General features: G+C 59.9%; 60 protein-coding genes (2 of these 60 cut by a window edge). 14 read left to right on the top strand and 46 right to left on the bottom strand.

All coding sequences use genetic code 11. The annotated features are described in order from the left end of the window. The 4 genes in view from gshA to AB5Y91_RS05215 are tightly spaced (at most 60 nt apart) and all read right to left on the bottom strand, a layout consistent with a single transcriptional unit that may run on beyond the window. Positions 1 to 966, bottom strand: partial view of a glutamate--cysteine ligase gene (gshA, locus tag AB5Y91_RS05230; protein ID WP_368169232.1) — the 5' portion only. Its footprint begins 630 nt before the window's first position; 966 of the gene's 1596 nt are visible here — the first part of the coding sequence; it begins with the start codon at positions 964 to 966; its stop codon lies off the left edge, out of view. Positions 967 to 1026: 60 nt separating this feature from the next. Next, entirely contained in the window at positions 1027 to 3840 is a 2814-nt protein-coding gene (locus tag AB5Y91_RS05225) for a pitrilysin family protein (RefSeq protein ID WP_106884966.1), read from the bottom strand. A 27-nt stretch (positions 3841 to 3867) separates the two neighbouring features. Next, positions 3868 to 4305, bottom strand: coding sequence for a YqaA family protein (locus tag AB5Y91_RS05220; RefSeq protein ID WP_368169231.1), 438 nt, complete (start codon positions 4303 to 4305; stop codon positions 3868 to 3870). Next, a complete protein-coding gene (locus AB5Y91_RS05215) occupies positions 4302 to 5279 on the bottom strand; it encodes an NADP-dependent oxidoreductase (protein WP_368169230.1) in 978 nt (325 codons plus the stop codon). Before AB5Y91_RS05215 ends, AB5Y91_RS05220 begins: the two co-directional genes overlap by 4 nt. Before the next feature lie 56 nt (positions 5280 to 5335). On the opposite strand from AB5Y91_RS05215, the gene AB5Y91_RS05210 reads away from it, so the two are divergent. Beyond that, positions 5336 to 5503 (top strand): hypothetical protein, encoded by a 168-nt coding sequence (locus AB5Y91_RS05210; protein ID WP_162472074.1) that lies wholly within the window; start codon positions 5336 to 5338, stop codon positions 5501 to 5503. A 45-nt stretch (positions 5504 to 5548) separates the two neighbouring features. On the opposite strand, the gene AB5Y91_RS05205 is transcribed toward AB5Y91_RS05210, so the two are convergent. Beyond that, the gene (locus AB5Y91_RS05205; protein ID WP_162520010.1) at positions 5549 to 6547 is read right to left on the bottom strand and encodes a Preprotein translocase subunit SecY; all 999 of its coding nucleotides are present in this window, start codon (positions 6545 to 6547) and stop codon (positions 5549 to 5551) included. 246 nt (positions 6548 to 6793) lie between these two features. Between AB5Y91_RS05205 and AB5Y91_RS05200 the strand changes: the two genes are divergently transcribed. The 3 genes from AB5Y91_RS05200 (at position 6794) to AB5Y91_RS05190 (ending at position 7975) form a co-directional block, all read left to right on the top strand. Then, positions 6794 to 7084, top strand: coding sequence for a hypothetical protein (locus tag AB5Y91_RS05200; RefSeq protein ID WP_171275434.1), 291 nt, complete (start codon positions 6794 to 6796; stop codon positions 7082 to 7084). A 26-nt stretch (positions 7085 to 7110) separates the two neighbouring features. Then, positions 7111 to 7491 (top strand): hypothetical protein, encoded by a 381-nt coding sequence (locus AB5Y91_RS05195; protein ID WP_234676033.1) that lies wholly within the window; start codon positions 7111 to 7113, stop codon positions 7489 to 7491. Positions 7492 to 7777: 286 nt separating this feature from the next. Then, a complete protein-coding gene (locus AB5Y91_RS05190; RefSeq protein ID WP_368169229.1) occupies positions 7778 to 7975 on the top strand; it encodes a hypothetical protein in 198 nt (65 codons plus the stop codon). A gap of 16 nt (positions 7976 to 7991) precedes the next feature. Here the strand turns inward: AB5Y91_RS05190 and AB5Y91_RS05185 are convergent, their stop codons facing one another. From AB5Y91_RS05185 to rpsF, 4 genes are all read right to left on the bottom strand, one after another. Then, positions 7992 to 8735: a ferredoxin--NADP reductase gene (locus AB5Y91_RS05185; protein ID WP_163156684.1), complete on the bottom strand. Its 744-nt coding sequence runs from the start codon at positions 8733 to 8735 to the stop codon at positions 7992 to 7994. 113 nt (positions 8736 to 8848) lie between these two features. After that, a complete protein-coding gene (gene rplI / locus AB5Y91_RS05180; RefSeq protein ID WP_005331773.1) occupies positions 8849 to 9295 on the bottom strand; it encodes a 50S ribosomal protein L9 in 447 nt (148 codons plus the stop codon). A gap of 49 nt (positions 9296 to 9344) precedes the next feature. Further along, positions 9345 to 9575, bottom strand: coding sequence for a 30S ribosomal protein S18 (gene rpsR, locus AB5Y91_RS05175; protein ID WP_005313392.1), 231 nt, complete (start codon positions 9573 to 9575; stop codon positions 9345 to 9347). 32 nt (positions 9576 to 9607) lie between these two features. After that, the gene (rpsF, locus tag AB5Y91_RS05170; protein ID WP_005331771.1) at positions 9608 to 9994 is read right to left on the bottom strand and encodes a 30S ribosomal protein S6; all 387 of its coding nucleotides are present in this window, start codon (positions 9992 to 9994) and stop codon (positions 9608 to 9610) included. 236 nt (positions 9995 to 10230) lie between these two features. On the opposite strand from rpsF, the gene AB5Y91_RS05165 reads away from it, so the two are divergent. Together AB5Y91_RS05165 and AB5Y91_RS05160 are read left to right on the top strand one after the other, a co-directional pair. After that, on the top strand, positions 10231 to 11454 hold the full coding sequence (locus AB5Y91_RS05165; RefSeq protein WP_368169228.1) for an Nramp family divalent metal transporter: 1224 nt from the start codon (positions 10231 to 10233) through the stop codon (positions 11452 to 11454). Positions 11455 to 11567: 113 nt separating this feature from the next. Then, the gene (locus AB5Y91_RS05160; RefSeq protein WP_368169227.1) at positions 11568 to 12416 is read left to right on the top strand and encodes a hypothetical protein; all 849 of its coding nucleotides are present in this window, start codon (positions 11568 to 11570) and stop codon (positions 12414 to 12416) included. A 27-nt stretch (positions 12417 to 12443) separates the two neighbouring features. Here the strand turns inward: AB5Y91_RS05160 and AB5Y91_RS05155 are convergent, their stop codons facing one another. The 5 genes from AB5Y91_RS05155 to rnr all read right to left on the bottom strand — a co-directional run bounded on the left by AB5Y91_RS05155 (position 12444) and on the right by rnr (position 17576). Then, positions 12444 to 13280 carry an EamA family transporter gene (locus tag AB5Y91_RS05155; RefSeq protein ID WP_368169226.1) on the bottom strand — a complete coding sequence of 279 codons (837 nt, stop codon included), beginning with the start codon at positions 13278 to 13280 and terminating at the stop codon, positions 12444 to 12446. 97 nt (positions 13281 to 13377) lie between these two features. Then, positions 13378 to 13830, bottom strand: a complete 453-nt coding sequence (locus AB5Y91_RS05150) for a GNAT family N-acetyltransferase (protein ID WP_368169225.1) — start codon at positions 13828 to 13830, stop codon at positions 13378 to 13380. 56 nt (positions 13831 to 13886) lie between these two features. Next, entirely contained in the window at positions 13887 to 14456 is a 570-nt protein-coding gene (locus AB5Y91_RS05145; RefSeq protein ID WP_368169224.1) for a Crp/Fnr family transcriptional regulator, read from the bottom strand. Positions 14457 to 14463: 7 nt separating this feature from the next. Continuing rightward, complete coding sequence (rlmB, locus tag AB5Y91_RS05140; protein ID WP_111913152.1) at positions 14464 to 15213, bottom strand: 23S rRNA (guanosine(2251)-2'-O)-methyltransferase RlmB; 750 nt, start codon at positions 15211 to 15213, stop codon at positions 14464 to 14466. Beyond that, positions 15210 to 17576: a ribonuclease R gene (gene rnr, locus AB5Y91_RS05135; RefSeq protein ID WP_106884977.1), complete on the bottom strand. Its 2367-nt coding sequence runs from the start codon at positions 17574 to 17576 to the stop codon at positions 15210 to 15212. The genes rlmB and rnr overlap by 4 nt, the downstream gene beginning before the upstream one ends. Positions 17577 to 17709: 133 nt before the next feature. Between rnr and AB5Y91_RS05130 the strand changes: the two genes are divergently transcribed. Then, positions 17710 to 18732 (top strand): GGDEF domain-containing protein, encoded by a 1023-nt coding sequence (locus AB5Y91_RS05130; protein WP_368169223.1) that lies wholly within the window; start codon positions 17710 to 17712, stop codon positions 18730 to 18732. A gap of 60 nt (positions 18733 to 18792) precedes the next feature. On the opposite strand, the gene luxS is transcribed toward AB5Y91_RS05130, so the two are convergent. From luxS to AB5Y91_RS05110, 4 genes are all read right to left on the bottom strand, one after another. Further along, complete coding sequence (luxS, locus tag AB5Y91_RS05125; protein ID WP_106884978.1) at positions 18793 to 19302, bottom strand: S-ribosylhomocysteine lyase; 510 nt, start codon at positions 19300 to 19302, stop codon at positions 18793 to 18795. Between the two features lie 17 nt (positions 19303 to 19319). Continuing rightward, a complete protein-coding gene (locus tag AB5Y91_RS05120; protein ID WP_368169222.1) occupies positions 19320 to 19913 on the bottom strand; it encodes a transglycosylase SLT domain-containing protein in 594 nt (197 codons plus the stop codon). Between the two features lie 61 nt (positions 19914 to 19974). Beyond that, the gene (gene glnB, locus AB5Y91_RS05115) at positions 19975 to 20313 is read right to left on the bottom strand and encodes a nitrogen regulatory protein P-II (RefSeq protein ID WP_025325723.1); all 339 of its coding nucleotides are present in this window, start codon (positions 20311 to 20313) and stop codon (positions 19975 to 19977) included. A 9-nt stretch (positions 20314 to 20322) separates the two neighbouring features. Continuing rightward, positions 20323 to 21945, bottom strand: coding sequence for an NAD+ synthase (locus AB5Y91_RS05110; protein ID WP_368169221.1), 1623 nt, complete (start codon positions 21943 to 21945; stop codon positions 20323 to 20325). Between the two features lie 138 nt (positions 21946 to 22083). Between AB5Y91_RS05110 and AB5Y91_RS05105 the strand changes: the two genes are divergently transcribed. Continuing rightward, positions 22084 to 22593, top strand: a complete 510-nt coding sequence (locus AB5Y91_RS05105; RefSeq protein ID WP_106884981.1) for a GspH/FimT family pseudopilin — start codon at positions 22084 to 22086, stop codon at positions 22591 to 22593. Positions 22594 to 22606: 13 nt separating this feature from the next. Here AB5Y91_RS05105 and AB5Y91_RS05100 read toward each other — a convergent pair whose 3' ends face one another. From AB5Y91_RS05100 to murJ, 12 genes are all read right to left on the bottom strand, one after another. Continuing rightward, positions 22607 to 22891: a TapY2 family type IVa secretion system protein gene (locus AB5Y91_RS05100; RefSeq protein ID WP_262113501.1), complete on the bottom strand. Its 285-nt coding sequence runs from the start codon at positions 22889 to 22891 to the stop codon at positions 22607 to 22609. Further along, a complete protein-coding gene (locus AB5Y91_RS05095) occupies positions 22888 to 26466 on the bottom strand; it encodes a pilus assembly protein (protein ID WP_368169220.1) in 3579 nt (1192 codons plus the stop codon). The genes AB5Y91_RS05100 and AB5Y91_RS05095 overlap by 4 nt, the downstream gene beginning before the upstream one ends. 11 nt (positions 26467 to 26477) lie before the next feature. After that, on the bottom strand, positions 26478 to 26921 hold the full coding sequence (tppD, locus tag AB5Y91_RS05090; RefSeq protein ID WP_106884984.1) for a type IVa pilus pseudopilin TppD: 444 nt from the start codon (positions 26919 to 26921) through the stop codon (positions 26478 to 26480). Further along, a complete protein-coding gene (locus AB5Y91_RS05085) occupies positions 26918 to 27919 on the bottom strand; it encodes a PilW family protein (protein ID WP_368169219.1) in 1002 nt (333 codons plus the stop codon). Before AB5Y91_RS05085 ends, tppD begins: the two co-directional genes overlap by 4 nt. After that, on the bottom strand, positions 27916 to 28479 hold the full coding sequence (gene pilV, locus AB5Y91_RS05080) for a type IV pilus modification protein PilV (protein ID WP_368169218.1): 564 nt from the start codon (positions 28477 to 28479) through the stop codon (positions 27916 to 27918). The genes AB5Y91_RS05085 and pilV overlap by 4 nt, the downstream gene beginning before the upstream one ends. 3 nt (positions 28480 to 28482) lie before the next feature. Continuing rightward, positions 28483 to 28890, bottom strand: coding sequence for a type IVa pilus pseudopilin TppA (tppA, locus tag AB5Y91_RS05075; protein WP_163135572.1), 408 nt, complete (start codon positions 28888 to 28890; stop codon positions 28483 to 28485). Between the two features lie 110 nt (positions 28891 to 29000). After that, positions 29001 to 29936, bottom strand: a complete 936-nt coding sequence (gene ispH, locus AB5Y91_RS05070; protein WP_368169217.1) for a 4-hydroxy-3-methylbut-2-enyl diphosphate reductase — start codon at positions 29934 to 29936, stop codon at positions 29001 to 29003. Continuing rightward, positions 29936 to 30388, bottom strand: a complete 453-nt coding sequence (fkpB, locus tag AB5Y91_RS05065) for an FKBP-type peptidyl-prolyl cis-trans isomerase (protein WP_106884989.1) — start codon at positions 30386 to 30388, stop codon at positions 29936 to 29938. Before fkpB ends, ispH begins: the two co-directional genes overlap by 1 nt. After that, positions 30385 to 30897, bottom strand: a complete 513-nt coding sequence (gene lspA, locus AB5Y91_RS05060) for a signal peptidase II (protein WP_025325712.1) — start codon at positions 30895 to 30897, stop codon at positions 30385 to 30387. The genes fkpB and lspA overlap by 4 nt, the downstream gene beginning before the upstream one ends. After that, positions 30897 to 33758 (bottom strand): isoleucine--tRNA ligase, encoded by a 2862-nt coding sequence (gene ileS, locus AB5Y91_RS05055; protein ID WP_368169216.1) that lies wholly within the window; start codon positions 33756 to 33758, stop codon positions 30897 to 30899. Before ileS ends, lspA begins: the two co-directional genes overlap by 1 nt. Further along, on the bottom strand, positions 33758 to 34732 hold the full coding sequence (gene ribF, locus AB5Y91_RS05050; protein WP_368169239.1) for a bifunctional riboflavin kinase/FAD synthetase: 975 nt from the start codon (positions 34730 to 34732) through the stop codon (positions 33758 to 33760). Before ribF ends, ileS begins: the two co-directional genes overlap by 1 nt. A gap of 120 nt (positions 34733 to 34852) precedes the next feature. Continuing rightward, entirely contained in the window at positions 34853 to 36415 is a 1563-nt protein-coding gene (gene murJ, locus AB5Y91_RS05045) for a murein biosynthesis integral membrane protein MurJ (RefSeq protein ID WP_111913481.1), read from the bottom strand. Between the two features lie 191 nt (positions 36416 to 36606). On the opposite strand from murJ, the gene rpsT reads away from it, so the two are divergent. Next, positions 36607 to 36870 carry a 30S ribosomal protein S20 gene (gene rpsT, locus AB5Y91_RS05040; RefSeq protein ID WP_033129187.1) on the top strand — a complete coding sequence of 88 codons (264 nt, stop codon included), beginning with the start codon at positions 36607 to 36609 and terminating at the stop codon, positions 36868 to 36870. A 49-nt stretch (positions 36871 to 36919) separates the two neighbouring features. Here rpsT and AB5Y91_RS05035 read toward each other — a convergent pair whose 3' ends face one another. The 8 genes from AB5Y91_RS05035 to rppH all read right to left on the bottom strand — a co-directional run bounded on the left by AB5Y91_RS05035 (position 36920) and on the right by rppH (position 44584). Further along, on the bottom strand, positions 36920 to 37222 hold the full coding sequence (locus tag AB5Y91_RS05035; RefSeq protein ID WP_106884992.1) for a metalloregulator ArsR/SmtB family transcription factor: 303 nt from the start codon (positions 37220 to 37222) through the stop codon (positions 36920 to 36922). Between the two features lie 49 nt (positions 37223 to 37271). Beyond that, the gene (gene nhaR / locus AB5Y91_RS05030; RefSeq protein WP_106884993.1) at positions 37272 to 38204 is read right to left on the bottom strand and encodes a transcriptional activator NhaR; all 933 of its coding nucleotides are present in this window, start codon (positions 38202 to 38204) and stop codon (positions 37272 to 37274) included. Further along, positions 38191 to 38571 carry a hypothetical protein gene (locus AB5Y91_RS05025; RefSeq protein ID WP_171277181.1) on the bottom strand — a complete coding sequence of 127 codons (381 nt, stop codon included), beginning with the start codon at positions 38569 to 38571 and terminating at the stop codon, positions 38191 to 38193. Before AB5Y91_RS05025 ends, nhaR begins: the two co-directional genes overlap by 14 nt. 20 nt (positions 38572 to 38591) lie before the next feature. After that, positions 38592 to 39782, bottom strand: a complete 1191-nt coding sequence (nhaA, locus tag AB5Y91_RS05020) for a Na+/H+ antiporter NhaA (protein ID WP_106884995.1) — start codon at positions 39780 to 39782, stop codon at positions 38592 to 38594. Positions 39783 to 40077: 295 nt separating this feature from the next. Continuing rightward, a complete protein-coding gene (thyA, locus tag AB5Y91_RS05015) occupies positions 40078 to 40872 on the bottom strand; it encodes a thymidylate synthase (RefSeq protein ID WP_111913475.1) in 795 nt (264 codons plus the stop codon). Further along, positions 40869 to 41696: a prolipoprotein diacylglyceryl transferase gene (gene lgt, locus AB5Y91_RS05010; RefSeq protein ID WP_041207083.1), complete on the bottom strand. Its 828-nt coding sequence runs from the start codon at positions 41694 to 41696 to the stop codon at positions 40869 to 40871. The genes thyA and lgt overlap by 4 nt, the downstream gene beginning before the upstream one ends. Positions 41697 to 41763: 67 nt before the next feature. Continuing rightward, positions 41764 to 44043, bottom strand: a complete 2280-nt coding sequence (gene ptsP / locus AB5Y91_RS05005; protein ID WP_213345194.1) for a phosphoenolpyruvate--protein phosphotransferase — start codon at positions 44041 to 44043, stop codon at positions 41764 to 41766. A 13-nt stretch (positions 44044 to 44056) separates the two neighbouring features. Then, positions 44057 to 44584, bottom strand: a complete 528-nt coding sequence (rppH, locus tag AB5Y91_RS05000; RefSeq protein ID WP_106884997.1) for an RNA pyrophosphohydrolase — start codon at positions 44582 to 44584, stop codon at positions 44057 to 44059. A 732-nt stretch (positions 44585 to 45316) separates the two neighbouring features. Here rppH and mutH point away from each other — a divergent pair. Together mutH and AB5Y91_RS04990 are read left to right on the top strand one after the other, a co-directional pair. Beyond that, the gene (gene mutH, locus AB5Y91_RS04995; RefSeq protein ID WP_005332349.1) at positions 45317 to 45991 is read left to right on the top strand and encodes a DNA mismatch repair endonuclease MutH; all 675 of its coding nucleotides are present in this window, start codon (positions 45317 to 45319) and stop codon (positions 45989 to 45991) included. An 83-nt stretch (positions 45992 to 46074) separates the two neighbouring features. Next, positions 46075 to 46398 (top strand): isoamylase early set domain-containing protein, encoded by a 324-nt coding sequence (locus AB5Y91_RS04990; RefSeq protein WP_005332348.1) that lies wholly within the window; start codon positions 46075 to 46077, stop codon positions 46396 to 46398. Positions 46399 to 46527: 129 nt separating this feature from the next. Here the strand turns inward: AB5Y91_RS04990 and rplS are convergent, their stop codons facing one another. The 5 genes from rplS to ffh all read right to left on the bottom strand — a co-directional run bounded on the left by rplS (position 46528) and on the right by ffh (position 50045). Next, positions 46528 to 46875 carry a 50S ribosomal protein L19 gene (rplS, locus tag AB5Y91_RS04985; RefSeq protein ID WP_005313505.1) on the bottom strand — a complete coding sequence of 116 codons (348 nt, stop codon included), beginning with the start codon at positions 46873 to 46875 and terminating at the stop codon, positions 46528 to 46530. 32 nt (positions 46876 to 46907) lie between these two features. Beyond that, on the bottom strand, positions 46908 to 47657 hold the full coding sequence (gene trmD / locus AB5Y91_RS04980) for a tRNA (guanosine(37)-N1)-methyltransferase TrmD (protein WP_011704631.1): 750 nt from the start codon (positions 47655 to 47657) through the stop codon (positions 46908 to 46910). Between the two features lie 34 nt (positions 47658 to 47691). After that, the gene (rimM, locus tag AB5Y91_RS04975) at positions 47692 to 48213 is read right to left on the bottom strand and encodes a ribosome maturation factor RimM (RefSeq protein WP_005332346.1); all 522 of its coding nucleotides are present in this window, start codon (positions 48211 to 48213) and stop codon (positions 47692 to 47694) included. 24 nt (positions 48214 to 48237) lie between these two features. Then, on the bottom strand, positions 48238 to 48486 hold the full coding sequence (rpsP, locus tag AB5Y91_RS04970) for a 30S ribosomal protein S16 (protein WP_025325696.1): 249 nt from the start codon (positions 48484 to 48486) through the stop codon (positions 48238 to 48240). A gap of 179 nt (positions 48487 to 48665) precedes the next feature. After that, positions 48666 to 50045, bottom strand: a complete 1380-nt coding sequence (ffh, locus tag AB5Y91_RS04965; RefSeq protein ID WP_368169215.1) for a signal recognition particle protein — start codon at positions 50043 to 50045, stop codon at positions 48666 to 48668. A 286-nt stretch (positions 50046 to 50331) separates the two neighbouring features. Here ffh and ccsA point away from each other — a divergent pair, with 286 nt between their 5' ends. Together ccsA and AB5Y91_RS04955 are read left to right on the top strand one after the other, a co-directional pair. After that, entirely contained in the window at positions 50332 to 51123 is a 792-nt protein-coding gene (gene ccsA, locus AB5Y91_RS04960) for an inner membrane protein YpjD (protein WP_234676010.1), read from the top strand. Between the two features lie 40 nt (positions 51124 to 51163). After that, positions 51164 to 52444, top strand: a complete 1281-nt coding sequence (locus tag AB5Y91_RS04955; protein ID WP_368169214.1) for an HlyC/CorC family transporter — start codon at positions 51164 to 51166, stop codon at positions 52442 to 52444. Positions 52445 to 52475: 31 nt separating this feature from the next. Here AB5Y91_RS04955 and AB5Y91_RS04950 read toward each other — a convergent pair whose 3' ends face one another. Further along, positions 52476 to 52943, bottom strand: a complete 468-nt coding sequence (locus AB5Y91_RS04950; RefSeq protein WP_106885000.1) for an Rrf2 family transcriptional regulator — start codon at positions 52941 to 52943, stop codon at positions 52476 to 52478. 111 nt (positions 52944 to 53054) lie between these two features. On the opposite strand from AB5Y91_RS04950, the gene hmpA reads away from it, so the two are divergent. Further along, a complete protein-coding gene (gene hmpA, locus AB5Y91_RS04945) occupies positions 53055 to 54248 on the top strand; it encodes an NO-inducible flavohemoprotein (RefSeq protein ID WP_368169213.1) in 1194 nt (397 codons plus the stop codon). Between the two features lie 86 nt (positions 54249 to 54334). Here the strand turns inward: hmpA and AB5Y91_RS04940 are convergent, their stop codons facing one another. Next, positions 54335 to 54925 carry a tetratricopeptide repeat protein gene (locus tag AB5Y91_RS04940; protein ID WP_368169238.1) on the bottom strand — a complete coding sequence of 197 codons (591 nt, stop codon included), beginning with the start codon at positions 54923 to 54925 and terminating at the stop codon, positions 54335 to 54337. Between the two features lie 401 nt (positions 54926 to 55326). Then, positions 55327 to 55462 carry the 3' end of a malate dehydrogenase gene (gene mdh / locus AB5Y91_RS04935; protein ID WP_025325689.1) on the bottom strand. 800 nt of this gene lie beyond the right edge of the window, so the window shows 136 of its 936 coding nt (coding positions 801-936); its start codon lies off the right edge, out of view; the stop codon is at positions 55327 to 55329.

Below are 55462 nucleotides of genomic sequence, written 5' to 3'. Positions count from 1 at the left end.
CGAGGGCTTCTCGCCGCTGCGCGGGGTGCGCTTGGGCCGGATCGGGGCGTACAGCTCGTTCTCCAGCTGCAGCACGTTGTCGTTGAGCTGGCGGTACTCGCCGTTCACCTTGACCCCTATCTTGGCGAACTCGGGATCATGGGTGTTGATGGCACGGCGCAGGCTGCTCACGTAAGCGGGCAGGTTGTCATGGCTGATCTTGAGCCCCGCCTGGGCGCTGTTGGTGTAACCGAGATCGGACAGACGCAGGGCGGTGGCATAGGGCAGATAGAGGGTCCCCTTGCCAATCTTCTGGAACGGCAGGCTGCTCTTGCGCCCCTTGAGGAAGGAGTCGCAGATGGCCGGGGAGGCACCGAACAGATAGGGCACCAGCCAGCCGAAGCGATAGACGTTGCGGATCAGTCCCATGTACTTGTCGGAGATGAAGCGCTGGCTGCAGCACCCCTCGCCCACCAGATCCTGCCACTCGCACCAGAAGCTGTCCGGCATGGAGAAGTTGAAGTGCACCCCGGCGATCACCTGCATCAGGCTGCCGTAACGGTTCTTCAAGCCCTGGCGATAGAGGGTCTTCATCCGGCCTATGTTGGAGCTGCCGTACTGGGCCAGGCGGATGCTCTCCTCGTCGCCGACGAAGCAAGGCATGGAGAGGGGCCAGATCCGCTCATCCCCCAGGTGGTGAATGGCGTGGCGATGGATGTCGCCAAGCTGCTCGATCAGGCTCTCGATGGAGTCGGTCGCCGGGGTGATGAACTCCAGCAGGCTCTCGGAGTAGTCGGTGGTGATGTTGGCATGGGTCAGGGCCGACCCCAGGCCTCTGGGGTGATCGGTCTGGGCCAGGGTCCCTTCCGGGGTGATGCGCAGACATTCACGTTCGATCCCGCGCCGGATCCCCTTGAGGGCGGCCACCCGATCCGGGGTGCCCAGCGCGGTCAGCAACTCGGTGAGCGACAAGCTAGTAGTAGTCATATTCACGGCTCATGTATGGCCGCCCCACCTGGGGCGGCGCTCATTTTTTTGCAACGCCCCTCAGGGCAGTTGCAGCGGATAGATGGGAAGATGAAGCTCGCTCAAGGGTTTTTCAAGCTTTTGCTTGTCCCCCACCACCACAATCACCATGTCGGCCGGGTCGAGCCAGCGTGCCGCACTGGCTTTTAGCGTCTCAGGCGACACCGTTTTGATCAGCTGGTTCTGGGCCTGCACATAGTCCGGCTTCAGCCCATACATGATCATCTGCAGCAGGAAGCCCGCCTTCTGACCGAGGGTCTCGTAGGAGAGCGCATCCTGCTGGGAGACGGCGCTGCGCATATAGGCCAGCTCCACCGGGGTGGGGCCGCTCGCCCGGTAGCCATCCATCTCCTTGAGGAACTGGCGGATGGCATCTGCGGTGGCATCGGTGCGCACGTTGGCGCCGGTGGCGAAGATGCCGGCCTCGCGGTTCGCCTGGAAGCCCGAGCTGGCACCATAGGTGTAGCCCTTGTCTTCCCGCAGGTTGAGGTTGATGCGGCTGTTGAAGTTGCCCCCCAGGTTGAAGTTCATCAGGTTGGCGACGAAGTAGTCCCCGGTGGTGTCAAACGGCATGGCACGGCGGCCAATGCGGATCACCGACTGGGGCGCCCCCGGCTTGTCCACCAGATAGATGCCCGGCTTGGCCTGCTCGCCCTTGAGCTTGAGATCCCCCAGGGTAGGGGCAGGCCCCTGCCACTGGGTGAGGAAGCCGAGCTGCTGTTCGACCTGTTGCTGGGTCACATCCCCGGTCACCACCACCTTGGCATTGGTCGGGTTGTAGTAGGCGTGATAGAAGCGCTTCACGTCCGCCAGGGTCAGCTTCTCGACATCGGTCAGCACCCCGTCGGTCGGCTGACCGAGGCGGTTCTGCTCGCCGTAGACCAGCTCACGGAACGCCTGCCCCGCCAGCCACTCGGGCTGCTGCTCGCTCTGCTTCATGCCTTGCAGCATCTGCGCCTTGAGCCGCTCGAAGTCCGCCTCCCGCAGGCCGGGTTGCAGCAGCACCTCGCGCACCAGTGCCAGCGTCTGGGGCAGCTTGTCGGTCAGGCTGCTGATGGTGATGAGGTTGTTGTACTGGGCGGTCGAGACGCTGATGCTGGCGCCGAGCTTTTGCAGCTCGTCGCTGAGCTCGGCCTCGGAGAGGCGCGCCGTCCCCTGCCCCAGCATAGCGGCGGTGAGGCTGGCCAGCCCCAGCTCGCCCTTGCCCTCGGCCCGGATGCCGCCTGGCAGGGCAATCATGATGGAGACGGCCGGGATCTCGTCACTCTGGGTGCCGATGATCTCGATGCCCTTGTCCAGCTTGCCATGCCAGATGGCCGGCACCTTGACGCTGACCGCCTCCGCCGTCTTGGGCTCCACGCTGCGGTCGAAGCTGTCCTTGACCGTTTGCTGGGCCAACGGCTCCCCATGCTGGCTGTAATCCGGCAGCTCGCGCTTGGCCGGGGTGAAGTTAGGCGTGCCCGCCTGCCACTGGGTCTTGCCCTTGGGCACCACGCTCAACACCACAGAGGGCTTGTTCGCGATGAACTTGTCGTAGGCCGCCTTGACCTGCTGGGCGTTCACCTGACCTATGGCATCCAGGTTCTTGAACACATAGTTGGGATCCTGAGCCAGCACCTGACCCATGGCGAGCTGGCTCACCTTGCCGGACACGCTGTCCAGCCCCCAGATGGCCGAGGCGCGATAGCTGCTGATGGCTTTCTCCAGATCCTCTGGCTTGATGCCGCGACCGGCAAACTCGCCGATCACCTTGTCCACTTCCCCCTTGAGGGTCTTGAGGCTGCCATCCACCGCCGGGTTAGGGTAGGCGTAGACCGCCAGGGTACAGGCCAGCTCCTCGCAGGAGTGGGAGGCCCCTACCTCGATGGCCTTGCCTGTCTTGACCAGGGACTGATAGAGCATGGAGCTGGCGGAGCCGCCGAGCACGTCGGCAAAGATGTCCAGCGCCGGCTCCTGGGGGTCGCCGAGGGAGACGGTCGGATAGCTGATGTAGAGCAGCGGCAGGTGCACCTTGTCTTCCAGCGTCACATAGCGGGTCTCGGGCAGGGTCGCAGGCTCCGGCGTCGGCTCGGCCACCTCGGGGCCACGGGGGATGGGGCCGAAGTATTGCTCAATCCAGGCCAGCGCCTGCTTGGTGTCGAAATCGCCGCCCAGGGTGAGGGTGGCGTTGTTCGGACCATACCAGCGCAGGAAGAACTGCTTGAGGTCGTTCACATCGACCCTGTCCAGATCCTCCACATAGCCGATGGGCTGCCAGGAGTAGGGATGGGTGCGCGGATAGAGCGCCTCCCCCACCTTCTCACTCAGCAGGCCGTAGGGCTGGTTGTCGATGCGCTGGGCTCGCTCGTTCTTGACGGTGGCGCGCTGGATCTCGAACTTCTTCTGGCTCACCGCATCGAGCAGGAAGCCCATGCGATCCGCCTCCAGCCAGAGCACCTTCTCCAGCTGGTTGGCCGGTACCGTCTCGAAATAGTTGGTCCTGTCCTTGTTGGTGGTGCCGTTCATCTCGCCACCGGCCTCGTTGATGATCCGCATGTGCTCCTGATCGCCAACGTGCTTGGAGCCCTGGAACATCATGTGCTCGAAGAAGTGGGCAAACCCCGACTTGCCGACCGTTTCGCGGGACGATCCCACGTGATAGGTGACATCCAGGTGCACCAGAGGGTCAGACTTGTCCGGCGCCAGGATCACGGTCAGGCCGTTGTCCAGCTTGTACATCTGATAGGGAATGCCGAGCTTGCCTTCCTGCTTGACCTGCTCGGACACCAGGGTGGGCGCTGCCAGTGCGGGCAGGGAAAACCCCAGGAGAATGCTTAATGGAATGAGTTTGTTCACGGTTACCTCGTGAGTGACAAGAATGGGCTAGAAGATCTGGCTGGCCAGCAGAAACACCAGGGCATAACGAAACAATTTGCCGAGCCCGATCAGGATGAGAGAGCGCCAGAAGGAGAGGCGAAGCCAACCGGCCAGCAGGCAGAGACCATCGCCGATCACCGGCGTCCAGGCGAGCAGCAGGCACCAGTGACCATGTTGTTTGAGCCAGGTGAGCGCCTTTTGTTCCCCACAGCCTTGAAAATCTTCCGGTTTTTTCTTCGATGTGGCGAGTCGGCCGAGCCACCAGGTGGTCATGGAGCCCAGGGTGTTGCCCAGCGTCGCCCACAGCAGCAGGCTGGCCATGCTCCACTCTCCCCGGGTGGCCATGGCCCCCAGCAGCACTTCCGAGCTGCCGGGCAGCAGGGTGGCCGAGGTGAAGGCGCTCAGAAACAGCCAGCCCAGCCCCATCTCGGCAATGTCGTTCATCCGGGCTGGCCGTCGGCGGCAGGCATGCGCAGCAGCAGCTTGCCCCGCACATGGCCGCCCTCGATGGCCTGATGGGCCAGCGCCCCTTCCCCCAGCGGGTACTCGCCGGAGATGGTGATATGCACATCCCCCTGACGCAGCAGCATCAGCACCTGGGTCAGCTGCTTGCTGTCGGGGTGGACCAGCATGCCGAGCACCTCAATGCCCGCCTCGGCCCCCGCCTCCTTGATCTGCTGGGCCGTGATGGTGGGCACAGTCACCAGGCGGCCACCCGGTTTGACGCAGGCCAGCGCCGCCTTGCCGCTCTCGCCGCCCACCAGATCCAGCACCAGATCCACCGGGCCGCCGGCCGCCACCACCTGTGAAGGCCAGTCGGCGTCGTGGTAATCCACCATCTGGCTGGCCCCGAGCCCGTGCAGGAAGCTGTGGTTGTCAGGCCCTGCCGTGACCACGACCTGGGCCCCGTAGGCGGCGGCAAACTGCACCGCCAGATGGCCCACGCCACCGGCACCGGCCAGGATCAGCACCCGCTGCCCGCTCTTGAGGGCACCGTGTTCGAACAGTCCCTGCCAGGCGGTGAGGCCTGCCAGCGGCAGTGCCGCCCCTTGCTTGAGGCTGACCCCGTCGAGCTTGACCAGCTCGTCTTCGCGCGCCACCACAGACTCCCCATAGCCACCGGCCGTCAGGGGAAAGCCCACCATGCCGCACACCTTATCCCCTTCCACCAGGGTGGTGACATTGGGGCCGACCTTCTCCACCACGCCGGAGACGTCATAACCCGGGGTCCAGGGCAGCTTGTCCTTGTTCTGGGCCGCCGCCCAGCCGAGGCCGGCGCGGGTCTTGGCATCTATGGGGTTGACCCCCGCAAAGCAGATGCGCACCCGCACTTCCCCTTCCGCAGGCACCTTGTCGAGGGAGGGGTTGAGCCGAAGTACCGAGGGGTCGCCGAATGCGGTAATCTGTAGCTGCGTCATTGCACAATCCATCCTGTTGATTGATCAAGGATCAACAGAATAACAGCGAGGACACCATGGCTCGAATGTTTCTTATTCCTCTGTTGCTGGCCCTGGGGTGGTGGGCGTTTCTGCTCTACTTCCGCATCCCGCTCAAGCAGGGGGCCAAGGGGTTTTACTGGATCATTGGCATAGGTGGGGGGCTCGCCGCCTTCTTCAGCCTGATGATGGTGCTCACCCACTGACGCCGCCTGCGGCAACAAAAAGGCCACCCTGAGGTGGCCCGGATCTCAACCTGCCTGTGAACTGAGGTGGTAGTGGCGATTGCTGCCCTGCCCCAGCACCCCCTCTGCCAGCAGATGGTGGAACACACGGTCCACCTCTTCCAGCGACAGGGAGAGGGCCTCTGCCACCTTGCGCTTGCTGCACTTGAGCTCGCCACTCTCCAGCGCGCTGCGCACCTGGGCCACCACGGCCGGTGCGGGCTCGGGTCTGCTCACCACCATGGGCGCGGCGGCGGCTGATTCGATCTGGCGCGCCTCGGCCTGCTCTCGCGCCCGCAGCCACTGCCATTGACGGCGGAAGCGGTTCTCCTCGCCGATCAGGCTGACGAAAAAGGCACCGAACGCATCCAGCAACACCGAGAGGAAGCAGACCAGCAGGAACTGCACCTGGCTGATGCTCATGCCCACCCCGTCCGCCAGGCTGCTCATCAACCCCAGCATGGAGGACTGCTCATTGACAGGCTTGGCGTCGCGCTCCTGGCGCAGCTCATCCTGCTTCAGCCTGAGCCGGGTGTTGGCCTGCTGCAATCCGCTCACGCCGCTGGAGATACGCGCCATCTCTATGTACTTGCGCGCCGCCTCCTCGTTGAGCTGGATCTGCCGCTCTATGCTGGCGATCTGCTCGTCGAAACGGGCTATCTCCCGCTCGTGGCGTGCCTGCTGGCTCAGTATGGTGTTGGTGGCGCTGTTGATGCCGCCTATGCTGCCACCTATGGAGATGGCGGCCAGCACGCTGTAAAACAGCAGCGACCAGAAGGCACCGCCGAGATCGCGACGCGCCTTGCACTCGCCGTATTCATACCAGACATAGAACTTGCCCAGCTCGAAGATGATGGCCAGGCCGCCAAACAGCCACTTCATCAGCGGGTTGTCGTCGATGGAGAGAAACAGCAGCAGGGAGAAGACGATGGAGGCCAGAATGGCCAACCCGGTAAAACTGTACACCGTGGTCAGTGCGAACCAGCCCTTGGGATAGCGCAATGCGGCAGGAGCCTGTGTGGTCATGATGAAGAGGGAGTGCCGTGCAGGAAAAGTTGGCTGCCGATTATAGTCAGCGGGCGGTCGGAGAGAAGGGCAAATACCTGAATTCCTTCATATGGATAACCAGCTGTCCATAGTGCGACCAAAACGGACAAATCGGCAGCAGAAAACCGCTACAATCGACCTCAGACTTGAAGGGCATGTTTCGTTGTGCCCGGGTTCAGCCCGGCGCGCTACACTGACTCCCTATTGCCATTATCCGAGGCCATCATGAACAGAACGACTAAGCTGCTGCTCTCCCTTCTTCTGGTTGCCGGCACCTCCACCTCATCGGTCCAGGCTCAGGAGCAGGGGAATCAAACTTTCTCCGTTGACGAGCTCACCTTCAAACTGGACTGGAATGACACACAATTTGACTGGTCGCAGACCGGCTGTCTGGATCTTGGGGTCGGTGAGGAGACCTCACCCGATTGCAAGGGCGTGAAGCTCAACCTGGATGATGAGGCGCTCCGCAACCAGCCCCCCAGCAGCAACCAGATCCCGACCAGCCAGGAAGAGTAACCCTTCCCCCCAGGAGCATCTCTGATATGACCCACTTCAAGCGCAATACCATCATGCACAGGAGCACCCTGCTGTGCGCTCTGCTGATGGCCCAGGGCGTCGCCTTTGCGGCCCCTCCCTCCAAGAACAACGACGACGTCAGGATCTCCACCGATCGAGGCCAGATCAGCCTGGATTGGGACGACAAGGAGTATGGCTGGTGGCAGGATAACTGCTTGGATGTCAGCACCCGCAGCAGCCGCATCAAGCTCAACTGTGACAACATGGATGGCAAGTATCGCGACCACTACAACCGCAGCATCCACAGCGGCAACAACCCGGGCAAGGGCCACGACAAGGACGACTGGGACAATCACGGCAACGGGAAGAACAAGGATAAGGGAAACGGGAAAGGCAAAAACAAGTGATGGTTCAGGGGCCCCAGCCCCTGAATGCGGCCACCTGTGCAGGCGGTGGCCGCCATATCCTACGCTCGGCTCACGAGCCCCGGGAACAGGCAACTGCCATTCTGCCAACCCAGGATCAATGGAACACCTTGATACCCTTGGCAAAAAAGTATGAACCAGGCCATTTCACGCACGTTCACCGCCCATTTCTGACAATATTCACAACGATGATGCCAGGATCCTGTTCCGCCCCGGTTAAGGCTGGCGGCGATAGACTGCCTCTCCTCCAGCCGTCATCGAGGCCATCATGCGCAACACCATCTCCCATCTGCTCGCCCGGTTACTGAACAGCGGCGCCGCATTTGAAGCCCCTCTTGCCCGGCGCAGCGCCGCCCAGGATCCCGGCGCCCGCCAGGAAGCACAGGGAGCGAGACGGCCGCCACAGGGCAATAACGCCTGCGCCGAGAGCTCTGGCAAGCGCGACGGTGACAAGGTCGGCCGCTGACCGCCCCTGCTGGCGTCTACCAGTAATTTTCCACGCTGATGTTGCCGGGGGCCCGGCGCAGGTTCTTGGCAAGACCCAGATCCAGCAGGGTTAGCTGCGTCTCCTTCACCATGGCGGGATTGCCGCAGATCATCACCTGACTGTGCTCGGCCGAGAAGGCGAGCCCGACCCTGGCCTGCAGCTCGCCGCTGGCGATAGCCGCCGGGATCCGACCGGGCAGCGCACCGGGCCAGGGTTCGCGGCTGACGAAGGGTACATAGTGAAAACGGGGTCCATACTGCTCGACCAGGCTGGTAATCAGGCCCTGATAGGTGAGCTCCTCCCCCTTGCGCACCCCCTGTACCAGCACCAGATTCTCGAAACGCTCGAATGCCTCCCCCTCCGCCAGCATGGCGAGGAAGGGGCCTATGGCCGTGCCGGTGGAGAGCAGCCAGAGATCCCGTCCCGGCGGGAGCTCGTCCAGGGTCAGGAAACCCGTGGCCTGGGACTGAACCAGCAAGGTATCCCCCAATTGCAAGGCTCCGAGGGCGGGAGTCAGTTCGCCGTCCGGGATCTCCACCAGATAGAATTCGTGATAGGGGGCTGAGGGGGGATTGACGAAGGAATAGGCGCGCTGGATCCGCTGCTCGCCCCGTTGCAGGGCCAGCTTGGTAAATTGCCCCGCCTTGTAGGGGGCGAGATCCGCCGCTATGCGCAAGGAAAACAGGGTGGGCGTCCACTCGATGCGCTCGAGTACCCGACCTTCGACCCAGGCTGCCATACAGGTTCTCCTCCAAAGGAACAGAACCTCACTCTACCCCTTGATCCCCTCTTGATTCAAAAAGAAAAAAACCCGCGCATGTGCGCGGGTTTTTTCTGCAAAGCGAATCGCTATTACAGAGCAACAACCTGGATCTGTACGGTTGCCTTGACGTCAGCGTGCAGCTGAACAACAACTTCGTACTCGCCGGTGTTACGCAGAACGTTGCCCATACGGACTTCGCTCTTGGCAACGGCGACGCCGGCAGCAGTGATGGCTTCAGCCACGTCACGGGTACCGATGGAACCGAACAGCTTGCCTTCGTCGCCAGACTTGGAGGCGATGACAACGGCAGCCAGTTCACCCAGCTTGGCAGCGCGCTCTTCAGCGGCAGCTTTACCGGCAGCCAGTTTGGCTTCCAGTTCAGCACGGCGAGCATCGAAGGTCTCGATGTTGGCCTTGGTAGCCATAACGGCTTTGCCTTGCGGGATCAGATAGTTACGGGCGTAGCCAGCTTTAACAGCGACTTGATCACCCAGACCGCCCAGTTTGGCGATTTTGTCGAGCAGGATAACTTGCATTACCTTTCCTCTATAAAAGTTGAGTTAGGCTTAAGTGCCGGACCGATTCTTACTTGTTGTGCAGATCGGTGTACGGCAGCAGAGCCAGGTAACGAGCACGCTTGATGGCGCGTGCCAGCTGACGCTGATACTTGGCGCGGGTACCGGTGATACGGCTCGGTACGATCTTGCCAGATTCAGTGACGTAGTTTTTCAGAGTAACGATATCTTTGTAGTCGATCTCGGTAACGTTCTCGGCGGTGAAGCGGCAGAACTTACGACGACGGAAATAACGTGCCATGGCCTTTATCCTCTAATGCGGTGATCTAAGAATTACTCTTCGGAAGACGCTTCAACAGCATCTTCGCGGCGCTCGTCGTCACGACGGGTGAAGCGCTCTTCCTTGGCCTTGGCCATCGGAGAAACTTCAGTCACGGCGTGCTTGGTGCGCATGATCATGTTGCGGATAACGGCATCGTTGAAGCGGAAGTTGGTTTCCAGTTCGTCGATAACGGCCTGCTCAGCTTCTACGTTCATCAGAACATAGTGAGCCTTGTGCAGCTTGTCGATCGGGTAAGCCAGTTGACGACGGCCCCAATCTTCCAGGCGATGAATGGTGCCACCAGCGGTGGTGATAGCGCCGGTGTAACGCTCGATCATGCCAGGTACTTGCTCGCTCTGGTCCGGATGAACCATGAAGACGATTTCGTAATGACGCATTTTAGCTCCTTACGGATTAATTCAGCCTCCGCCCAGGTGCAGCCAGACCTCGGAGGCAAGGAACATAGTGGTGTTTAGACGCTGCTTTCTAGGGCGGCGTATTGTACGAAATCACATCTCCCACTGCAACTGGCGTCGACAGATGTTTTTGTCGATGACCCTGATGCAAAACTTCAATTGATAACAATTATCATTTAGATCTATGCTATCTCCATGCTCTTATGGAGGGTGACACCATGCAACCCGCATTGACCACGGCCATCCCGGCCCGCAAATTCAAGCTGACCCTGCTTGGCCCCGCCTTCATCGCCGCCATCGGCTACATAGATCCGGGCAACTTCGCCACCAACATCCAGGCCGGATCCACCTTCGGTTATCAACTGCTGTGGGTGGTGGTCTGGGCCAACCTGATGGCCATGGTGGTGCAGACCCTCTCCGCCAAGCTCGGTATAGTCACCGGCAAGAACCTGGCGGAACACATCCGCGACCGCCTGCCCAAACCTGCGGTCTGGGCATACTGGGTGCAGGCGGAGATCATTGCCATGGCCACGGATCTCGCCGAGTTCATCGGCGCTGCGGTGGGCTTCAAACTGCTGTTCGGGGTGACCCTGCTGGAAGGGGCCTGCATCACGGCCGTGGTCACCTGGGGCATTCTCATGCTGCAATCCCGCGGCCAGAAGCCGCTGGAATTCGTGGTGGGCGGTCTGCTGCTGTTCGTGGCCGCCGCCTACATAGTCGAGCTGGTCTTCTCCCGCCCCCATCTGCCCAGCCTGCTGGAAGGCGCCCTCTTCCCCGGCCTGCCCAACGGCGATGCCGTCTATCTCGCCGCCGGCGTGCTGGGGGCGACAGTGATGCCCCACGTCATCTACCTCCACTCAGCGCTGACCCAGCACACCCAGGATCAGGGAACCCTTTCCCAGCGGCTGCACAGCACCCGAGTCGATGTGGCCATCGCCATGACCATAGCCGGCTTCGTCAACCTGGCCATGATGGCCATGGCCGCCGCGGCCTTCCACGACTCGGGCCACCAGCAGGTGGCTGAGCTGGAAACGGCCTACCAGACACTCACTCCCTTGCTGGGTCAGGCTGCCGCCACCCTGTTCGGCCTCTCCCTGGTCGCATCCGGCATCTCCTCCACAGTGGTCGGGACCCTGGCAGGCCAGGTGGTGATGCAGGGCTTAGTGCGCTTCACCATACCGCTCTGGCTGCGCCGGGCCATCACCATGGCCCCCGCCTTCGTGGTGATCGCCATGGGGCTCAACACCACCGAGATCCTGGTGCTGAGCCAGGTCATTCTGAGCTTTGGCATAGCGCTGGCACTGATTCCGCTGCTGATCCTGACCGGTGATCGCGCCCTGATGGGAGAGCATCGCAACCATCCACTGACCCAGGCAGTCGGTCGCCTCATAGTCGCCCTGGTGATCGGCCTCAACGCCTATCTGCTGGTCACCATGATCTAGTGCTCATCCCGCCATCTTGGGGCCGGCTCGTTAACAGAGGTTAATGAGCCGGTCCCCGCTTTGGCGTATGCTGCCGCTTTCTCTTCTCTTTTTCTCGTTGCGGGAGCCTTGCCATGGAACATACCCGAGTCAGCTTCGTGCTGGGCCATCATCAGGAACAGGCCAACGTCGTCTATTACGAGCAGGGGCAACCCAGCCTGCTGGTCACCGACCTCACCCCCTTCCACCCCCAGAGCCACCTCTGGCCCGATCAGCCTGGCGATGTGGGCACTGTGCGCTGGGATGGTGGCGAGGCGGCCGTGGGTCCCTGCCGGATGGGGGCCATCAGCCCGGAAGGCAGGTTGTTCGTGGATCAGGATATTCCGGTCAAGCGGGGCGCCGAGGGCTGGGCCTTCGTGGTGGTGCATCCCCTGGCAGGCGGCCATCCTCCGCACCTTGGCAGCCGGGTGGAGCTGCGGGTGAACAAGGATGCCCGCCATGCCCTGAGTCTGGGCCACAGCGGCTGCCATCTGGTGGCGCTGGCCCTTAACCGGGCGCTCGCCCCTTACTGGCGCAAGGAAGTGAGCGAGCGCGACGCGCTGGATCAGCCCGACTTCGACCGCCTCGCCATCCAGAGCTCGCGCGTAGAGCCCATGGGCTCCCGGGAGCAATACCGCATCGGCAAGAGCCTGCGCAAGAAGGGGGTCAACGGCGAGGCCCTGCTGGCGGATCTGGCGCTGATAGAAGAAAAGGTCAACCGGCAACTCGCCGACTGGCTGGTTGCGGGGGGCGAGATCCGCCGCTCGCGAGCAGGGGAGGCCATCATCGACTCTCGTTACTGGCACTGCACCCTGGAAGGGCAAGAGCTGACCATCCCCTGCGGCGGCACCCATGCCGGCAGCCTGGCGGAGCTGGGTCAGGTCAGGGTGCGGCTCGTCCCCGCAGAGGAGGGATTCAGCCTGCTCTCCGAAGTCACCCCCTGAGTCGACGACCGACCCGGCTTCGCCTCATCAGCCAAGCCGGATCAACAGTATGCCGCAGAGGATCACCAAGGCCGCCATCAGCCTGACCCGCCCCAGCCGCTCCCCCAGCCAGAGCCAGGAGAGCAGCACGGCAAACAGCACGCTGCTCTCGCGCAGCGCCGCCACCAGCCCGATGGGGGCCCGGGTCATGGCCCAGATGACGATCCCATAGGCGAGCAGCGAGAGGGCGCCACCCAGGGCGCCCGAGTACCACTCGGCCCGGGTCAGGCTGCGCAAGGCGGTGCGGCTCTGCCATCTCATCAGCAGCGGCATCACCAGGGCCGTCAGGGTAAAGAGCCAGAGGGTGTAGCGTATCGGCTCCCCCGCCGAGCGGGCCCCGACCCCGTCAGACAGGGTATAGGCGGCGGTAAACAGCGCCGTGATCAGCACGGCGCACAGGGCCGCAGGCGCCAGCCTGATGCCGCCACGCCAGGCCATCAACAAGACTCCGCCCACCAGCACCATGGCCCCCACCACAGCCACGACACCGGGCACCTCCCCCAGCAGCAAGGCACCGAGCAGCAGTGTCACCAGAGGGGCGCTGCCACGGGCCAGCGGATAGATCTGGCCAAACTCCCCCAAGCGGTAGGCTCGGCCGAGAAAGAGGCAATAACCGCAGTGCAACAGGATGGAAAGCGCCAACCAGGGATATTCGACTTGGGCCGGCCACCCTACCAGCGGCAGGAAAGGCAGGGAGAAGAGGCCGGAGCAGAGGGAGACCAGCAGCACGCTGACACGCCCCTCGGCCTGGCGCTTAGCCAGCGCATTCCACAGGGCGTGCAACAAGGCGGCCAGCAAGATGGCCGCGAAGATGGAGAGGGTCACGACGGGGTTCCAATCAACAAGGGTGTGAGATCATACCCGTTTGCGTCGCAGCAATATGGGAGCCAGCTCATGAAGGCTCCCTGGACTTGCCATCAACTCAGGGGGCTTTGCGCATCCCCATATGAGGGATGTCGTCTTCGAGATAGCCCTCCCCTTCCGGCACGAAGCCGTGCTGGCCATAGAAGCCCTGCAGGTGAGCCTGGGCACCGAGCCAGATGCTGTGCGCCGGCCAGCGGGCCGTGCAGGCGGTCACCGCCTCGCCGATCAAGCTGTGACCCAGACCGTCCCCTCTCGACTGGGGGGAGGTGACCACCCGGCCTATGGCGGCGCCATTGTCGTCGCCGATGCCGGGGGCCATGATCCTGGCATAGGCCGCCAGATGCTCTCCCTCATAGCCCTGCAGATGCCAGACTCCTTCGCGGCGATCCAGCCCGTCCAGATCCTGGAAGGGGCAGCTCTGCTCCACCACGAACACCTCGGCCCGCAGGGCCAGCAACTCGTACAACTCGTCCGTGGTCAGTTCAGACCAGGGTTTCAGGATCCAGTTCATCGGCGACTCCTTATCGGTTAGGCCCGCCAGCATAGGTGAGCACCGCCAGGGCGGCATTAACCTTGGTTAAGACTTTTAAGCCGTTTGCGAATGCGGCTCAGGCTGATAGGGGTGATCCCCAGATAGGCGGCGATCTGGTGATCCGGCACCCTGGCATCCAGGGCCGGGAAGCACTGCAGGAAGTGCTGGTAGCGGGCTTGGGGGCTCTCGGTCAACAGCAGCAACTCCTTCTCCTCCTTGATACGCAGTTGCACCGCCAGCAGATGGTGATACCAGGCGGACCAGCAGGAGAGCTGGCGCAGGTCGGCCAGCTGGAACAGCTGCAACCGGCAGGGCTCCAGCGCCTCCACGCTGTAGCGGGCGGGTTCACCACTGAGCAGGTGATGGAAGTCGAGAAACTCGTCCCCCTCCCAGTAGAACTCCTTGATGTACTCACGCCCATCCGCCAGCACCACCTTGGCCCGCAGCAACCCCTGCTCCACCCTGACCAGCAGATCCGGGCTGTCACCGGCGTGCCAGAGACAGGTTTTTGGGGCCAGCCGCAAGGGCCGGGCAAAAGAGAGGAGGCGCGTGGCCTCCTGCTCGTCTGTGACCCTATCCCAACAAAAGGGAGGTCTGTCCGTCATCACGGCGTTAGCTGCGGCGCTGACGCACGGCTTCGAACAGGCAGACACCGCTCGCCACCGAGACGTTGAGGCTGGATACGGCCCCCGCCATCGGGATGCTCACCAGCTCGTCGCAATGTTCGCGGGTCAGGCGACGCATCCCCTTGCCCTCGGCGCCCATCACCAGCGCCATGGGGCCGGTCAGCTTGGCCTGATAGAGGTCGTGGTCCGCCTCGCCGGCGGTGCCGACGATCCAGACGCCGCGCTCCTGCAACTCGCGCAGGGTGCGGGCCAGGTTGGTGACCTGAATGAGCGGCACCACTTCGGCGGCGCCACAGGCGACCTTGCGCACTATGGAGGTCAGGCCGGTGGCCTTGTCCCGCGGCACTATCACCGCATGGACCCCGGCCGCATCGGCGCTGCGCAGGCAGGCGCCGAGGTTGTGCGGGTCAGTCACCCCATCGAGCACCAGCAGGAAGGGCTGGGCCTTTTGATCGGCCAGGCTGTCCAGCAGGCTGGCCAGATCGTGCTCGGCCAGCTTGGGCGCTTCTATCACCTTGGCCATGATGCCCTGGTGATTGTTGCCCTCGGCTTTGTCATCGAGCGTCTTGCGGTTCACGCTCTGCACCTTGATGCCGAGGGATTCCAGCTCGGTCAGCAAGGGTTGCAGCCGGTCGTCATCACGGCCCTTGAGGGCCCACACCTCGATGAAACGCTCCGGGGTGCGCTCAAGCAGCGCGGATACAGCGTGAATGCCGTAGATCAGTTCTGTACTCATTTAGTGCTCTTGGTCTTGTCGCGAGCCTTCTTGCTCGGTCGTCTGTTGCTGGGCTTGGCACGGCCACCCTTGTCGGATTTGCCGCTATCCTTGCTCTCTTTGCGTTTATCGTGACGCTGACCACCCTTGGCTGGCTTGCGCACCACCTCTTTGCCATCCTTGCCGGTCAGCGGCGCTTCCACCATCACGAAGTCGATCTTGCGATCGTCCAGGTTCACGCCCATCACCTTGACCCGGACCTTGTCACCCAGACGGTAGCGACGGCGGAAGTTCTCGCCGATCAGCTGCATGTGCAGGGGATCAAACTGGTAGTAGTCGTTGGTGAGGGTGCTGACGTGCACCAGACCGTCGATGTGGATATCCGCCAGGCGCACGAAGAAGCCAAAGCCGGTGACGCTGGCGATGACGCCGTCGAAGTCGTCACCCACGTGATCCAGCATGTACTCGCACTTGAGCCAGTCGGCCACGTCGCGGGTTGCATCGTCGGCACGGCGCTCTGTCATGGAGCAGTGCTCGCCCATGGGATCCACTTCTTCCAGCTGGTAGTGGTAACCACCGCTCGGAGTCCACTTGTGGCGCAGGTTGCCCTGCTGTTCCTTGGCCGTCTGGTACTTGATGGCGCGGTGCAAAATGAGGTCGGGGTAACGACGGATCGGCGAGGTGAAGTGCGCATAGGACTTCAGGGCCAGACCGAAGTGACCTATGTTGTCGGCCTGATAGACCGCCTGGCGCATGGAGCGCAGCAGCATGGTGGAGAGCAGCTCCGCATCGGGGCGCCCTTCAAACTTGGCGGCCAGCTCGGCAAAGTCTTTCGGCTCGGGCTCGAGGCCCCCCTTGAGCTCCAGACCCAGTTCGGCTAGGAAGTCACGGAAACCGGTCAGACGCTCTTCGCCCGGACGGTCGTGCACCCGGAACAGGGCTGAGGCTTCGTTCTTCTCGATGTAACGGGCGGCCGCCACGTTCGCCTGGATCATGCACTCTTCGATGATCTTGTGGGCGTCGTTGCGCACCAGCGGCACTATCTGGTCGATCTTGCGCTGGGCGTTGAAGATGAAGCGGGTCTCTTCGCTCTCGAACTCCACGGCGCCACGCTGGTGACGGGCGTGCTTGAGCGCCTTGTAGAGGTTGTTCAGCTCCTCGATGTGACCCACCAGCGGCTCGTACTGCTGACGCAACTTGGGCTCGCCATCCAGGATCCCCGCCACCTTGCTGTAGGTCATGCGGGCATGGGAGTTCATTACCGCTTCGTAGAACTTGTAACCGGACATGCGGCCGGCGGCTGAGATGGTCATCTCGCACACCATGCACAGGCGGTCAACCTGCGGGTTCAGGGAGCAGAGGCCGTTGGAGAGCACCTCCGGCAGCATGGGCACCACGAACTCGGGGAAGTAGACGGAGTTGCCACGCTGATAGGCTTCGGCATCCAGCGCAGTACCGGGCTTCACATAAGCGGATACGTCCGCGATGGCGACCCACAGGCGCCAGCCGCCACCACGCTTGGCTTCACAGAAGACGGCGTCATCGAAGTCGCGGGCATCTTCCCCGTCTATGGTGACCAGCGGCAGGGCGCGCAGATCGATGCGACCCTCTTTGGCCTTCTCCGGCACCTGCTCGCCCAGACCGGCAACCTCCTTGGTCACCTCTTCCGGCCATGTGTGCGGGATGCCGTGGGTGCGCAGGGCAATTTCAATTTCCATGCCCGGTGCCATGTTCTCGCCCAGCACGTCCAGCACAGTGCCGACCGCATTGATGCGGGAGGTGGCGCGCTGGGTGATGCGAACGACCACCACCTGGCTCTGGCGGGCACCCTTGTTCTCCCCTTCCGGGATGATGATGTCCTGGCCGATGCGGCTGTCATCCGGCACCACGAAGCCAACGCCGTTCTCGACGAAGTAACGACCGACGATGTCAGCCTCGCGGGCCTTGAGCAGGCGCACCAGACGCGCTTCCTGACGACCCTTGCGGTCGATCTCGGTCGGCTGCACCAGCACGTAGTCGCCGTGCATCAGCCGCTGCATCTCGCGGTTGTTCAGGAAAAGATCCGATCCACCACCCTCGGGGCGCAGAAAACCGAATCCATCTTTGTGGCCGAGCACATAGCCTTTCACCAGATTCAGACGATCCGGCAGGGCGTAACATTGGTTGCGAGTGAACACGAGTTGCCCATCGCGCTCCATGGCGCGCAGACGACGGCGCAAGGCTTCCAACGGCTCTTCGTCGGTCAGCTTGAGGACCTTGGCCAACTCCTCCCGGGACATGGGTTTCTCATGACCACGGATAAGCTCCAGCAGCATCTCGCGGCTGGCGATGGGGTTATCGTATTTTTCGGCCTCGCGTTGGAGGAAAGGATCTTTTTGAGACATAAGCAGGCCTTAGGGTAGGTAGTAACGCAGACATTATATCGAAGGGGGGAGCTAATGGCATCCATCGACTGCCTTTTGCCCAATCTCTCTGTCATACTGGGCAAAGTTTGCAGGTATGTGAGACTCGGAACTCATGAGCAAGGACTCGTTCGCCCAATCGGCCGCCTATTTGAAACAGGCGGTCCCCCTGATGATCAAGTATCAAATCCCCACCACCCCGAACAATTACCACCTCTGGTACAACTACGTCTCCGGCGCCATGCCCGAGCTGAACAACGCCGTCGATCACGCCATAAAACTGCAGGGTACCTTCTCCCTCACCACCTGTGAGCGTCTCTATCACCAGCATCTGGCCAGCCAGGACGAACAGCAGATGGAGACGATGAAGCTCAATCTGGTCGCCATGGCCAACGAGCTCGGCCACTCCATGCAAGATGCGCTGGTCGACACCGGCCAGTTCCAGGCGATGCTCGACAAGAGCTTCGACAAGTTGAGCCTCATCGATGACGAGGGGCTGAGCCTGGACGACACCATGACCATCTTGCGGGAGCTGGTGCGCGAGTCACGGGACGTGCGCATGTCCACCCTGCACTTTCGCAACCAGCTCAGCAGTGCCGAGAAGGAGATCAAGGAGCTAAAGGCGGCGCTGAACGAGACGCGCAAGATGGCCACCGAGGACGCGCTCACTTCCCTGCTCAACCGCCGCGCCTTCGATCTGGAGATGGACAGCCTGATCCGCAACAAGCAGCCCTTCTCGTTGATCATGACCGACATCGATCGTTTCAAGAACTTCAACGACGAATATGGCCACCTGCTGGGGGATCAGGTGCTGCGCATCGTCGGCAAGCGGCTGCGGGAAGTCAGCAAGGAGGGCATCACTGCCTATCGGCTCGGAGGGGAAGAGTTTGCCCTGCTGGTGCCGGGCCGGGCTCTGGCACTGACCCGCCAGATGGCGGAGAGCCTGCGCCGGGTCATAGAGCGGATGTCGCTGCTGGATCGCAAATCGGGCCGGCGCATCGATCACATCACCGCCTCCTTCGGTGTGGGGGAATACAATGGCCAGGAGACGGCAGACGCCCTGATAGAGCGCACAGACAAGCTGCTCTACAAGGCCAAGGAGCTCGGTCGCAACCGGGTGATGCCGCTTCCCTCCTGAGCACATCAGACACAAAAAAGGCCGGTCAATGACCGGCCTTTTCAACTTTACCGCGTCGGCTCAGAGGCTTTTCAGCTTCTCTTCCGGCAGCGCCAGCTCATCGTTGTGGTTGACGCCGATGCCGCGCTCCAGCACGTGGCGGGCGATGGCATGGGCCTCTTCCAGGGAGTGCATGCTGTAGGTACCGCACTGGTATTCGTTCAGCTCGGGGATCTTCCCCTGCTCCTGCACTGTCAGCACATCGCTCATGGCAGCCTGCCAGGCCGCACCCACGCGAGCCTCGTCCGGCGCGCCGATCAGGCTCATGTAGAAGCCGGTACGGCAGCCCATGGGGGAGATGTCGATAATTTCGACCCCGTTGCCATTGAGATGGTCACGCATGAAACCGGCAAACAGATGCTCGAGGGTGTGGATGCCGCGCTCGGAGAGGATCTCCTGGTTCGGCACGCAGAAGCGCAGATCGAACACGGTAATGGTGTCCTTGCTCGGGGTTTGCATGGTCTTGGCCACCCGGACTGCCGGGGCTGCCATGCGGGTATGGTCGACGGTAAAACTGTCCAATAACGGCATTTCTGACTCCTGATTGGTTACGAGAACCAGCCCCCGCTGGGGAGCCGATCCTTGCATTGTCGATACTGGGCGCCGTAGCGTTGGGCACGGGCCTCCACCTTGCGGGAGACCTTCATCAGCCACCCCTTGCTGCGGTAGCTGCCACGCCGGTAGCCACCCCAGCCTTCGTGATAGTTGAGATACTGGCCATAGGCATCCCACTTGGAGGTGCCGTTGAGCCGCTGCGCCTTGTTAGTGTACCAGCCCATGAAATCGATGGCGTCGGCGAAGTCGTCGCGATCGCTCCAGCCGTTGCCTGTCTCACGCTGGTAGTCGTCCCAAGTCTCATCCTTGACCTGGGCGTAGCCGTAGGCAGTGCTGGCACGCCCGGTCGGGATGAAGAGGAAGTATTGCATCGGCGGCTGGGCATCGTGCACGAAGGAAGACTCCTGATACATCATGGCCATCACCACGTGCACCGGGGTCCCCCACTTCTCGTTCATCTTGAGTGCCGCCTTGTGCCACTCCGGCTTCTCCCGAAAGATCTGGCACAGGTTTTCCGGCTGAGCCGGTGGCCGGGAGCTGCAAGCAGTCAGCGCCATCAGCAGGCCTGCCGCCACCACGAGACGCATCCCTGACATCAAGGGGGTTGCATCTTCGTGTTCTTGGTCGTTTCGAGGCACATCCATCACATCAAATCGCGTCTTCGTTCTCTTCGCCGGTACGGATGCGGATCACCCTCTCCACCTCGCAGACGAAGATCTTGCCATCACCGATCTTGCCAGTGCGGGCGGTGTTCTGGATCGCTTCCAGACAGGCGTCTAGCTCTTCGTCCTGCACCACCAGCTCTACTTTCACCTTGGGCAGGAAGTCGACCATGTACTCGGCACCACGGTAGAGCTCGGTGTGGCCCTTCTGGCGCCCAAAGCCTTTGACTTCGGAGACCGTCATGCCGTTGATGCCGATCTCGGCCAGGGCTTCGCGCACATCGTCCAGCTTGAACGGTTTGATAATGGCTTCAATCTTCTTCATGGTGACTCCTTACCAGTTCTGTTTACCGAACCCGGACGTAATGGGGTAGCGGCGATCCTTACCAAAGTTGCGAGCCGTGATGCGGGGCCCGACGGCAGCCTGACGGCGCTTGTACTCGTTGAGATCCACCAGACGGATCACCTTGCGCACCACGGCTTCTTCGAAGCCCTCCGCCACCATGTCGGCGACCGAGGCGTCTTCTTCCACATAGCGTTTGAGGATGGCGTCCAGAATGTCGTAGGGAGGCAGGCTGTCCTGATCCACCTGATCCGGTGCCAGCTCTGCCGAAGGGGGACGATCGATGACCCGCTGCGGGATCACGTAGTCGACCGAGTTGCGATATTCGCACAGCTTGAAGACCAGGGTCTTGGGTACGTCCTTGAGCACGTCAAAGCCGCCCGCCATGTCACCATACAGGGTGGCATAGCCGACCGCCATCTCGCTCTTGTTGCCGGTGGTCAATACGATGCGGCGACGCTTGTTGGAGAGTGCCATCAAGAGCACGCCACGGCAGCGGGCCTGCAGGTTCTCTTCGGTGGTATCCCGGGCGGTTCCCTCGAACAGCGGCGCCAGCTGGGTCATGAAACCTTCGAACATGGGTTCGATGGAGATGATGTTGAACTCGACCCCCATCCGCTCTGCCTGTTCCTTGGCATCTTCCACGCTCATCTGGGCTGTGTAGCGGAACGGCATCATCACAGCCTGCACCTTGTCCGCACCTATGGCATCGGCCGCGATGGCGAGCGTCAGAGCGGAGTCTATGCCACCGGAGAGGCCCAGCACTGCCCCCTGGAAGCCGTTCTTGGTGACGTAGTCATGCACCGCAAGCACCAGCGCCTGATAGGTCTCGGTCAGGGGCTCCAGTGGCGCTGCGGGTTCCCGCTCTTTCAGCGGCTGACCGTCGACAAAGCGCACCAGCGCCAGCTCTTCGGCAAAGGGAGCCAGCTTGTGGGTCAGCTCGCTCTGACCGTTGAACACCTTGGAGCAACCGTCGAAGATCAGCTCATCCTGACCACAGACCTGATTGAGGTAAACCAGCGGCAAACCGGTCTGCTCGCAGCGCTCGGCCATCAGCTCGCGGCGGATCCAGGGTTTCTCCTGATCATAAGGGGAGGCATTGATGGTGAGCAGCAGCTCGGCACCGGCCGCCTTTGCCGCGAGTGCCGGGCCCGGTTGCCACAGATCTTCGCAGATAAGCAGCCCCAGCTGGTGGCCACGGAACGGCACCACGCAGGTATCGCTGGCCGCGGTGAAGTAACGCTTCTCGTCGAACACCCCGTAGTTGGGCAGATCCTGCTTGAAGTAGCGGGCGATGAGCTTGCCCTGCTCATAGAGGGAAGCTGCGTTGTAGAGCGCTTCTCCTTCACGCCAGGGGTGCCCCACCAGAATGGCGCAACGACCCTGCCAGGCCGCGACACGAGCCAGGGCCGCCTCCACACGGATCATCAGATCGCTTCGCAGCAGCAGATCTTCAGGCGGGTAGCCGGTCAGCGCCAGCTCGGAGCAGACCAGCAGATCGGCTCCTTGCTGGTCGGCCTCTGCGGCGGCAGCCAGCACCTTGTCACAGTTATCTTCGATAGCGCCTACCGTCAGATTTAACTGGGCAAGCATCAGAGAGAGGGCTTTTGCCATGGCGATGCATCTTGAATTCGAAAATGATGGGGAATGATAAAGAAAAGGGGCTGGCTGTGCCAGCTCAACACTTGGCCTTTGCGCTGGTGTTCTGGCTGTCTGGAGATAAGATGTAACTAATCGAGGGAGATATTTGCCATGATCAAGGATGTGAAAGGATTCACTCTGCTGGAACTGATGATAGCGGTCAGTCTCGGGGTCATCTTGCTCGGGATTGGGGCGCCGGCCATGTCGAGCTTGCTCAGTGAGAACAGCTTGCGATTTGAATCACGCACTCTCCTGAAATACCTGCGCTTTGCCCGCAGCCAAGCCATCGACAACCAGCAATCAGTCACCGCCTGCCTGGCCAATGCCAGCGACAACTGCGTCACTGCCAACCCGACTCAGTTGCTTGTATTCGTCGATAATGATGCTCCGGCAGACAACATCTTGAATAACAGCGATCAATTTCTGGCCAGAACCGCTGCATTTGCCGGAACATTGACAATCTCCAACAACCGGATTTCCACCACCTTCAGCCCGGATGGCACCAGCCTCGGCAGCAATGCCACTATCAGCCTCTGCCGCTCAGGCAATGCCCAAGTCAACTTGGTCATTGCCCAATCGGGGCGCTCCAGCCAGTCAACCCAGGCCAACGTCTGCCCCTGAAAACGTCGGCTCACTAGCGTAACTGGCTTGCGTCCTGCTGCTGTCCCTCTTTTGACTGAAACTTCTCCCCCAACGGGCGGCACTCCAACAGTGTCTTCACCGGCTGTACTGCCCCGTCGACCTCATACCCTCTCTTCTTGAATTTCTCGTGCACGGCCTGGGGAGAAGTATCCGTCACAGGACCATGCAACACGACTCGCTGTCCATTCGCCAGCTCGGCGTAACACTTCATGTCCTCCGCCAGCGCCGCTCCCGATAACAACAGGCTCAGGCCCAACACCGTGCTCAGTGGTTTCATTGCGCCTCTCCTTCATACAGGTAAATTTTCTTGGGTGACATGTCCATTTCCGCCTCTTCCGCGCCCTGGTTGCACTCCCCGGCACCAGTACAGCGCTCCGGCTCACCGTCACCCTCGTCCTTGAGAATCACCTCCTCCCCAACACCTCCTCCAATGATACGGACCTTGGCATCATCCCCTGCATGCACCACAAGATCATCCGCCACCTTGTTTTGCACTTCCACGTAGCGTTCCGGCGTTTCATTGCCATCGAGATCGACCACATAGCGGAAGGAGCTGCCATAGTGCATGTCCACCATGTACTGACGCGCCGCACCTATAGACTGAATGGTGCATTGCTGGAAGGACTGCACCTGCGGCAGGAACGAGGTGAAGTAAAGTTTGCCCTGCAACACCACACCCGCCCCCATGGACTTCTCGCCAGGTTCGTTCAACCAGTTGACCCAACCTTTGGCGGTGGTGATCCCCGCCTTGGTCGCCAGAACATCATCACTGGTAGTCTGTGCCGACAGGGGGTCTGAGGTCACGTCGTAGAGATCGGTAATCAGGATGGGATTTCTGGCCTGTGCAGTAGTTGCACGGGGCATGACGTCATAGTCACGCAACATGAAATAACCATTGCGGACAGTCGCTTCCGAGGAGGGCCGATTGCGATCACCACTGCCGATCAGCACAGCATCAAATGGGCGATCCTGATAGGAATAGACAGTATTTCCCCCCACCACTGTACGTGTCACTTCCTTGTTGATGGTGCGCACAACTATAGGTTGCGTAAAGAAGCGGCGATCGGCGGCCTGAGTGCTGTCAGATCCCAGACTGGCAAATTTGAATACCCGCCAATCTGATTTGGTGGCATTCGGGAGATCCATCCGCCAGATATTACCTCCGGTATCCCCTGCATAGATGCGGTCAGTCTTACCATCACCATCGCTATCCAGAGTCGCCACCGAGCCAGGCATGCTGTCAGCCATCCCCGTTACCTGGAGATTGGTGGTTGAGGTGGCTGCCGGGGTCGCACTGAACACCAAGGCCCCTGTCTCGGCGTTGACGATATAGATCCCCCTACCCGTGCTGTCATTCGCCCCCAGCCCCTGGGCACTCTTGTTCACGTCATAGCCGCCAGCAAAGATCAGGACTGGTGTGGTGACCCCCGGCACAAAGGCAACCTCAGGCACCGACCAAGTCAAACCCAGCTCGCTGAAGCCCGTCGTTTGGGAGTTCAGGCGCCATTTCAGCGTCGGCGTATTGGGGCTGGAGATATCAAAGGCGTAATAGGCCTTTCCACCGCTTCTCAATCCAGTGAATACCCAAACGAAGTCATTCTCGGACGATTTCAACACCCCATTGCGATTGGCATCTTTGATGAGGGCGACAGGAGAGGAGTCAACACCATAAATATGATCCGCAGATTCGGCGTTGATACGCAATGCCCTCTGATTGGGCAAGAACTCATAGGGGATGGCGGCCCAACTCTCGTCTATGGTGCTGCCCATATCCTTGAACATATGAAGGAAGCCCGCATTGGTCCCAAACAAGATCCGCAAATCAGGCGCATCGGCAGGATTACCGGATTGCGGGCCATAGTTCAGCACCAGGGGCCGGGAGTGCAGGGGATCGCCCATGATATGCGCGCGGATCAGGGTTGATGTATCAAAATCTTCGTCGTCGACATCCAACCCCTTGGTCCAGTCGATCAGGGAATCGAGTTCTGTCGTACTGCCTGCCTGCATGAAAGTCATGAGCGCCGCCTCACTGCCCGCCTGTGTCACCAGATTGGCCTTGGTCAGCGCATCGAGCCGACTCTGGGCATTATTGATGACATAGAGACTGCGGGTGCTTTTTTCCGCCAGCATCTCTTGTGCCCCACCTTCAGCCACCTTGTTGCCATCACGACCTGATGACCAGAAGGTCTGGGCGCTGTCGATGATGGTGCCATCAAACTTGATAGCGGGCAGCCCTCGACTATCCGCAACATAACCGTCCGGGGAAAATACCAGTTTCTTCAGATTGCCCCGCCATCTGGGTCCGTCATCCGGCTCAAACATGGCGTAATAGATATTGTTAAGGCTGCGAGTCCGGTCAAAGTTGTTACTGGCAATCGCAGGTGACACCAAGGAGGTATTGATGCGCAGGATCGCTAGCAAAGAGGCCTTTAGCGCATCGGTCAAGGCTGAGGCATCGGTCGCTGGGTAGTACTCACCACCTCCCCGCCTGGCCGTCTCCGCCAGCAGATTACCCGCCCCCGAGATAGCCTCATCACCAAATCCGACAGTAAAGGTGGTCACAGTCTGGGTCCCTGGTGAAACAGCATTGACATCCTTGTGCTTCATATAACCAGCCAAGGCAGCCAGATAGCTGTTTTCTCTGTTTCTTCCAGAACCATAAGAAACCACAGTCCCATAGGCCGCTTTTTCATCCGTGCTCAGGGTATTAATCAACCCCTGCACAAAGGTATCTGAAGAGGTATCCTGAGTCGGCTCACCATCGGTGATATAAATAACGTAACCGTTGTTTGAACAATTATCATAGGGAGCCTCATATGTACCAGCTGGGCTCTCAGCTGCAGTATCACGCGGGCTGCCTTGCAGTCCATATACAACAGCCTTACCCCCAAAGAATTGATATGCCTCTCTCAATGTTTCACACAATGGGGTATTGGTACTGGCAGTCAGGGCTTCGACCCGATCCAACAGATCCTGCTCCCCCGTCTTGCCATTCGCCAGTGTGACCTCACTGCCTAATATGTCTCTGACAATACGCCCGCCATTATTATCAGTGTCATTGTTTCTATTAAATACCGCCAGACCAAAGTCCACCCCAGGTGTGGATGATATCAAGCCTTTCACTGCATCCTTGGCAATGCGGAGTCGAGATTCCTCTGAGTATCCGGTTGGGCCATGATACCAGCGAATATAATTGGCAGAATAAATGGTCACAGCAGTATTACTGGCATTGACGGCATTATTTTTATTGGCCGTATAAAACCACTCGCCGCTTCTAGTACTGTCTTTATCTACTGGATAACCAGCCCCGACCGTCCAGCTTCCGCTGTAGGGGTTGGCCGGGTTGCTTGCCGTAATATCCTGCTTGCAATCTACCAGATTGATATTGTTCTCTTGATCACCGCTGAGCGAATTCCATTCACCCCGCCCTCTTCCTGGTGGGTTGCCATTCGTAACCTCATAACTCCACATTTGCGACTGAAAATAACCAATATTCGACAATGGCGTTTTTGAAGTCGCACAGGCATTCAGCTTGTCGGAGAATCGCCTGCTGGTGTTAATAGCAGGAATACTGCCATCGGTTGAATAGTAAATGTACTTTTTACTATTGTTAGAATCAGGATCATTGCTCAATGCAGGATACACGGCCGCAGGATTATAGACCTCTTTGATTTGCTCCATGGTATCAGCCATACTGCCTGAGTTATCGAATATCAGCAGCACCTTGGGGCGAAAGTCCCCCGCCTTGTTGAAGTCATAAATAAACAGCTCGGTGTCATCGGCTCTCGTCGATGTAATGCCAAACACAAGGCTACACCAGCATAAAATCACTCCAAGTCGTCGTAACCACATATCCTTCGCTCCTATTCGGTGAGCAGTGGTTGTTCTACACCCGCAATCCAAGTCAACGGGCGAACATATTTGCCATAATTCACATTGGCCTGCAGCTCGACATACTTGCACGCAGGAATCACATTGCTGCTGCTGGCGTCAATCTTTCGCTTGCACACGGTTTCGATACGATTAGTAAGAGCGACAGCCGCCGAAGCATTGCTGCTATTGACGCTGATCGCCGCACTGGCCCCCAGAGTGGCGCCCATGCCGGCAATCACAGTCGATATGTTGTTGCTCTGCATCGCCGCTTCGATGATGCCTTCGAGCCGATGCTCCGCCTGTCGGAAGCTGGCGGACGAGCCTGCCATCTTGAGGTCTTGCCCCGAAGATTGCATCACTACCACGGCAATCAGGGTAAGGGGCAGCAAAATGATCAGGGCGACGATCAGAGCCACACCGCGCTGGGATCTCATGCTCCACCTCCCACTATTACCGCTGGATTACGCAGCGATACGCTGGATTCCAGCAACAGACGACGGAAGCCATCTCCATTGCCTGATACGCTGGTGCTGCCAACCTGATAAACATTGTTATTCACATAACTGCTGGATGCTTGCAGTGAGCGCACCAGAATAAAGATGCGTGCCGCCACGACCCGACCTTCACTCCATTCCTGTTCAGTTACATTCGCGGTCGCGACATAACGGTCAATTTCACCATCCGGCACCGGGCTGTCGTCGACACCAAACAGCACCGTCATCCGTTCAATTCCTTCGGCCATGGGGCCGGAGATCAATACCGATCCGCCATTTGCGGTCAGGTAACGCTTTCTCAATTCAGGGTTGCCTGCTGCATTGGGAGAAAGGTAATAGATAAAGTGCTGATACTCCCAGAGCTGACGTGCCGGCATGGCTGCCGTGGTGGGGACCGTTTCTCCCCCCTTGAACATCTGGGCAGCCTGGGTCGTTGTGGCGAGATAAAAGCGATTGCCAGTAGCGGCGGTATCCGCCAGCGGAAGACCAATCAGCCGTTTGATGCTGATGACATCCGTATTGGCGATACGCGAAGCCACAGGGATACAGGCAAGAGCCCCTCCCGTAATCGCCCTGCTGTTGTCCACCCCTGCGACCCAGATCCCCCGATTTGTTCCCACACTGGGTGGCAGGCTGCCTCGCCCAAGATTGTCCAGACAATCATTTGCGGCAAGCACACTAGACCCAGCACTCAGCGTAACCCCCTGCCCCACGGCCATGGGAGAACCCGTATAGTCCCCCCAAAAGCCAGCCCATTTCAGGTCCTGAGTGAGCAGGCGCATGGCGATACGGCCATTTTCCTGCAGCTCGCTCTGATCGAAGGCATCCTCAGTGGTGGCCCGAGAGGCTATGAAGATGCTCAGGCCACCACCGATCAGAAATACTCCGATCAGCATGGCGATCAGCCACTCGACCAGGGTAAAGCCACGGGCGTTCATAGGGTGGTCGTCAGCACGAACTGACGCCTCTGCCGATCTGCGGCATTCCCAAGTCCACAGCTGTTGCGCACGGCGGTAACCGCATCGGCGCCATCAGACAGAGACTCCCGGCCGCGCCAGAAGATCCCCACCGTCAGGCTGTTGTTGGCCCCGCGGATCACGCAGCCGACCGGAGCCTGTAGAGATGAAGCGGCACCGGACACGGCAGAACCCAGCAGGGACCGTTGCCAATAGAAGAGATCCAGTGCCTGGCGTTCACTGCGACTGCAATCCGACATGGTGCCATTGCTGTTGGCACAACTCGGCATGTTCAGGATAGTGTTGCCTGATACGACGGTCGTGCCCTGGGCAGTCCAGCTGTCCTGGTTGATCCTGGCGCGCTCAACGAGGTCATTTGCCAGCCAGTTGGCAATGGTGCGCTGTCGGGCCTCATAGCCGGAGAATTTGGCCGTGGCCTGCATGCCAACCAGCCCCAGCAGACCAAAGGAGAGCACCACTGCGGCTATCATCACCTCCAGCAGGCTGAATCCGATCATCTGGCGACGGCATTGAAGTTTCATCGGCTAGTCCCAGCAGGCGTCGTTGGCGGTATCGCCGAGTCGGGTAGCGCTTCGGGTGCCATCCTGATCGATGGAGAAGATGATGCAGTCACTATCGGAGCCTTGTGCGCCGGAAGCCGTGGCAAAGAGAATGAACGTATTGGTGCCGGCAGAGATGACCAGATGGTAGAAGCCGGACTCGGAGTTGTCAGTGATATTCAGGTCGGCAGCGGAGGAGGCGTACCTATTGAAGTCCATAAAATAGGTTTCTTGTCTGTTGGCGGCATCCAACAGCATCTTTTTGGCATCAATACGGTGGCTGGCCAGCAGATAGCGCTGATATGAGGGATAAGCAATGGTGCCAAGAATCGCCACTATGGCGACGACAATCATCAATTCAATGAGGGAAAAGCCTCGATAGAACCCAATCATATCCCATCCTTGGTGACTGGCGGTCTTGTTAGTCTAATGCCGGATAGGTCGCAACAACAAATCCGGCATCAGGAACATCACTCTTTATTCTTAGGCCATCCTGGCCACATTCAAATGATTCTAAGCTCTGGCGGCACCTCGAAGACCACGTTCTCTTCGCGACCCGGGTGTTCGGTCACTATCTTGCCACCCAGCTCGCGCAGACGGGCGATGACATTCTGAACCAGCACATCGGGAGCAGAGGCTCCCGCCGTCACCCCGATACGTTCAACACCATCCAGCCAGCCCGGTTCGATCATGGTGGCATCGTCGATGAGGTAGGCTCGCGCCCCCACCTTCTCGGCCAGCTCGCGCAGGCGGTTGGAGTTGGAGGAGTTCCGTGACCCCACTACCAGCATGGCGTCCACCAGCCCCGCCATCTCCCGCACCGCATCCTGACGGTTCTGGGTGGCATAACAGATGTCATCCTTGCGCGGTCCCTGAATTTTCGGGAAGTGTTGGCGCAAGGCATCGATAACGTCCGAGGTCTCATCCACGCTGAGCGTAGTCTGAGTGACGAAGCAGAGATCGTCCGGGTCCTTCACCTTGAGCTTGGCCACGTCCTCCGGCGTTTCCACCAGATACATGCCCCCTTCCGGATTCTCGTACTGCCCCATGGTGCCGATCACCTCGGGGTGACCGGCGTGACCGATGAGCACAGCCTCGGATCCCTTGCGGCTGGCACGATGGACCTCCATGTGCACCTTGGTCACCAGCGGACAGGTGGCATCGAACACCTTGAGGGCACGGGACTTGGCCATCTCGCGCACAGTCTTGGCAACGCCGTGGGCGGAGAAGATGACGATGCTGTCATCCGGTACCTCGTCGAGCTCCTCGACGAACACGGCTCCCGCCTCTTTCAGCTTGTTCACCACATAGCGGTTGTGTACCACCTCGTGACGGACATAGATGGGTGCCCCGAACTTCTCAAGCGCGCTCTCGACTATGCTGATGGCCCGATCGACACCGGCACAAAAACCACGTGGGTTGGCGAGTAGGATATCCATCAGTGCACCTTTTCCTCGTCATCCACGCCCAGGATCTCCACCTCGAAGGTGACGGTGTGACCCGCCAGCGGGTGGTTGAAGTCGACCGTCACCGACATCCCTTCCACCGCCCGTATGATGCCGGGCAGCTCGCTGCCATTGGGCTGGTCGAAGAGGATGATGGTGCCAATCTTGGGCTCCACATCGGCACCGAACTTGGCTCTGTCCAGATGGTAGATGTTGTCGGGATTGGAGTGACCGAACGCCTGTTCAGGCGCCAGCGTGAAGCTCTTGGCCTCACCCTGTTGCAACCCCAGCAGACACTGCTCGAAGCTCGATGTCAGGCTGCCGTCCCCCATTCGCAGGCGGGCCGGTTTGCCGTGCAGCGCCGTGCTGTCGGCAACCGAGCCATCTTCCAGCTTGATGGAGAAGTGGAACAGTACGCTGCTGTCAGCGCCTATGGCCTGGCTCATGCCGCCTCCTTCTGTTTTTCGGAGCGAAAACCTTCCAGCACTATCATGGCTGCGCCGATGAAGATGAAGCTGTCCGCCAGGTTGAATGCGGGCCAATGGGAGCGCTGCCAGTAGAAGTCGAGGAAGTCGACCACATGGCCAAGCACCAGACGATCAAAGACGTTGCCAAGGGCTCCGCCGATGATGAGCGAATAGGCGATACCGCTCCAGCGCTGGGTGACCGACTGCTTGCGCAACCAGTGCGTCAGCAGCCCACAGATGGCAAACGCCAAGACCGCGAAGAACCAGCGCTGCCAGCCCCCCTGATCGGCCAGGAAGCTGAACGCTGCGCCCTTGTTGTAGACGTGCACTAGGTTGAAGAAGGGGGTGATCTCCACCCCCGGATAGCCAAACGGCAGCAACTTGACCACGGCGAGCTTGCTCGCCTGGTCCAGTACGAAGGCCAGCACCGCCAGCCACAGCCAACGCAGGCCCGTTTTGTTATGAAGAGCGTTATTGGTCATGTTCATCAGGCAAATTGACGCGTTTCGCCGTCACCCTCGACGTTGGTGACGCAGCGGCCACAGATCTCTTCGTGACCGGCTATGGTGCCCACGTCTTCCACATGGTGCCAGCAGCGGTCGCACTTGGCGGCAGCAGACTGGGCCACGTTCAGCCACAGATCATCGCGCTCGGTCACAACGGCACCTTCAGGTGCTGTGTCAGCCACCACCACCTTGGCCTTGGAGGTGAGCAGCACGAAGCGCAGCTCATCGGCCAGGGCATTCAGGCGCTTAGCCAGCTCGGGCTTGGCGAACAGAGTCAGTTCGGCCTGCAGGGAGCCACCGATGCGCTTCTCGCCACGGGCGGCTTCCAGTGCCTTGTTCACTTCACCACGCACTGTGAGGATCTCGGCCCAGAAATCGTCGTTCAGCACTTCACCCGCTTCCAGCCCGAACAGGCCGTCGTACCACTCTTCGGTGAAGACGAACTCACCGCGCTCACCCGGCAGCAGAGCCCAGATCTCGTCGGCGGTGAAGCTCATGATGGGCGCCATCCAGCGCACCATGGCCTCGGCGATGTGATAGAGGGCGGTCTGGCAGGAGCGACGGGCCAGGCTGTCCGCCTTGGCGGTGTACTGCCTGTCCTTGATCACATCCAGGTAGAAGGAGCCCATCTCGATGGAGCAGAACTGCATCAGCTTCTGGGTCACGCCGTGGAAGTTGTACTCATCGAACGCCGCCATGATCTCGGCCTGTACCGCCTTGGCACGGCCCACGGCCCAACGATCCACCACCACCATGTCGGCAGGCGCCACCATGTCGGTCGCCGGATTGAAGCCGTTCAGGTTGGCCAGCAAGAAGCGAGCTGTGTTGCGAATACGGCGATAGGCATCGGCGGAGCGCTTGAGGATCTCGTCGGAGACTGTCATCTCGCCGGTGTAGTCAGTGCTCGCTACCCACAGACGCAGGATGTCGGCGCCCAGCTTGTTCATCACGTCCTGCGGACTGACCACGTTGCCGATGGACTTGGACATCTTGCGGCCCTGACCGTCCACGGTGAAGCCGTGAGTCAGCACCTGGTTGTAGGGAGCCTTGTCTTTCATGGCCACGCCGATCATCAGGGAGGACATGAACCAGCCGCGGTGCTGGTCAGAGCCTTCCAGATACATGTCGGCCGGGTTGCCATTGAACTCGGGGCGGGCATCGACCACTGAGGAGTGGGTCGATCCTGAGTCGAACCAGACGTCCAGGGTGTCGGGTACCTTGTCGTACAGGTCGGCGTCGCTGCCCAGCAGCTCAGCCTTGTCCAGATCCCACCAAGCCTGGATGCCGGACTGCTCGACCCGCTTGGCCACCTCTTCCATCAGGCGCACGGATTCAGGGTGCAGCGCCTGAGTCTCCTTGTGAACGAACAGGGAGATGGGCACGCCCCAGGTACGCTGACGGGAGATGCACCAGTCAGGACGGTTCTCGACCATGGCCTGGATGCGGTTCTTGCCCCATGCCGGTACCCAGCCGCTCTGGCCGTGCTGGGCGATGCCATCTTTCTCGATGCGCTCGATCTCTTCCAGCGCACGCTTGCGCAACCCCTTCTGCTCCATGCTGATGAACCACTGGGGGGTGGCACGGAAGATGATCGGGGTCTTGTGACGCCAGCAATGGGGGTAGGAGTGGTTGAACACCTTGTGGTGCAGCAGGGCACCACGCTCGGTCAGCACCTCGACCACGGCCGCATTGGCCTTGAACACGTGCTGGCCGGCAAACAGCTCGGTATCCGGCAGGTAGACGCCGTTGCTGCCAACCGGGTTGGCCACTTCCAGACCGTACTTCTGACCGACCACGAAGTCTTCCTGACCGTGTCCAGGGGCTGTGTGCACGGCGCCGGTACCGGCATCCAGGGTGACGTGGTCACCCAGCACCACAGGCACATCGAAGCTGTAGAAGGGGTGGTTGAAGCGCAGCAGCTCGAGCGCCGCACCCTTGGCATAGCCCAGGTTGTGGAACTTCTCGATACCGGCTCTGTCCATCACGTCCTTGACCAGCTCGGCGGCCAGGATCAGGCGCTCGGGGTTGTCACCCTCCACCTGTACCAGGGCGTAGTCCAGATCGGCGTGCATGGCGATGGCGCGGTTGGCCGGCAGGGTCCAGGGGGTGGTGGTCCAGATCACGGCAGAGAGCGGGCCCTTGCCGATGTGACCTTCGGGGCAGTCAAACTTGGCAGCCACTGTCGCCTCGTCGACGGCCTTGAAGCGCACATCGATGGAGGGGGAATTCTTGTCGTAGTACTCCACTTCGGCTTCAGCCAGGGCGGAGCCGCAGTCGGTACACCAGTGCACCGGCTTGGAACCCTTGTGCAGGTGGCCGTTCTCGACGATCTTGGCCATGGAGCGGATGATGTTGGCTTCGGTGCCAAAGTCCATGGTCAGGTAGGGGTGTTCCCAGTCACCCAGCACACCCAGACGGATGAAGTCGGTCTTCTGCGCTTCGATCTGGGTCTTGGCGTATTTGCGGCACTCGGCGCGGAACTCGGCGGCGGAGACCTTCTCCCCCGGCTTGCCGACCATGCCTTCCACCTTCAGCTCGATGGGCAGACCGTGGCAATCCCAGCCCGGCACATAGGGGGAATCGAAGCCGGAGAGGCCCTTGGACTTGATGATGATGTCTTTGAGGATCTTGTTGACCGAGTGACCGATGTGAATGCTGCCGTTCGCGTAGGGAGGGCCATCATGCAAAATGAAAGAAGGCTTGCCCGCTTTGGCGCGGCGAATGGCGCCGTAAAGATCCTGATCGTACCAACGCTTGAGCATGTTGGGTTCGCGCTTGGCCAGATCGCCACGCATCGGAAACTCGGTTTCCGGCAGATTCAGGGTGTGTTTATAGTCGCTCATCAGTCCTGGGTTCCCTTCTTTTCTAAAAGAGTGCTGGGTAAATTGAATGGTGGCAGCCCGAACCAGGCTCGGGCCGCCAGGGCATCTCGTTCGATCTGCTCTTTCAAGGCGGTGAAAGAGGCAAACTTCTGCTCTTCGCGCAGCTTGTGGCGAAGCAGCACCTTGACCTGCTGACCATATAGATCACCAGAAAAATCAAATAGATGTACTTCCAATCTGGCTTGTGTACCGCTCAAGGTCGGCCGTACACCCACATTGGCGACACCGGGGAAGGTCTTGCCGGAACATAACACTTCCACCGCGAACACGCCACCGACCGGGATCACCTGCCGTTTGAGCGCGAGATTGGCGGTAGGAAAACCTATGGTGCGCCCCAGCTTGTCGCCGTGGGCCACCCGACCACTGATGGCATAGGGGCGGCCGAGCATCAGCTCCACCTCAGCCATACGCCCCGCCTTCAAGGCCTCGCGCACTAGCGTGCTGCTGACCCGCTGGCGCTCTACCTGGAAGCTCTGGGTGCTGATCACCTCGAAGCCGAAGCGATGACCCGCCTCCTCCAGCAGGTGGAAGTCCCCCTCCCGCCCCTTGCCGAAGCGAAAATCATCCCCCACCACCAGGTAGTGCACGCCGAGTTTCTCCACCAGCAACTGCTCGATGAAGCTGCTGGCGGCCTGCTCGGCGAAGCGGTGCGTGAACCGCACACAGAGCATGCGATCTATATGCATCCCCTTGAGGGCTTCGTACTTCTCCCGCCAACGGCTGAGACGGGCAGGGGCGGCATCCCCCGCAAACAGCTCAAGGGGCTGCGGTTCGAACAGCATGACGCAGGCGGGCAGACCAAGCTGGGCGGCTTTCTCCTGCAGTCGGGTCAGCACCGCATGGTGGCCCTGATGAACCCCATCGAAGTTGCCTATGGTCAATACACAGCCCCGATGATGGGGCTTGATATTGTGAATGCCGCGAATGAGTTCCATCAGTGCCTTGTGCGTTGCTGCCATGGAAATCGGCGGATTATATATCAGGCAGCAGGCAGGGTCAGCCCTGCTGTTGAGCCGATTTCAGGTATCTGACCCGGAACACGGGCATCATCAGCCTCATTGCTGACCCGATTTCAGGTGTCTTGGCCTGACCCCCAGCACCAACAGGACTATTCCATACAAGGCGCCCCCCAGGCAGAGCAGCAAAGTCAGCTCCAGACTGGCTTTGCCCATGCTCCAGGCTCCCCACTGGGCGAGATCCGGTGACAGATAGCCAAGCACGCCCCCCATCAGCACAGTCGCCACCAGCAGCTTGAGGCAGAACACGCCCGTGTTGCGGGAAGGACGATAGACCGCCTGCTGATACAGCCCCTTGAACAGCAGGGCCGCATTCAGGGTGCCGGAGCAGGCGGTGGCGAGCGCCAGCCCCACATAGCCAAGCGGATAGATGAAGATGAGGTTGCACACCATGTTGGCCACCATGGCCATGATGCCGATCCGTACCGGGGTCCTGGTGTCCTGGCGGGCATAGTAGCCGGGGGCCAGCACCTTGATCAGCATCAGGGAGAGCAGCCCTGTGGTGGACGCCAGCAGGCTGGCGCTGGACATGGCCACCTCGTGCATGCCGAACTCCCCGCGCATAAAGAGCACTCTCAGTATGGGCTCGCGCAATACGGCAATCCCCACCATGGCGGGCAGGCCGAGCAGCATCACCATGCGCACCCCCCAGTCCATGGTACGGGAGAAGTCGGCCGGATCCGCATCCACATGCTTCTTGGCCAGCGCCGGCAGGATCACTGTGCTGATGGCGACCGCGAACAGGCCGAGGGGAAACTCCAGCAGGCGATCCGAGTAGTAGAGATAGCTGATGGCACCGGTCGCCAGGAAGGAGGCCAACATGGTATTGATCAGCAGATTGATCTGGCTGACCGAGACGCCGAACAGCGCCGGTATCATCAGGGTGCGGATCTTCACCACACCGGGATGGTGCCAACCCCACTTGGGCCACACCAGCATGTTGATCTGGCGCAGGAAGGGGTACTGGAACAGAAACTGGACCAGGCCACCGAGGAAGACGCCGATCGCCAGCGCGATCTCGGGCCGCTCCAGCAACGGGGCTATCCACCAGGCCGCCGCTATCATGGTGAGGTTGAGGAACACCGGCGTGAAGGAGGAGACGGCGAAGCGACCAAAGGTGTTGAGAATAGCCCCGGCCATGGCGGTGAAGGTGATGAACCAGAGATAGGGGAAGGTAATCTTGAGCATCAGGCTGGCCAGCTCGAACTTCTCGGCCGCCGGGCCGCCGTGCAGCCAGTCCCAGAACCAGCCCCAGCCAAACAGGGCCGTCAGCACCCCCGAGCCCAGCACACCGAGCAGGGTGACTATGGTGACTATGCCCCCAAGGGTGCCCGCCACCGCGGCCAGCAGCTCGCGTACGGCCTGCTCGTCACCGTTTTTCTTGTACTCCGTCATCACCGGCACGAAGGCCTGGTTGAAAGCCCCTTCGGCGAACAGCCGGCGCAAGAAGTTGGGAATGCGGTTGGCGAAGAAGAAGACGTCTGCGGCCACCCCGGCACCGAGCAGATTGGCGATGACCACATCGCGCACCAAGCCCATCACACGGGACACCAGCGTCATTGCGGACACTATCATGCCGGATTTGATCAATTTCTTACTCAAGACGAGGCCTCTGGAACTGTCAGAATGGAAAGAATGCTGCTAGAATCGGCCGACAGTTTAACCGCCTCCCAACTGACACACCACCGGGGGGCGGTGTTTATTTGCACAAATCATTTGACAATATGTGGTTGAGAAGGCATATTTCCGGGCCTTTTCAATACACTCGCTAAGACAGTTTTAGGAGTTTTACCTTGGCTAATATCAAATCTGCTAAGAAGCGCGCGATTCAGTCAGAGAAACGTCGTCAACACAACGCCAGCCGTCGTTCAATGACCCGTACCTATCTGAAGAAAGTAATTGCTGCCATCGCTTCTGGCGACAAAGCTGCTGCCACTGCCGCTTTCGCTGTTGCTCAGCCGATCATGGATCGTATGGCGACCAAAGGCCTGATCCACAAGAACAAAGCTGCTCGTCACAAGAGCCGCCTGTCTGCCCAGATCAAAGCTATGGCTTAATCAGCTTCGGCTGAACAAAGCTAAAAAAACCGGCCTTAGTGCCGGTTTTTTATTTGGGTTCGCTACAATACAGCCTGTGCAACAATCCAATCATCTCGCGTACCTCATGGCTGCGCAGCGAATAGTAGACCGTCTGGGCCTCTTTTCGCGTCGCCACCAGCTCATCGCGCCGCAACACAGCCAGATGTTGTGACAGGGCCGATTGACTCAGTCCAAGCACCTCGTTGAGTTCCCCCACCGACAGCTCTCTCTCCAATAACTGGCACAGAATGAACAAGCGCCGTTCATTGGCCAGCGCCTTGAGCAGGGTGACCGCACGTCCGGCATTCGCCTCCATCTCTTCCAACTGCATCGCATTCCCTCCCCTGCAAGACAGGAATCATACCCTCTGCCCCGTCGATTTAAAATGACAGGGTCGCCGGCTGAATGGCGGTGAAATCCTCCTGACCGGCAAAGAGGAAGGAGAAATCACTCTCGCACACCCGTTTCACCGCCGGATGCTGGATCATCCGCTCGGCGAAGATGACGTAGTACTCCTCCATCAGATCCTGGGTCTCTCCGATCAGCATCACTTCCTCTCCCTCCAGGATCTCCTCCCGATAGATGGTCGGCGCCATGAAGATCCCCTGATTGAAGAAGCCAAATGCCTTCATCAGGGCCGCATCGTCGAATTCCCCCAGGATGCTGGGAGAGATGCCCTGCTGCTCGAACCATTGGGTCAGCTGGCGCCCCATGGCGGTACGACGACCAGGGATGAGCAGTTTGCGCTCCTCGAGACAGGCAGGAAAAGGCTTTTCGGGCAGCGGTGCCTTGCAGAAGAAGCTGACGCCGCAGCCCCCCAACCGCTTGGAGAGCAGGCCGGCATGCTGGCTGGAGTCCACCGGGCAATCGGAGAGGATCATGTCGAGCTTGTGCTCGCTCAGTTGTTCCAGCAGCAGCTCGTGGGTCGATTCGAAACAGCGCAGGTGGATGGAGCCGTCGTTGGGGATGACGGAGAGCAGCACCCGGCTGGCGAGGCGCTTGGAGAGTGCATCGGCGATGCCGACGTCGAACAGGATCTGGCTCTCCTTGCGGTAGTTGACGATATCCAGCATCTCGTAGGAGAGGCTGAACATCTTGTCGGCATAGCGAAACACCAACTGGCCCAGTTCGGTGGCCTCGAGGGAGCGCCCCTTGCGGATCAATAGCTTGCCGCCGAGACGCTGCTCCAGCAGCTTGATCTGACCGGTGACTGTCTGGGGAGTGAGGAAGAGGGCTTCCGCCGCCTGGGTGACGGAACCCTTCTTCTGAGTCATCCAAAAATAGTAGAGATGGTTGTAATTAAGGTGTGACATCCGATGGGGTTCCCGCGCTGCGCGGGCTCCGGTAGCAGCTGAGTTCAACCGCCAGAATGTCATACATGTCGCTGATCGAGTCAACCTTGTTTGCGCCGAACTGCTCTTGCAGGGTCAGCTTGAGGCGGGCCGGATCCGGCATCCGCTCCCCGCAGTAGCGCTTGTGGGACTTCTTCACGCGCTCGCCGGCCCGGCTGCTCAGGGCCCGCTCGGTGAAGGTCTCACCGAACTGGGCCTTGGCCTGCTTGTCCCCCAGCATGAGGGCGCTGTCCACCACCCCGTTGAGATAGGCCGAGCAACTGGCCGACATCGCATCCTGCTGGCACTCCGCCAGGCTATTCGCCCAGACTGCCGGGCTCGCCAGCATGACTAACCATCCGAGTCTTCTCATAACCCCTCCGTGCTTTGATTCGCCTCCCGATTGGGCAGCGATATCCGCAGGGCGATAAAACCGATCACGGCCGCCAGGGTGGATCCCACCAGGATCCCGAGGCGTGAGTAGCTGCCGTAGTCCAGTCCGCCATGCTCGAATGCCAGCGATGCGATGAACATCGACATGGTAAAGCCGATGCCACACAGGATGCTGACCGCAAAGATCTGCTTGAAGTTGACGCCGCTCGGCAGCTGAGCGATGCCGAGTTTCACCGACAGCCAGCTGATGGTGAAGATGCCGAGGGGTTTGCCGATGAAGAGCCCCAGTATGATGCCCATGGGCACCGGGCTGAGCAGATCCGACAGCTGGATCCCGTCGAGGGAGACCCCGGCGTTGGCAAAGGCAAACAACGGCAGTATCAGGTACGCACTCCAGGGGTGCAGCACATGCTCCAGGTGTTTGAGCGGCGAGGCATAGCGCTTCCCGGAGATAGGGATCATGAAGCCAACGATGACGCCGGCCAGGGTCGCATGGACGCCGGACTTGAGCACTGCAACCCAGAGCACCAGACCCACCAGCATGTAGAGGCCGATCCTGTCCTCACCGCGGCGATTCATCCAGAGCAGAGTGAGGGTCGCCACTATGCCGACCGCCAGTGCGGTCAGCGACAGCTGCTGGGTATAGAAGAGGGCGATGATGATGATGACCCCAAGGTCATCCATGATGGCCAGGGCCAGCAGGAATACCTTGAGGCTGGTCGGCACCCGCTTGCCGAGCAGCGCCATCACCCCGAGGGCGAAGGCGATGTCGGTTGCGGCCGGAATGGCCCAGCCGGCCCGGGTCACTTCGTCTTCATAGTTGAAGAAGGCATAGATGAGCGCAGGGGCCAGCATGCCGCCCACGGCGGCGATGGCCGGGAAGGTGGCCTGCACCCGTGATGAGAGCGCCCCCTCCAGCATCTCACGCTTTACTTCCAGCCCGACCAGCAGGAAGAAGATCGCCATGAAGCCGTCGTTGATCCAGAGCAGCAGCGGCTTGTTGATGTCGAGGGCGGCAATGCGCACCTGTACCTGGGTATTGAGGAAACTCTGATAGTGCTCCGCCAGGGCAGAGTTGGCCAGACCGATGGCCACCAGGGCGGCCAGGATCAGAATTATTCCGGAGGCTGACTCCAGTTTGAGAAATCGCTTGAACACATCGCTCATGGTCTAACTATCCATAAAATTGTACTTTTTCAGTCTAGGGGCCGAGTGAGTTAATGAAAAATCGTTTCTAACTGCCAATAACAACGGAAAAACCGAAGGCAAAATGAATCATGCCTGCTATAAGCACGTTTTACCCCGCCTTCATGAGCCCACTGAGCATTCTTTTTTTTGCATATTTATTCTTTTCAGCCATGAAAAAGGCGCCCGCAGGCGCCTTTCGAACAGATGGAATAACGTAATACCGCCACGCGGGGGATCCCGCCGAGTGCCGCACGCCATCACGGCGGATGCGGGATCAGATGGCGACAGGGGCCTTGATACCCGGATGGGGATCATAACCCTGGATCTCGAAGTCCTCGAACCTGTAGTCGAAGATGGAGTCCGGCTTGCGCTTGATCACCAGCTGCGGCAAGGGACGCGGCTCGCGGGAGAGCTGCAGCGCCGTCTGCTCCATGTGGTTGGAGTAGAGGTGCACGTCGCCACCGGTCCAGACGAAGTCGCCCACGGCCAGATCGCACTGCTGGGCCATCATGTGGGTCAGCAGGGCGTAGCTCGCGATGTTGAACGGCAGGCCGAGGAAGACGTCGCAACTGCGCTGATAGAGCTGGCAGGAGAGCTTGCCGTCCGCCACGTAGAACTGGAAGAAGGCGTGACAAGGGGCGAGCGCCATCTTGTCCAGCTCACCCACGTTCCAGGCGGAGACTATGATGCGGCGGGAATCCGGGTTGTGCTTGATGTCATCCACCGCCTTCTGGATCTGGTCGATGACGGCGCCATCGGCCGCCGGCCAGGAGCGCCACTGGGCACCGTAGACAGGGCCCAGATCGCCGTGCTCGTCGGCCCACTCGTCCCAGATGCTGACGCCGTGCTCCTTCAGATAGGCGGTGTTGGTGTCGCCATTGAGGAACCAGAGCAGCTCGTGAATGATGGAGCGCAGGTGGCACTTCTTGGTGGTCACCAGCGGGAAACCTTCCGCCAGATTGAACCGCATCTGATGACCGAACAGGGAGACTGTCCCCGTGCCGGTGCGATCGGATTTGACGGTGCCTTCATCCAGGATCTTCTGCATAAGGTCGAGATAGGCCCTCATTGCTTCGCCTCCTTCGCCGCGTTGCCGAACAACTGCGGACGCTTGTAGGCGACCCAGATCATCAGGGCGCCGATGATGATCATCGGAGTGGAGAGGATCTGGCCCATGCTGATCTCCTGGAAGTAGAGACCGAGCTGGCTGTCAGGCTGGCGTACGAACTCCACCAGGAAGCGGAACAGGCCGTAGAACAGCAGGAACATGCCGGAGATGGCGCCCCGTGGCGGGTTCTTGCGCCAGAACAGGTTCAGTATGATGAAGAGCACCACACCTTCCAGAGCGAACTGGTAGAGCTGGGAGGGGTGACGCGGCTCGGGGCCGGCCTCCGGGAAGATGATGGCCCAGGGCACGTCTGTGACCCGGCCCCACAGCTCGCCGTTCATGAAGTTGCCGATGCGGCCGACACCGAGGCCGAACGGAATGAGCGGCGCCACGAAGTCCGCCACGGTGAAGAAGTGACGCTTGGTCTTGTGGGCAAACCAGATCATGGCGGTGATGACACCGATCAGGCCTCCGTGGAACGACATGCCGCCGGTCCAGATCTTGAACAGGTAGGTGGGATCGGCCAGGAAGAGATCGAAGTTGTAGAACAGCACATAGCCGATACGACCGCCCAGGATCACCCCGAGGAAGCCGTAGAACAGCAGATCGGAGACCTCATTGCGAGTCCAGCCACTGTTGGGCGCGTCGGCGCGGCGGCCCGCAAGCCACATGGCAAAGGCGAAACCAAACAAATACATGAGACCATACCAGCGTACCGATAGTGGTCCCAAACTGAATGCTACGGGATCAATCTGCGAGAAAACCCAATATCCGTCGTGCTGCATGGCGCGGCCCCAGTCATAAGAAAAGCCGCATTCTCCGATCATTCGTCAGCAGGAACAAGACTGAATATCAATCGGGCAACTTGGCCTTGTGGCCCGCGCGCAGCAAACCGCCCAGACCGTGCTCTTCCAGGTAGCGGGCAAACAGGCCACGGAGCACGTGGGGATTGTCGTGCTTGAGGCCATCTGCCATCAGCGCCTTCAGCTCGCCGAGATCGGATTGACGCAGCACGTACTTGATGCGGGATATGTTGTGGGTGTTCATGCTGAAACGGCGATAGCCCATGGCCAGCAGCAGCAGCACGCCGACCGGATCACCGGCCAGCTCGCCACAGACCGAGACCGGCTTCTGGTAGCGATGGGAGGCATCGACCAGCAGTTGCAGGGCGCGGATCACCGCGGGATGGAAGGCGTCATAGATGCTGGCAACCCGGGCGTTGTTGCGATCCACCGCCAGCAGATACTGGGTCAGGTCATTGCTGCCCACCGACCAGAAGTCGATGAGGGGGGCCATCTCCGGCAGGATGTAGAGGGCGGAGGGCACCTCTATCATCACCCCGAGGCTGGGGTAGCGGATCACCGCATCGCGGCTCGCCGCCTCTTCCGACACTTCACGCCAGGCCTGATCCAGCAGCCGGCGGGAAGCCTTGATTTCACTGACGCTGCTGATCATCGGCAGCATGATGGCCAGATTGTCCAGCCCTTCGCTGGCGCGCAGCATGGCCTTGAGCTGCACCAGGAACAACTCGGGGTGATCCAGGGTGAGCCGGATCCCCCGCCAGCCAAGGAAGGGATTTTCCTCCACTATGGGGAAATAGGGCAATTGCTTGTCCCCCCCCACGTCCAGGGTGCGCATGCAGACCGGGCGATCCCGATAGGTCTCCAGGATCCCGCGATAGCGCGCCGTCTGCTCCCATTCGGAGGGGAAGCTGTCCTGCAGCATGAAGGGGATCTCGGTGCGATAGAGCCCGACCCCGTCCGCCAGATGATTGAGGGAGATCTCGGTGTCGGCACTGAGGCCGGCGTTGAGCAGCAAGGAGACAGGAGTGCCGTCAGCCGTCTCCGAGGGTTGGTTGTCGACGCTGCGCACCAGAGTATCGAGCGCCCGCTCCTCGCTCAGCAGCTGCCGGTACTCGGTCAGGATCACCTGATTGGGTTCGATGAAGAGATCGCCGCTGTAACCATCGACGACCAGGGTGCGACCACCTATGTCACCCAGGGGCAGATCCACCCCCATGATGGCCGCCACCCCCATGGCACGGGCCAGGATGGCGGCATGGGAGTTGGTCCCCCCCTTGAGCGACACCACGCCGCTCAGAAATTCCCGCGGGATCTCGGCGAGTATGGTGGCGGTCACCTCGTCGGCGACCAGCACCACCGGCTCCCCTATGGTGAGCTGCTCGGGTTCGTCTTGCACCAGACGGCTGATGAGCCGCTGGGCTATGTCTTTCACATCGGTGGAGCGCTCCCGCAGGTAGGGATCCTTCATCCCCTTGAACTGCTCGATCAGCCGATCACTGATGATCTTGACCGCAGAGATGGCGGTCCAGTGCTCCTTGCCGACCTTGTTGCGGATGGGCTTGATGTAGCCGGGATCGTTCAGCAGGTGCAGATAGATGTCGAAGATGGCGACCGAATCCTGGCTGTAGCTCTCGCGAAAGCGTAGCGCCAGGCTCTCCAGATCGTGGCGCACTTCTTCCACCGCAAGCTCCAGTCGGGCCAGCTGCTTGCCGTGGTCCTCGTCCTTGCGCGGGGTGATGCTGTTGAGCGCCTTGCGCGGGCGCCACACCCAGGCCTTGGCGATGGCGATGCCACTGGCGCCGGCGATGCCGCGCAGCGGCTTGCTCCAGTCGGTCTTCTGCAACCAGCCCTTGGCCTGGGCTTGGGCGATGCGCGCCGCCAGCTGCGCCGCCAGGGTGACCATGAAGGACTCTTCCCCCTCATCGAACAGCCGGCTCTCTTTCTGCTGCACCACCAGAATGCCCACCACCTGACGCTGGTGCATGATGGGGGCGCCGAGGAAGGAGCGAAATGCCTCTTCCGCGACATCGGGCAGGAACTTGAAACTGGGGTGAGAAGGCGCATCGGCCAGGTTGATCAGCTCTTCCCGCTGACCCACCAGACCGACTATGCCCTGCTCGAACGGCAAGGTGGCCTTGCCCACCGCCGACTCGGCCAGGCCATCGGTGGCCGCCAGTCGATAGCGGCGCATGTCGGGCTCGGCGACATAAACGGAGCAGCAGTCCACCGTCATGGCGAGCCGGGTCTGGCTCACCAATGCTTGCAAGGCCTGTTCGAGGGTGTTGGCCTCGGCCATGCTCTCGACGATGCGTCTGAGTTCCGTCAGCAACTAATTGTGCTCCTTAGCGCGAGCGGTTGCGCCGCCCATCCTTTCGATTAACCTGCACCACCGGCACCGGCATGGCCAGCGGGGCAAACTCCTTCATCACCCGGCGGTAAACTTCCCGCTTGAAGGAGACGACCTGACGAACCGGGTACCAGAAGCTGACCCAACGCCAATCATCAAATTCCGGGTGACCATGACAGCCGAACTGGATCCTGGACTCTCTGCCAGGATCGAGCTGCAACAAAAACCATTTCTGCTTCTGGCCAATACAGACCGGTGAACTGTCCCAGCGAACGAGTCGTTTGGGTAAGCGATACTTCAGCCAGTTGCGACTGGTCGCCAGTATGGTCACATCCTCGGGCTTGAGGCCTATCTCCTCATACAGCTCACGATACATGGCCTGTTCCGGCGATTCACCATCATCAACTCCCCCCTGCGGAAACTGCCAGGAGTGCTGCCCATAGCGCTTAGCCCACAATACTTGCCCGTCACGGTTACAGATCACGATGCCGACATTGGGACGAAATCCGTCGCCATCTATCACGTGATCACCTTATAAAGGCTGAATCTATAAAGAGATTGTTCCACATTCACCCCGTGGCGGCAAACAGGGACTGTCATCTTCCACTCATGAATAACTTGGCATTTCAAGCAAAGTTATAAACAAACCGGAAGGACAAGCTCCGCAAGTTGCCCACCCAGACTGTGCATAAGCCTGTGATCAAGCGGGTATATACAGTAGTTTTATACTACGACTTCAAATCATGCCGTATCATACCCGATTCATATAAAAACAAAATATTCATTTAAATACATACAGTTAATATTTAAAGACTGGATCAAGATCCATGTCTTTTGCGCCCGAGGATCCTGGCTGTCAATTGTGAACAAGTTCGACTGTTCAAAGATCCACCAAGGCTAGTTTATCCACAAGGATGGCGCATTATCTGCACCGATATGGCGAGAAAAATCGGCGTGCTCTCACATTTATTTCTGATGCCGGGCCCTGTATCACCACTTTATGTCAGTTATCCAAGATTTCTGTGGATAACTATGTGCAACAGCCAGGCCAAACCCTTGGACAACTCGCAGCAACCGGGATCCTCTCATTATCCAGGCTGGAGAACAAAGTCAAATTCCTTTAAAATCATTGCCATAGATGAAAATTCACAATCCTGCCCCCCCTGTGTATAGCCGGGCAAGGATCGGTTACAAAAACAGCGATCCTCTGTCAGGATCACACTTGTCCACCCCTTCTCGCCAACAGGAGCCCCTCATGCCCGACAACCCACAGTCAGAGCAGGAATTGCTGGCGCGCGCCTACGCCATGGCGGGCTTCACCCTGGCTCAGCTCGCAGCGACGGCCGGCATCCCGGTGCCACGGGATCTCCGGCGGGACAAGGGCTGGATCGGCCAGTTGATCGAGTGGCAGCTGGGCGCCAGCGCGGGTAGCCGACCGGAGCAGGACTTCCCCGATCTCGGCATAGAGCTCAAGACGATCCCGATCGATCCTCAGGGCAAACCGCTGGAAACCACTTTCGTCTGCGTCGCCCCCCTCATCGGGATCAGTGGCCAGCGCTGGGAGGAGTCCAATGTGCGCAACAAGCTGTCGCGGGTACTCTGGATCCCGGTGGAGGGCAGCCGCACCATCCCCGTCGGTGAGCGCCGGGTCGGCATGCCGTTGCTATGGAGCCCGAACGAAGAAGAAGACAGGTTGCTGCGTCAGGATTGGGAGGAGCTGATGGACATGATAGTGCTGGGGGAGGTGGAGCAGATCAGTGCCCGCCACGGCCAGGTCATGCAACTGCGCCCCAAGGCGGCCAACAGCAAGGCACTGACCCGCGCCATCGGCCGCAATGGTCAGCCAATCCAGACACTGCCAAGGGGCTTTTACCTCAAGATTGACTTCACTCACCAGTTGCTTCGGCGTCATTTCGCCCTGCCTGCCTGACGATTGCTATCAACATCCTTGTCATAAAGTGATATAAAAATGAACAGCGCTACTTTCTTCGCAGTCAGTGACAAGGAGTCGATATGCCGATCAACAAACAATTTCTCAAGTCCCGCCCCGAGGTCAAGGTGACCTTCGCAGTGGAAAAAGAGGCCGCAGGCGAGGCCGAACAGGTCTTGCTGCTGGGGGAGTTCAGCCAGTGGCAACCCATTGAATTGAAAAGAATGAAGAGCGGGGAGTTCAAGGCGACCCTCAACCTTCCCACCGATGGCCCCAGCCATTTCGAGTATTGCTACCAGCTGGTGCAGCCGGACGGGGAGACCCGTTATGACAACGACTGGGAAGCGGACGACTACGTGCCTGGCCCCTTCGGGCGCGACAACTCTGTGGTGCGGGTCAGTCAGTAGACGACGACCAGAACACTAACACCTCTGACCGATACCCGAATTACAGACACAAAAAAGGCTCGCCATTGGCGAGCCTTTTCACTACCTGTCGAGCTTTTCGCCGACATACCGACACCAATTCGAATCGAATTAGTTGAGCTTCTCTTTGATACGAGCAGCTTTGCCGGACAGGTTGCGCAGGTAGTACAGCTTGGCGCGGCGAACATCACCACGACGCTTCAGTTCTACACTGTGGATCAGCGGAGAGTGAGTCTGGAATACACGCTCAACACCTTCGCCGTTGGAGATCTTGCGAACGGTGAAAGCAGAGTGCAGACCGCGGTTACGCTTGGCAATGACGATGCCTTCGAAAGCCTGCAGACGCTCTTTACCACCTTCTTTAACACGAACTTGAACACGTACGGTGTCGCCCTGGGCAAAAGCCGGGATGTCGGTACGCAGTTGCTCTTGTTCAAGCTGCTGAATAATCTTGCTCATTGTCTTTCCTTACCTAGGATAAACTGAAAACTCTACTTAACGCTGTCACGCACTTCGCGGACATACTCGGCAAGAAGTGATTCTTGCTCGTCAGTCAGAGCTAGGTTGTTAATAAGTTCCGGCCTTCTCTGCCAGGTTCGTCCGAGCGACTGCTTGAGACGCCAGCGCCGAATCACTTCGTGATTGCCGCTTGTCAGCGCCTCGGGCACCGCCAATCCATCCAACAACTCCGGCCGAGTGTAGTGGGGATGATCCAGCAGGCCATCCGTGAAGGAGTCCTGCTCGGCACTGGCCTGATCGCCCAGGACCCCGGGGACCAGACGCGAAACCGCATCGATCAGGGTCATGGCAGGCAACTCGCCACCACTTAACACGTAATCCCCGATAGACCACTCTTCGTCGACTTCGGTTTGTATCACGCGTTCATCGATACCTTCGTATCGACCGGCGACCAGAATCAGTTTCTGATTCGTCGCCAACTCGGTTACGCCCGCTTGAGTCAGCTTGCGCCCCTGAGGAGAGAGATAGATGACTTTCGCCCCGTCTCCCGCCGCTTGCTTGGCTGCATGAATCGCATCACGCAGCGGCTGAACCATCATCAGCATCCCAGGCCCACCACCATAAGGACGATCATCGACCGTACGGTGCTTGTCGTGGGTGAAATCCCGAGGGTTCCAGCACTCAATCTGCAGCAGGCCACTCTTGACGGCCCGACCCGTTACCCCGTGCTCGGTAATGGCTCGGAACATTTCCGGGAAGAGGCTAATCACCCCAATCCACATAAGAAACCTCCGGCACCCGTGTTAGCGCGGGAAACTAGAAACCAGGATCCCAATCAACTTCGATTGTTCGAGCAGTCAGATCAATGTTCTTGATCACCTGCTCTTCCAGGAACGGGATCAGCCGCTCCTTTGCACCAAAGGCATCTTTTACATTGGCCTCAACCACCAACACATCGTTGGAGCCGGTTTCCATCAATTCGGTCACCTTGCCCAGGTCGTATCCCTTGGTGGTCATCACGGAGCAACCAATCAGGTCACGCCAGTAGAACTCACCTTCAGGCAACGCAGGCAACAGATCGGCGGCTACGCCAATCTCGACATTGGTCAATGCCAGGGCATCCTCGCGAACATCGATACCATCGAGTTTGCAGATCAGACCCTTGTTGTGACGCTTCCAGGCCGAAACCTGAATCTCACGCCACACCCCGTTCTGATTGATCAGCCAGGGGTTGTAATCGAAAATCGCTTCGGCAACATCGGTGAAGGAGTTCACTTTAAGCCAGCCCTTGATGCCGTAGACGGTACCCAGGGTGCCCAGAACTATAGGTTTTTCCACCTTAACTCCTTACCGTTTGGCTGATTAAGCAGCTTTTTTAGCGTCTTTGATCAGCTTGGCAACGCGGTCAGAAACAGCGGCACCAGTAGCAACCCAATGCTCGATACGAGCCAGGTCCAGGTTCAGCTTTTCAGCGTTACCAGCAGCAACCGGGTTGAAGAAACCAACGCGCTCGATGAAGCGACCGTCACGGGCGCAACGGCTGTCAGAAACTACTACCTGGTAGAACGGACGCTTTTTCGCGCCACCACGTTGTAAACGAATGGTTACCATATCGTCCTCATGAACATCTAATGAACAAGGCCTGCAAATACGCAGACCCTAGCTTAAAATAAGCCGCGTAATTCTACTTGGATTCGTAATAATTGCAACCAAGCCTGCTATTTTTTGCGCAGGAGCTGGCATGAAAAAGGCTCACCGAGGTGAGCCTTTTTGCCTGACAAGCAGGAACATCAGAACGGACCGCGTCCGCCACCACCGAATCCGGGCGGCAGCATGTTCTTCATCTGGCCCATCATCTTGCGCATGCCGCCCTTGCCGGACATCTTCTTCATCATGCGCTGCATCTCGGTGAACTGCTTGAGCAGCTTGTTCACGTCTTGCACCTGCATACCGGAACCCGCGGCGATGCGACGCTTGCGGGAGCCCTTGATGAGATCGGGATGGGCACGCTCCTTAGGCGTCATGGAGCTGATGATGGCCTCCATCCGCACTGTGATCTTGTCATCCATCTGATCTTTCACATTATCCGGCAGACCGGACATGCCGGGCAGCTTGTCGAGCATGCCCATCATGCCGCCCATGTTGCGCATCTGGGCCAGCTGCTCGCGGAAATCTTCCAGATCGAAACCCTTGCCGCTCTTGACCTTGCTGGCCAGCTTGGCGGCTTTCTCCTTGTCGACTGTGCGTTCCACTTCCTCGATGAGCGACAGCACATCGCCCATGCCGAGGATACGGGACGCGAGTCGGTCCGGGTGGAAGGGCTCAAGGGCGTCGGTCTTCTCGCCCATACCGATGAACTTGACCGGCTTGCCGGTGATGTGGCGCACCGACAAGGCGGCACCGCCGCGGGCGTCGCCATCCGCCTTGGTGAGGATGACGCCGGTGAGCGGCAGCGCTTCGTTGAACGCCTTGGCGGTATTGGCGGCATCCTGACCTGTCATGGCATCCACCACGAACAGGGTCTCGACCGGCTTGATGGTGGCGTGAAGATCCTGGATCTCCGCCATCATCTCGGTGTCCACGTGCAGACGACCGGCGGTATCGACGATCACCACGTCATAGAATTTCTTGCGCGCCTGATCGATGGCTGCGGTAGCGATCGCCACCGGCTTCTGGGTCACATCGCTCGGGAAGAAATCGACCGCGATGTCATTGGCCAGGGTCTCGAGCTGCTTGATCGCCGCGGGGCGATAGACGTCGGCACTGACCACCAGCACCTTCTTCTTGTGGCGCTCTTTGAGCAGCTTGGCGAGTTTGCCCACAGTCGTGGTCTTACCGGCGCCCTGCAGACCCGCCATCAGTATGATGGCCGGCGGCTGGACGGCCAGATTGAGCTGCTCGTTCGCCTCCCCCATGACGGAGACCAGCTCGCCATGCACTATCTTGATGAAGGCCTGGCCCGGGCTCAGGGACTTGGCCACTTCCTGGCCGACGGCACGCTCTTTCACGCGGGCAACGAAGTCACGCACCACCGGCAGGGCCACGTCCGCCTCGAGCAGCGCCATGCGCACTTCACGCAAGGTATCCTTGATGTTCTCTTCGGTCAGCCGGCCACGGCCACTGACATTGCGCAGGGTGCGCGAGAGTCGTTCAGTCAAATTCTCAAACATGACGCATTCCGATTCTTGGCGTAACTAGTGGGGCATTATACCCCAGTCAGCACTGTGAGGACGATTACTCACCGCTTGCGGCGGTGACCCGCCATCGAATGAGCGGGTGTAACAAATGGAGGGCATTATACCCCAGTCAACGCCGGAGGACGATTATTCGCCGCACGGGGCCGTCAGCTGCTACTTATATATGGGCAGTTAGCCCCTGGCACAACTGGCGAGCATATCTTGTGCAAGGTATACTGCCCCTCTTATCCATAAAAGCTTGTTCGACAACGACCTGGTTATGATCGTGATCTCTGTTCTGGCCCTGGCGTTTTACCTGCTGGCCATCATCGCCTCTCTGCACCTGCTGCTCAGCGCCAAGCCCGTCGGGCAGGTGTCGCTGTTTGCCTGTGTCGGCCTGGCCCTGGCCGCCCATGGCGTGGCGGTGGGAAGCGAGGTGCTGGCCACCCATTCCGGCCAGAATCTCAGCATGTTGAACGTCGCGTCCCTGGTCAGTCTCATCATCAGCTGCTTCATGACCTGCGTCACCCGCCGCTTCAACGGCTGGATCCTGCTGCCCGTGGTCTACAGCTTCTCGGCCTTGCTGCTCGCCGCCAGCGCCCTCATACCGGGTCGCTACATCACCCATCTGGAAGCGCATCCCCAACTGCTGCTGCACATAGGGCTCGCCTTGATGGCCTATTCGGTGCTGATGATCGCCTGCCTCTTTGCGCTCCAGCTTGCCTGCTTAGATCGGCAGCTAAAGTCCAGAAAGATCAGCCATCTGCCAGCCATGCCGCCCCTGATGACGGTAGAGAAGCGGCTTTTCCAGCTCATCTCCGCGGGCCTCTTGCTGCTGACGCTCTCCATCGCCTCGGGCCTGTTCTTCCTGGAAGACATGTTCGCCCAGGGCAAATCCCACAAGGCCATCCTCTCGATCCTGGCCTGGTGCGTCTATGCCTTGCTGCTGTGGGGTCACCACACCCGAGGCTGGCGTGGTCGCAAGGTCATCATGTTGAGCCTCATCGGCAGCGTCATCCTGACCCTGGCCTACTTTGGCAGCCGCTTCGTCAAGGAAGTCTTGCTGAGCTGACGGTTCAGCCACCCCAAAACCACCCCAACAGGAGCCCTTCTTGGACAGTATCTCAACGAGCACATTACTGATTGTTCTCGTTATCTTGATTGTTTTGTCAGCCTTCTTCTCCAGTTCCGAAACCGGTCTGATGTCTCTCAACCGCTACAAGTTGCGGCATCTGGCCCAAACCAAGCACAAGGCGGCCCGTCGGGTCGAAAAGCTGCTGGCCCGACCGGACCGCCTGCTTGGCCTCATCCTGATCGGCAACAACCTGGTCAACATCCTGGCCTCCGCCATCGCCACCATAGTCTGCATCCGGCTGTTCGGGGACATCGGCGTCGCCGTTGCCACCTTCGGCCTCACCCTGGTGGTGCTGGTATTCGGGGAAGTCACCCCCAAGACACTGGCTGCCATGTTTCCCGAACGCATCGCCTACCCCGCCTCCTGGGTCCTCAAGGGGCTGATGGTACCCTTCGCCCCCCTGGTCTGGCTCATCAACAGCATCACCAACCTCTTGCTCAAGCTGCTGCGGCTGGAACATCGCAAGGATGACTCCCTCAACACCGAAGAGCTGCGCACCATAGTCAACGAGGCGGGCAGCCTCATCCCCCAGCGCCATCAGGAGATGCTGATCAGTATTCTGGATCTGGACAAGATGACGGTAGAGAACATCATGGTGCCACGCAGCGAGATCTCTGCCATCGACATCAATGACGACTGGAAGATCATATTGCGCCAGCTGGCTCACTGCGCCCATACCAAGATCCTGCTCTATCGCGACAATATCGACGACGTTGTCGGATTTTTACACTCTCGTGACGCCCTCAGGCTGGTCGCCAGAGACCAGTTCAGCAAGTCCAGCCTGCTGCGGGAAGTCGATCCCATCTACTTCATTCCACAGGGCACGCCGCTCAACGTGCAGTTGGCCAAGTTCCAGCGCAACAAGGAGAGGATCGGGCTGATTGTCGACGAGTATGGCGATATTCAGGGGCTGATCACCCTGGATGACATCCTGGAAGAGATAGTGGGCGACTTCACCACCTCCATGGCCCCGGCGCCAAGCGACGAGATCCACCCCCAGCCGGACGGCTCCTTCCTGGTGGAAGGCTCCGCCAGCATCCGCGAGCTGAACAAGGAGATGCACTGGCACCTGCCCATTGACGGCCCGCGTACCCTCAACGGGGTGATCCTGGAGTACCTGGAGGAGATCCCCCAGCCCAACATCAGCGTCAGGCTGGCGGGTTATCCCATCGAGATCATCGAAGTCGAGAACAACATGGTGAAGATGGCGAAGATCATGCCACATCTCTACCGTAACGAGTCAGGTTACGAGGATTGAAAAAAGGCTGCCGATGGCAGCCTTTTTCGTCTCACTCGTTCTCGTCATCCGGCTCCAGCACCAGGGTCGGGATCAACTCGCCGAACACCTGCTGCAGCTCGTCACGGTTGGCCAGCAAGTCTTGCAGCGTATAGCCGTCCATCACCGCCAGGAAGGCGTTCATCGCCTCCTTCAAGGCACTCTTGAGCAGACAGACAGAGACGATGTGGCACACCGGCGAGTTGCAGTCGATGCCGTCCAAGTTGCCTTCCAGCGCCCGGATCACCTGGCCTATGTTCACGCTCTCAGGGGAACAGGCCATGCGGATCCCGCCATTCTTGCCACGCTGGGACTGCAGATAACCCAGCTTCACCAGCTGGTTAACCACCTTCACCATGTGATTGCGAGAGACGTCATACAAGGCAGACACCTTGGCCACGCTCGACAATTCCCCCTCCGGCAAGGTGGCCAGATAGAGCAGGGCTCTCAATCCAAAATCGGTATAGCTTGTTAGTCTCATAGTGCCTGTGGCGCATAGCGCAAAGAATTGATGATTGATCCAGATCAATTAAACATTTAGGATGCAACTTATTAAGTGACATTCCAGATGTTCAATTAGAAAGGACCTCCTATGTTAGACCAAGCCACCATCGCCGTCATCAAGAGCACCATTCCTTTGCTCGAATCGGCGGGGCCTGCCCTCACCCAGCACTTCTACCAGCGCATGTTCAACCACAACCCCGAGTTGAAGGATGTGTTCAACCTGGCCCATCAGCGCAGTGGCGGTCAGCCCCTGGCTCTGTTCAGTGCCGTGGCGGCCTACGCCAGGAATATCGACAACCTGGGGGCCCTGGCCGGAGCCGTGGAACGCATCGCCCACAAGCACACGGGTTTCCTGATCCAGCCGGAACAATATCACATTGTGGGTAGTCATCTCTTGGCCACGCTCAAAGAAATGGGTGGCAGTGCGGTGACGGACGAGGTGCTGGAGGCCTGGGGCAAGGCCTATGGCGTGCTGGCCGACATCTTCATAGGTCGGGAGGGGGAGCTCTACCGGGAGAAGGCGAGCGAGCTCGGTGGCTGGCAAGGGGCCCGCCCCTTCCTCATCAAGGAGAAGCGCCAGGAGAGCGAGCTTGTCACCTCCTTCGTGCTGGCGCCCGTCGACGGCAAGCCCGTGCTGCGCTTCAAGCCGGGGCAATATATCAGCATCAGGCTCAATCACCCGTCGCTGGAGCATCAGGAGATCCGTCAATACTCCCTCTCCGATGCCCCCAATGGCCACGACTACCGCATCAGCGTCAAGCGCGAGCCCCAGGGCCAGGCCTCCAACCTGCTGCATGACAAGCTTCATGTCGGTGACGAGGTGGCGCTGATGCCGCCGGCGGGGGACTTCTTCCTGCAGACCGAGACGGCCACCCCGGTGGTGCTGCTCTCCGCCGGTGTGGGCCTGACCCCCATGCTGAGCATGCTCAACCAGTTGCTGGCCGAACAAGCGGGAACTGAAATCCGCTGGCTCCATGCCTGCGAGCATGGCACCCAGCACGCCTTCAAGGAAGAGATCCAGGCCAAGAGCCGCCAGCACGCCAGTTTGCAGAGCCGGATCTGGTACAGGGTGCCTGCCGAGCAGGACGTGCAGGGGAAGGACTACGACTTCAGCGGCACCATTGCGCTGGAACAGGTCACGGACCTCATCCCGGCCAACGCCCACTACTACTTCTGCGGTCCTCTGGGCTTCATGAAAGCGATCAAGACCCAGTTGCTGGCCCTGGGCGTCCCCGCAGACAGAATGCACTACGAGGTATTCGGCCCCCATCAGGATCTCTGATCCCGCCTCCTGCCCGGGGAAATGCACAAGGCCCACGAACGCAGGTTCGTGGGCCTTGTTGTATCCAGTGACCTGGCTTGCCGAGCCTAGTGCATCGCCTTGGCGCGGGCGATGGCATTGGCGGGCATGCGATTACCGAGCCGGCTCAGCAAACTCGCGGCCTTCTGGTGGGTCACCTTGTCCCCGATGACGGCACCGTGCAGCCAGTGGTAAGCCTCTTCGTAATCCAGCGGACTGCCCATGCCCTGCAGCAGCATCTCGACCCACTCTATCTGGGCCCGCTGGAAACCCAGGCTGGCGGCCTCCCGCATCAGGGTCTCGGCCCGCACCAGATCCTTCTGGACCAGGATGCCTTTCCAGTAATAGCGCCCCAGCTGCTCCAGTGCCGGGGCCAGGCCCTGATTGGCCGCCTCCCACATGTATTGCACGCCGACCTGGGCGTCCGGCTTGGTGCAGACGCCCCAGGCCAGCATGTCCCCCCACAGGAACTGATAGGCCGGGATCTTCATCACAGAGGCGCGCGCCTCTATGTCCTGGGTCAGCTGGCACCTGTCCTGCTTCACCCGGGTCAGATGACGTCCCTGCTCTATCCAGTTGAGCAGCTCGTCCTGGCGATAGAGCGGTACCGCCTGCAGCTCTCCGGTGACCAGAGATCCAGGGTTCACCGCCTTGGGCAGCGGTGCAGCCGCCGGGGCTGATGTCACGGGGGCAGGTGCGGCAACGGTCGACAGCACAGGGGCCGGATCACCAGCAGGCACCGCGGCTGACGGTACAGCTGCGGTGGCCGGTGGGGTCGCTGGCGCAACCGGCACTGGTGCGCTCGATGGCAAGGCCGCCGAGGGCACCGGGAAGGAGGTGGCCGCCACCGACTGGGTTGGCGTGGCCGCGGATACCGGCTCGGCCCCCTGCAAGGGGAGGCTGCACAGACCGACGAGGCCGATGAGGGTACTGGGTTTCATCATAGGGATCTCCTGCTGCCCTCTTTATCGGCAGCCGGGTCCATCTCCTTAGTCCGCCATGGCAAACCCCGGAAATGACAAAGGGGAGCCTGGGCTCCCCTCATGATCGACGCTGCGGCTTATTTGACGAAGTCGACACCCAGCTGGATATCGGCCTTCAGGGTAGCCAGCATGCTGTCCATGGACTCTTGCTCGAAGGCGCTCAGCTTGCCGTAGTCCAGCACGCTCTCGACACCGTTCTTGCCCAGCAGTACC

Source organism: Aeromonas sp. R4-3 (genome assembly GCF_040908275.1).
Lineage (GTDB): Bacteria > Pseudomonadota > Gammaproteobacteria > Enterobacterales > Aeromonadaceae > Aeromonas > Aeromonas rivipollensis.
This window is presented reverse-complemented; position numbering and strand designations above follow the sequence as displayed.

Coding starts and splice junctions, on each gene's coding strand:
- AB5Y91_RS05220 (WP_368169231.1), bottom strand. CDS start 4,305: ATGAACGACATTGCCGAGATGGGGCTGGGCTGGCTGTTTCTGAGCGCC.
- AB5Y91_RS05215 (WP_368169230.1), bottom strand. CDS start 5,279: ATGACGCAGCTACAGATTACCGCATTCGGCGACCCCTCGGTACTTCGG.
- AB5Y91_RS05210 (WP_162472074.1), top strand. CDS start 5,336: ATGGCTCGAATGTTTCTTATTCCTCTGTTGCTGGCCCTGGGGTGGTGG.
- AB5Y91_RS05205 (WP_162520010.1), bottom strand. CDS start 6,547: ATGACCACACAGGCTCCTGCCGCATTGCGCTATCCCAAGGGCTGGTTC.
- AB5Y91_RS05200 (WP_171275434.1), top strand. CDS start 6,794: ATGAACAGAACGACTAAGCTGCTGCTCTCCCTTCTTCTGGTTGCCGGC.
- AB5Y91_RS05195 (WP_234676033.1), top strand. CDS start 7,111: ATGACCCACTTCAAGCGCAATACCATCATGCACAGGAGCACCCTGCTG.
- AB5Y91_RS05190 (WP_368169229.1), top strand. CDS start 7,778: ATGCGCAACACCATCTCCCATCTGCTCGCCCGGTTACTGAACAGCGGC.
- AB5Y91_RS05185 (WP_163156684.1), bottom strand. CDS start 8,735: ATGGCAGCCTGGGTCGAAGGTCGGGTACTCGAGCGCATCGAGTGGACG.
- rplI (WP_005331773.1), bottom strand. CDS start 9,295: ATGCAAGTTATCCTGCTCGACAAAATCGCCAAACTGGGCGGTCTGGGT.
- rpsR (WP_005313392.1), bottom strand. CDS start 9,575: ATGGCACGTTATTTCCGTCGTCGTAAGTTCTGCCGCTTCACCGCCGAG.
- rpsF (WP_005331771.1), bottom strand. CDS start 9,994: ATGCGTCATTACGAAATCGTCTTCATGGTTCATCCGGACCAGAGCGAG.
- AB5Y91_RS05165 (WP_368169228.1), top strand. CDS start 10,231: ATGCAACCCGCATTGACCACGGCCATCCCGGCCCGCAAATTCAAGCTG.
- AB5Y91_RS05160 (WP_368169227.1), top strand. CDS start 11,568: ATGGAACATACCCGAGTCAGCTTCGTGCTGGGCCATCATCAGGAACAG.
- AB5Y91_RS05150 (WP_368169225.1), bottom strand. CDS start 13,830: ATGAACTGGATCCTGAAACCCTGGTCTGAACTGACCACGGACGAGTTG.
- AB5Y91_RS05145 (WP_368169224.1), bottom strand. CDS start 14,456: ATGACGGACAGACCTCCCTTTTGTTGGGATAGGGTCACAGACGAGCAG.
- rlmB (WP_111913152.1), bottom strand. CDS start 15,213: ATGAGTACAGAACTGATCTACGGCATTCACGCTGTATCCGCGCTGCTT.
- rnr (WP_106884977.1), bottom strand. CDS start 17,576: ATGTCTCAAAAAGATCCTTTCCTCCAACGCGAGGCCGAAAAATACGAT.
- AB5Y91_RS05130 (WP_368169223.1), top strand. CDS start 17,710: ATGAGCAAGGACTCGTTCGCCCAATCGGCCGCCTATTTGAAACAGGCG.
- luxS (WP_106884978.1), bottom strand. CDS start 19,302: ATGCCGTTATTGGACAGTTTTACCGTCGACCATACCCGCATGGCAGCC.
- AB5Y91_RS05120 (WP_368169222.1), bottom strand. CDS start 19,913: ATGCGTCTCGTGGTGGCGGCAGGCCTGCTGATGGCGCTGACTGCTTGC.
- glnB (WP_025325723.1), bottom strand. CDS start 20,313: ATGAAGAAGATTGAAGCCATTATCAAACCGTTCAAGCTGGACGATGTG.
- AB5Y91_RS05110 (WP_368169221.1), bottom strand. CDS start 21,945: ATGGCAAAAGCCCTCTCTCTGATGCTTGCCCAGTTAAATCTGACGGTA.
- AB5Y91_RS05105 (WP_106884981.1), top strand. CDS start 22,084: ATGATCAAGGATGTGAAAGGATTCACTCTGCTGGAACTGATGATAGCG.
- AB5Y91_RS05100 (WP_262113501.1), bottom strand. CDS start 22,891: ATGAAACCACTGAGCACGGTGTTGGGCCTGAGCCTGTTGTTATCGGGA.
- AB5Y91_RS05095 (WP_368169220.1), bottom strand. CDS start 26,466: ATGTGGTTACGACGACTTGGAGTGATTTTATGCTGGTGTAGCCTTGTG.
- tppD (WP_106884984.1), bottom strand. CDS start 26,921: ATGAGATCCCAGCGCGGTGTGGCTCTGATCGTCGCCCTGATCATTTTG.
- AB5Y91_RS05085 (WP_368169219.1), bottom strand. CDS start 27,919: ATGAACGCCCGTGGCTTTACCCTGGTCGAGTGGCTGATCGCCATGCTG.
- pilV (WP_368169218.1), bottom strand. CDS start 28,479: ATGAAACTTCAATGCCGTCGCCAGATGATCGGATTCAGCCTGCTGGAG.
- tppA (WP_163135572.1), bottom strand. CDS start 28,890: ATGATTGGGTTCTATCGAGGCTTTTCCCTCATTGAATTGATGATTGTC.
- ispH (WP_368169217.1), bottom strand. CDS start 29,936: ATGGATATCCTACTCGCCAACCCACGTGGTTTTTGTGCCGGTGTCGAT.
- fkpB (WP_106884989.1), bottom strand. CDS start 30,388: ATGAGCCAGGCCATAGGCGCTGACAGCAGCGTACTGTTCCACTTCTCC.
- lspA (WP_025325712.1), bottom strand. CDS start 30,897: ATGAACATGACCAATAACGCTCTTCATAACAAAACGGGCCTGCGTTGG.
- ileS (WP_368169216.1), bottom strand. CDS start 33,758: ATGAGCGACTATAAACACACCCTGAATCTGCCGGAAACCGAGTTTCCG.
- ribF (WP_368169239.1), bottom strand. CDS start 34,732: ATGGAACTCATTCGCGGCATTCACAATATCAAGCCCCATCATCGGGGC.
- AB5Y91_RS05035 (WP_106884992.1), bottom strand. CDS start 37,222: ATGCAGTTGGAAGAGATGGAGGCGAATGCCGGACGTGCGGTCACCCTG.
- nhaR (WP_106884993.1), bottom strand. CDS start 38,204: ATGTCACACCTTAATTACAACCATCTCTACTATTTTTGGATGACTCAG.
- AB5Y91_RS05025 (WP_171277181.1), bottom strand. CDS start 38,571: ATGCTGGCGAGCCCGGCAGTCTGGGCGAATAGCCTGGCGGAGTGCCAG.
- nhaA (WP_106884995.1), bottom strand. CDS start 39,782: ATGAGCGATGTGTTCAAGCGATTTCTCAAACTGGAGTCAGCCTCCGGA.
- thyA (WP_111913475.1), bottom strand. CDS start 40,872: ATGAGGGCCTATCTCGACCTTATGCAGAAGATCCTGGATGAAGGCACC.
- lgt (WP_041207083.1), bottom strand. CDS start 41,696: ATGCAGCACGACGGATATTGGGTTTTCTCGCAGATTGATCCCGTAGCA.
- mutH (WP_005332349.1), top strand. CDS start 45,317: ATGCCCGACAACCCACAGTCAGAGCAGGAATTGCTGGCGCGCGCCTAC.
- AB5Y91_RS04990 (WP_005332348.1), top strand. CDS start 46,075: ATGCCGATCAACAAACAATTTCTCAAGTCCCGCCCCGAGGTCAAGGTG.
- rplS (WP_005313505.1), bottom strand. CDS start 46,875: ATGAGCAAGATTATTCAGCAGCTTGAACAAGAGCAACTGCGTACCGAC.
- trmD (WP_011704631.1), bottom strand. CDS start 47,657: ATGTGGATTGGGGTGATTAGCCTCTTCCCGGAAATGTTCCGAGCCATT.
- rpsP (WP_025325696.1), bottom strand. CDS start 48,486: ATGGTAACCATTCGTTTACAACGTGGTGGCGCGAAAAAGCGTCCGTTC.
- ffh (WP_368169215.1), bottom strand. CDS start 50,045: ATGTTTGAGAATTTGACTGAACGACTCTCGCGCACCCTGCGCAATGTC.
- ccsA (WP_234676010.1), top strand. CDS start 50,332: ATGATCGTGATCTCTGTTCTGGCCCTGGCGTTTTACCTGCTGGCCATC.
- AB5Y91_RS04950 (WP_106885000.1), bottom strand. CDS start 52,943: ATGAGACTAACAAGCTATACCGATTTTGGATTGAGAGCCCTGCTCTAT.
- hmpA (WP_368169213.1), top strand. CDS start 53,055: ATGTTAGACCAAGCCACCATCGCCGTCATCAAGAGCACCATTCCTTTG.